The organism is Streptomyces sp. NPDC049915 (genome assembly GCF_040656475.1).
Lineage (GTDB): Bacteria > Actinomycetota > Actinomycetes > Streptomycetales > Streptomycetaceae > Streptomyces.
Genome location: NZ_JBFAMH010000037.1, coordinates 1 through 52,052, shown reverse-complemented (window position 1 = coordinate 52,052; position 52,052 = coordinate 1). Strand labels below are relative to the sequence as shown.

Below are 52,052 nucleotides of genomic sequence, written 5' to 3'. Positions count from 1 at the left end.
GTCCTCGGTCCGGCCGCCCGTTTCCGACGAGGGGCGCCCTGTGCCGGTGCCGGCCGCTGCGGGCGGACACCCCCCACCCCGGCCCCTTCCCGCCGTACGCGGGTGCGGGGACGTCGTGGTGTGGGCTTGCCGCTGCGGGGGCCTACGCGCCCAGCAGTTGCACCCTCACGTCCGCCGGGAAGCCCGTCGTCGGGCCTACTCGGCGGGCGAACTCCGTGACCGCTTCGAGTTGCCCGGGGCCGAAGCTGAAGTCCAGGGTGGTGAAGTACTGGGCGAGGGTCTGCTCGTCGAAGGCCTCCCAGCGGGCGGCCTGTTCGGCGACCTTGGTGACCTCCTCCAGGGACAGGTTGCGGGAGGCCAGGAAGGCCTCGTGGACCTGGCGGGTGATCGCCGGTTCGCGGGCGGCGTAGTCGCGGCGGGCCGCCCAGACGGCGAAGACGAAGGGCAGGCCGGTCCACTCCTTCCACAGCTGGCCGAGGTCGTGGACCTCGAGGCCGTAGCGCGGGCCGTCGATCAGGTTGGCGCGCAGGGCCGCGTCGCCGATCAGGACCGCGGCCTCCGCCTCCTGCATCATCAGGCTGAGGTCGGGCGGGCACGTGTAGTAGGAGGGCTGTACGCCGAAGCGTTCCGCCAACAGCAGCTGGGCGAGGCGGACGGACGTGCGTGAGGTGGAGCCGAGGGCGACGCGGGCGCCGTCCAGCCGGTCGAGGGGGACCTGCGAGACGATCACGCAGGACATGACGGGGCCGTCGCAGCCGACCGCGATGTCGGGGAAGGCGACCAGGTCGTCGGCGTTGCGCAGGAACTCGACGAGCGTGACGGGCCCGATGTCGAGGTCGCCGCGGATCAGCCGCTCGCTGAGCTTCTCGGGCGTGTCCTTGGTCAGCTCGAAGTCGAGGAGCGTGCCCGTTCTCGCGAGCCCCCAGTACAGGGGCAGGCAGTTGAGGAACTGGATGTGGCCGACACGCGGCCGGGTGCGAGAAATGTCCACATCGCGAGACTAGACCTCATCGGTCACCCCGCCACCGGCGACCCCGGCCGCGCGTTGCGTCAACCAGCCGAACGTCTTTCAAACCTTCGAGTGAAGTGATCTTGACCTCTATTGCTTCCGGGCTCCATCGTGCTAGGCTCGCCGCAAGTTGCAGTTTGGTTTCCCTTGCAGTACAGAGCCTGCGGAGCATGTGACCGCGGGCTCTAGTCGTTTTCAGAAGAATGCAGTTGTGCGGCATGACTTTGTTTTCACACTTGCAGGTTCTGGAGCAGGGCAACCCTTTGGGCCCAAGGAGGGCTTATGGCTACCGGAACCGTTAAGTGGTTCAACGCCGAAAAGGGCTTTGGCTTCATCGCCCAGGAAGGCGGCGGCCCCGACGTCTTCGTTCACTACTCCGCGATCAACGCCTCTGGCTTCCGCTCTCTCGAGGAGAACCAGCAGGTGAGCTTCGACGTGACCCAGGGCCCGAAGGGCCCGCAGGCGGAGAACGTCACTCCGGTCTGATCGCGTCCTAGCGCAGTACCCAAGGAGCCCCGCGCCATCCAGCGTCGGGGCTCCTGCCCTTTTCCGCCCGAATGTCCTCAGACGTGGTGCATGATCAGGACGAACGTCGTCCCCGGCTCCAGCGCCTCGTACGTGTGCGGCACGTCTCCCCGATACGACATGTAGTCGCCCGGGCCCAGTTGCACCGCCTCCCCCCGCGGCCCCGCCTGTACGCGCCCGGCGCTGACGACGATGTGCTCCACCGTGCCCGGAATGTGCGGTTCCGAGTCGCGTACCGTGCCCGGCTCCAGGGTCACCGCGTAGATGTCACGCCGCGCGCCCGGCGGGCTCGCCGACAGCAGGGTGGCCAGATAGCTGGACTGCTCGGAGTGCACGGTGGGCCCCTCGCCCGCACGGATCACGCGCACGGCCGACGCCGGCGGCTCCACCAGCGCGCTGAACGGCACCCCCAGCGCCACCGCCAGCGCCCAGATCGTCTCCATGCTCGGATTGCCGCTCGCCGCCTCCAGCTGGGACAGCGTCGACTTGGCGATCCCGGCCCGCTTGGCCAGCTCCGACAGGGACAGACCGACCCGGTTGCGCTCACGCCGCAGACTCGCGGCGATCCAGTCCAGAGGCAGGCGGGGCGGGGTCGAGGCGCCGTCGGCAGTCATGATCCTGTTCGCTCCATCATTACGATCGTTCGCCTTGACGAACGCCCGTCGGGCCGTTCATCGTAGAAAACATGCGTTCGCTGCTCCGAACACCAACCTCCATCCTGACACCCCTCACCCGCGACGCCTCCCTCGTGTGGGTGGCCAGCGGAGTCGTCGGCGTGTCCTTCGGCGCCGTCTGCGTCGCGGGCGGGCTGCCGATGTGGGTGCCGGTGGTGATGTCCCTGGTGGTGTACGCCGGGTCGGCCCAGTTCAGCGCGGTCGGCATCCTGCTCGCCGGGGGCGGGCCGCTCGCCGCCGCGGCGACCGGGCTGCTGCTGAACACCCGCACGGCCGCCTTCAGTCTCGCCGTGGCCGACGTGATCGGCACCGGCCGACTGGCCCGGTTCCTCGGCGCGCACCTGGTCACCGACGAGACCGTGGCCTTCGCCCTGGCCCAGGCCGACCCGGCGCGCCGCCGGGCGGCGTTCTGGATCTCCGGCATCGGCCTGTTCGCCGTCTGGAACCTCGGCGTGCTGTGCGGCGCCCTCGCCGGTACGGCGCTCGGCGACACCGCGACCTACGGCCTCGACGCCGCTTTCCCGGCCGTGCTCGTCGCCCTGGTGCTGCCCGCCCTGCGCACCGACTCCGCCGTACGGCGCAGCGCACTGCTCGGCGCCGCGCTCGCCGTGGCGGCGACCCCCCTCGTGCCGGCCGGCGTGCCCGTCCTGCTCGCACTCGCCGGGCTGGCCGCCCTGAAGGGGGTACGGCGATGAACGCGACGGCCGCCATGATCCTGGCGCTGGCCGCGGGAACGTATGCGTTCCGGCTGGTCGGCCCGGTGCTGCACGGACGCGTCACGGTCCCGCCCCGGCTCCAGGAAATGCTGTCCGCCGGCGCGGTCGTCCTCCTGGTCGCCCTGCTGGCGACCGGGGCACTGACCGAGGCCGGGGGCTTCGCGGGCTGGGCGAGACCGGCCGGCGTCCTGGCCGGCGGCGTCCTCGCCTGGCGGCGGGCCCCGTTCGTCGTGGTCGTCCTGGGCGCGGCGGCGACAACGGCGCTGGTGCGGGCGGCAGGAGTGTCCTGACACAGGCTCCCGCTAGGGTGCGCCGTCATGACAGACACGGAAACCCGCGCCTTCTACGACGCCGTCGCCGAGGACTACGCCGAGCACTTCCGGACCGGTCTGGCCCCCCTGCCCCTGGAGCGGGCACTGCTGACCACGTTCGCCGAACTCGTCGCACCCGACGGCGAGGTGGCCGACCTGGGGTGCGGTCCCGGATGGGCCACGGCGCACCTGGCGTCCCTGGGACTGCGCGTCTTCGGCCTCGACCTCTCCGAGGCGATGCTCACGGTCGCGCGCCGCGAGTATCCCGGTCTCCGGTTCGTCCAGGGCTCGATGCGGAAGCTGGCCCTGCCCGACGGAGCTCTCGCGGGAGCGGTGTCGTGGTACTCGTCGATCCACACGCCCGTGGACGAACTCCCGCACCTGGTCACGGAGTTCCACCGCGTACTCGCACCGGGCGCCCCTCTCCTGCTCGCCTTCCAGGCCGGCGACGAACCACGCCGCCTCAGCGAACCCTGGGGCCACCCGGTCACACTCGACTTCCTGCGCCGTGACCCCGAGGACATGACGGCACTCCTCACCTCCACGGGCTTCGAACCACTGTCCCGCACCCTGAAGGAACAGGACACGGCCCGCGGGGAAACGGCCCCTCAGGCCTTCCTCATCGCCCGCCGCCAGTGACACGTCCTCCGGTGGCTGAGCGGGGTGGGCCGCACGCCCGGCGTTGAGCAAGTGCCCAGCGTTTGCGGTCGGCCGGGGGTGGCTGCGCTCACCGGCGCTGGCCGGGTGCCTCCCCCAAGCTCTTCGAGCAGGGGGGACCCCCAGCCCACCCGTGCCGCCCCAGCGGCACGACTGCCCGCAGCTACGCCAGATGACGGCCGGCACTCGCCCGCGGCGGGAAGGGGACGGGGTGGGGGGTGTCCGCCCGCAGCGGCCGGCACCGGGCAACGGTGCCCCTCGTCGGAAACGGGCGGCCGGACCGAGGACGGACACCCCCCACCCCGGCCCCGACTCACAGACAACGGCAGGCGCGACACCTGCCACCCACCCACCGCAACGGGCCGCCGCAGGCAGAAAAAGGGGCGCGGGGAACTGCGCGACCAGCCACAAAGAAACCCGCGGACAAAGACCGGCCCACGCGCCGCAGACGCAGCTATCGGCCCCACCGATGACCCCATCGGCACAACACCCCACTGGCCCGTGGACCGGGCCCACGCCGCGCTCGTAGCGTCGCGGACATGACCTCATCGCAACGGGGCACGGCCCAGCTGACGACCGCGATGGTGCTCTCCGGCACCCTCGGCGTCTTCGTCGTCGAGTCGGGCGCCTCGCCCTTCAACGTCGTCTTCTTCCGCGTCCTGTTCGGCGCCCTCGCCCTCGGCGGCTACGTCACCGCCCGCGGCTGGCTGCGCGACCACGGCTTCACCCCGCGCACGTTCGGACTCGCCGTCCTCGGCGGGGTGTTCATCGTCCTCAACTGGGTGTTCCTGTTCGAGTCGTACGAGAACACCTCGATCTCGGTCGCCACGGTCGTCTACCACACCCAGCCCTTCTACGTGGTGCTGCTCGGCGCCCTCCTCTTCCGCGAGCGGCTGACTGCCGCCAAGGTCGGCTGGGTCGCTCTCGCCTTCGCCGGGCTGGTCCTCGTCTCGGGCGTCACCCCGGCCGACTTCGCGAGCGGGGGGACGTATGTCGTCGGCGTCGGACAGGCACTGCTCGCCGCACTGCTGTACGCGCTGTCGACCCTGGTCACCAAGCGCATCACCGGGGTGCGGCCGCATCTGATCGCCCTCGTCCAGGTCCTCGTCGGCATCCCGCTGCTGCTGCCCTTCGCCGACTTCGGCGCGATGTCCGGCACCGGCCGGGACTGGGGCTGGCTGGTCGGACTCGGTTTCGTCCACACCGGCGTGATGTACGTCCTCATGTACGCCGCCTACGCCCAGTTGCCCACCGCGAAGATCGCGGTACTGGCCTTCGTCTACCCGGTGGTGGCGATGGTGGCGGACTGGGTGGTGTACGGCCACCACATCGGCCTGGTCCAGGCCCTCGGCGTCCCGCTGATCGTCCTGGCGAGCCTGAAGGTCACCCTGGCCCGCAAGCCCCAGGGCACCGGCACCCCGGCCCGCACCGCGAACACCACCCCGGCCGCCCCGACCCCCGGGGTCACCCCTCCTCGAACCCCGGCCCGGACGCCCGGGGTCACCCCTCCTCGGACACCAGACGCCGCGCCCGCTCCACGAACAGCCGGGCGTGCGCCGGCAGCCGCTTCCCGGCCCGCCACGCCAGCTGCGTCCGAAGCGTGAACGGCGGCTGCCAGTCCAGCCGTACCAGCAAGCCCTCCGCGAGTTCGGCGGCGACCGTCACCTCGGGCAGCAGACAGATCCCGAGGCCGGCCGCCGCCGCGCGCTTGGTGGCCTCGATCGTGCCGAACTCCCGGAACTCCACGGCCGCCACGACGGTCAGCTCCCGCTCGAACAGATCCCGGTAGGCGCAGCCGGGCTCGGTGGCCAGCAGCGGCTCGCGCACCAGATCGGCGGCCGTGACGTCGCGGCCGTACAGCCGGTGTCCGGGCGCCGCGACCAGGGCCAGCGGCTCGACAGCCAGCACCTCGCTCTCCAGGCCCGGGTGCTCGGTCTCCTCCTCCATCAGGAAGCCCAGGTCGTACGTGCCCTGTCGCAGCGCCTGCCGGGTCTCGTCGCCGAGGGTGGGGCGCAGGGTGAGGCGGACCTTGGGGTAGCGGTGGTGGAAGAACTCCAGCAGGGGCGGCAGGCGGTAGTTGGTCAGCGACTCCATCGTGCCGACGGCGAGCGTGCCGGAGGGTTCCTCGGTGCCGGCGGCCGCCGCGCGGGCCTCCTCGGTCAGTTCGATGATCTGCCGGGCGTAGGGCAGCAGCCGCTCGCCGGCCTCGGTGAGCCGGATGCGGCTGCCGAGCCGGTCGAAGAGCTGGCTGCCGAGCGCGTCCTCCAGGGCGCGGATCTGGGAGGTCACGCTGGACTGGGCGTAGTTCAGCTCGGCCGCCGCCCGCGTGAAGCTCAGCACGGTGGCGACCTTCTCGAAGGTGACGAGCAGCCGCAGTTCCATCAGTCGGTCCGCCCTGGGCTCAGTCCGCCGCGGGGTCCTCGCCGCGCTCCTTGCGGCGCAGTTCGTCCTCGCGGCGGCGCAGGTCGGCCTCCCACTCCTTGAGCAGGGACTCGTCCTTCTTGTGCTCTTCCTTCAGCGACTTCAGGAACTCGGGGTTGTCGTCGGGGGCGACCCATTCGGTGCGGTGCCCGCGGTGCCATTCCGAGGGGGTGGAGCCGCCCGGCGGCCGCGGCCCCCGCTGCTTCCCGGCCACCAGCCAGGCGATCGGGCCGACGAGCACCTCGCCGAAGAGCAGGATGACGAGCACCCACACCACCTTCGGCAGCCCCCGCACCTCCTCCTCGGGCGTGTTCAGGCAGTCGATGAACGCGTAGATCCACAGCGCCAGCACCAGCAGGAACGGCAGATACCTGAGCATGGACGGGAGATCCCCCAGCAGACGGCGAGGGGGCACGACGGGCCCCGGTGACGGGCTCAGAGTAGCCCGTGCCGGATACTGGGACGCATGGCTTACGACGATCTTCGCTCCCTGCTCAGGGCGCTGGAGCGCGAGGGCGACCTCAAGCGCATCAAGGCCGAGGTGGACCCGTACCTGGAGGTCGGGGAGATCGTCGACCGGGTGAACAAGGCCGGTGGCCCCGCCCTCCTCTTCGAGAACGTGAAGGGGTCCTCCATGCCCCTCGCGATGAACGTCTTCGGCACCGACCGCCGGCTGCTGAAGGCGCTCGGCCTGAAGTCGTACGCGGAGATCTCGGAGCGGATCGGCGGCCTGCTGAAGCCCGAGCTGCCGCACGGTTTCGTCGGCGTGCGCGAGGCGTTCGGCAAGCTCGGCGCGATGACGCACGTCCCGCCGAAGAAGGTGAAGTCCGACCACGCCCCGGTCCAGGAGGTCGTCCTCACCGGCGACGACGTGGACCTGGAGCAGCTGCCCGCGCTGTTCACCTGGCCCAAGGACGGCGGCTCCTTCTTCAACCTGGGCCTGACCCACACCAAGGACCCCGAGTCGGGTGTCCGCAACCTCGGTCTGTACCGCCTGCAGCGGCACGACCGGCGGACGATCGGCATGCACTGGCAGATCCACAAGGACAGCCGCAACCACTACCAGGTGGCCGCCCGGCGCGGCGAGCGGCTGCCCGTCGCGATCGCCTTCGGCTGTCCGCCGGCCGTGACGTACGCCTCCACCGCCCCGCTCCCCGGTGACATCGACGAGTACCTCTTCGCCGGGTTCGTCGCGGGCAAGCGCATCGAGATGGTGGACTGCAAGACGGTCCCGCTCCAGGTGCCGGCGCAGGCCGAGGTGGTGCTGGAGGGCTGGCTGGAGCCGGGCGAGATGCTCCCGGAGGGCCCCTTCGGCGACCACACCGGCTTCTACACGCCGCAGGAGCCCTTCCCCGCCCTGACGATCGACTGCGTGACGATGCGCAGGCGTCCGCTGCTCCAGTCGATCGTCGTCGGGCGTCCCCCGACGGAGGACGGTCCGCTGGGCAGGGCGACGGAGCGGTTCTTCCTGCCCCTGCTGAAGATCATCGTCCCGGACATCGTGGACTACCACCTGCCCGAGGCCGGTGGCTTCCACAACTGCGCGATCGTCTCGATCGACAAGAAGTACCCCAAGCACGCGCAGAAGGTGATGCACGCGATCTGGGGGGCGCACATGATGTCCCTGACCAAGCTGATCGTCGTCGTCGACGCCGACTGCGACGTGCACGACCTGCACGAGGTCGCCTGGCGTGCCCTCGGCAACACCGACTACGCCCGTGACCTCACGGTCGTGGAAGGTCCCGTCGACCACCTCGACCACGCCTCCTACCAGCAGTTCTGGGGAGGCAAGGCAGGCATCGACGCGACGAGGAAGTTGCCCGAGGAGGGCTACACGCGCGACGGCGGCTGGCCGGACATGGTCGAGTCCGACCCCGCGACGGCGGCTCTGGTGGACCGCCGCTGGAAGGAGTACGGCCTGTGAGCAGCGCGTCCGCCGCGATCCCGCAGCCGGGACGCACGAAAGCGTTCCTGCGCCTGGTGATGATCGAGCACTCGGTCTTCGCCCTGCCGTTCGCCTACATCGCCTCCCTGACGGCGATGTACGAGTGGGACCGCAACATCCACTGGGGCCGGCTGCTGCTGGTCACCGTCTGCATGATCGGCCTGCGCACCTTCGCGATGGCCGTCAACCGGATCATCGACCGTGAGATCGACGCGCGGAACCCGCGCACGGCGCACCGCGAACTGGTCACGGGCGCGATGTCCGTCCGCCACGCGTGGACCGGCGCGCTGGTCGCCCTGGTGGTGTTCCTGGGCGCGGCCGCGCTGCTGAACCCGCTGTGCCTGGCGCTGGCCCCCGTCGCGGTGATCCCGATGGTGGTCTACCCCTACGGCAAGCGGTTCACGAACTTCCCGCAGGCCATCCTGGGTCTGGCCCAGGCGATGGGCCCGATCGGCGGCTGGCTGGCGATCAGCGGCGAGTGGTCGTGGACGGCGGTCATCCTCGGTCTCGCGGTCGGTGTCTGGATCGGCGGCTTCGACCTGATCTACGCCTGCCAGGACGTCGAGACGGACCGTGAGATCGGCGTGATGTCGGTCCCGGCCCGCTTCGGCATCCCGGGGGCCATCTGGGGCGCGCGGGCCTGTCACACCGTGACCACCGCCCTCTTCGCCTGGTACGGGGTGGTCACGCACGCGGGTGCCTTCTTCTGGCTGGGCCTGCTGATCGTGGCCGCGGCCTTCGTCTACGAGCACACGATCGTCCGCCCCCATGACCTCACCCGTCTGAACAGGGCGTTCTTCCAGGTGAACGGCTTCATCGGGATCGCGCTGTTCGTGTGCGCGCTGCTCGACCTGCTCGTGCGGGGGCTCACCGTCTAGCGCGATCGGTACCGGTCCGGAACATCGCTCCGTTCACCGGTACGCTCAAGATGTGAACGCAGGGAAATCGCAGCGCGCGCCTTGGATCGTGGGGGTGTCCGGGGCATCCGGGACGCCGTACGCGGCTGCTGTGCTGCGGGCGCTGATCGCCGCCGGGGAGAGCGTCGACCTGGTGGTCAGCCGGGCCTCGCGGCTCACGCTGCTCGACGAGACCGGCATCTCCTTCCGGGACGCGCACTGGCGGGACGACCTCACGCAGTGGCTGGCGCGGGGCGCCGACGGCAAGCCGGACAGCTTCGCCGTGGACGTCTCGGACGTGCGGTACTGGAGCGCCGGCGACCTGGCCGCGGGGCCGTCGTCGGGGTCGTATCCCGTCAAGGGCATGCTGATCGTGCCGGCCTCCACCGCCTGTGTCGCCGGTGTGGCGCTCGGGCTGTCGAAGGACCTGCTCCAGCGGGCGGCGAGCGTCACACTGAAGGAGCGCCGGACGCTGGTCGTGGCCGTACGGGAGACCCCCTTGAACGGTCAGACGCTGCGGCACCTGGTGGCTCTGGACGACGCGGGCGCGAGCGTGGTGCCCGCCTCGCCGGCGTTCTACGCGGGGGCGACACACATCCAGGACCTGGTGGACTTCGTCGCCGGGCGCGTCCTCGACGCCGCGGGCGTCCCCCACGATCTCTACCGCCGCTGGAAGGGCGAACTCCGCGGCGGGACCGGCTGACCGGCACGAGCCACTTGCACTCACTCCCAGAACTCTTCAGCGGAAGGCTTTCAATCGCATGGACGCGGTGGACAGGCAGCTCATCCAGGCCCTGAGGGAGAACGGCCGGGCCTCCTACGCGGAGCTGGGGCGCCTCGTCGGCCTGTCGGGCCCCAGCGTCACGGACCGCATCAACCGGCTGGAGGCGGCCGGTGTGATCACCGGCTACCGGGCCACCGTCGACGCGGCCTCGCTCGGTCTCGGGGTCACGGCGCTGATCGGCATCTCGCTGTCCGACGCCGCCGACCACGAGGACGTGGCGCGCCGGCTGAAGGATCTGCCGGAGATCGAGGACTGCTGGTTCATCGCCGGCGACGACTCCTACATGCTCAAGGCGCGCGCGACCGACGTCGACGGCCTGGAGAAGATCATCCGGCGGCTGTCCGGGACCAGGGGCGTCTCCCGCACCCGTACCACCATCGTGCTGTCCACGAAGTGGGAGAACCGGGTCGGGGAGCTTCCCGAAGAGGTCTAGGGATACCGTTGGCGGTGCTGTCGGAGAAAGGTGTTGGCATGGACGTCGGGCTCAAGCGCGAGCTGGAGGAGAAGGTCCGCTCCGGTGAGCGGCTGACCCGCGAGGACGGCATCGCGCTGTACGAGTCGGACGACCTGGCCTGGCTGGGCGGTCTGGCGCACGAGGTGCGGACGCGGAAGAACGGTGACGTCGTCCACTTCAACGTCAACCGGCACCTGAACATGACCAACGTGTGCACGGCCTCCTGTGCGTACTGCTCCTTCCAGCGCAAGCCGGGCGAGAAGGACGCGTACACGATGCGCATCGAGGAGGCAGTCAAGCTCGCCAAGGCGATGGAGTCGGAGAACCTCACCGAGCTGCACATCGTCAACGGGCTGCACCCGAACCTGCCGTGGCGCTACTACCCGCGCTCGCTGCGGGAGCTGAAGGCCGCGCTGCCGAACGTGTCGCTGAAGGCGTTCACGGCCACGGAGATCCATCACTTCGAGACGATCTCGGGGCTGAGCGCCTCCGAGATCCTCGACGAGCTGATCGACGCCGGGCTCGAGTCCCTCACCGGTGGTGGCGCCGAGATCTTCGACTGGGAGGTCCGGCAGCACATCGTGGACCACAGGACCCACTGGGAGGACTGGTCCCGCATCCACCGGCTGGCGCACGAGAAGGGTCTGAAGACCCCGTGCACCATGCTGTACGGCCACATCGAGGAGCCGCGGCACCGTGTGGACCATGTGCTGCGGCTGCGTGAGCTGCAGGACGAGACCGGCGGTTTCCAGGTCTTCATCCCGCTGCGCTACCAGCACGACTTCGTGGACATGAAGGACGGCAAGATCCGCAACCGGCTCCAGGCGCGGACGCAGATGGCGACCGGGGCGGAGGCGCTGAAGACGTTCGCCGTCTCGCGGCTGCTGTTCGACAACGTGCCGCACGTCAAGGTGTTCTGGGTGATGCACGGTGTGCAGACGGCCCAGCTGGCGCTGCAGCACGGTGCGGACGACATGGACGGGTCGGTCGTCGAGTACAAGATCACGCACGATGCGGACAACTTCGGTACGCCGAACAAGCTGACGCGTGAGGATCTGCTGGAGCTGATCCGGGACGCGGGGTTCCGGCCAGTGGAGCGGAACACCCGTTACGAGGTCCTTCGTGAGTACGACGGCCCTGACGCCGCGCGTCGGGAGTCGCCTCAGCCGATGAGGGTTTGAGGCGCAGCAGGCAGTCGTTCGGGCGCGCGTTGTGGGGGGGCTGGTCGCGCCCACGCGGCGGAGCCGCATATGGACCAGGGTCCCGCGCCCCTTACGTGGGTACTCGCGCCGTATGGCTACGAAGGCCCCCGAAGACGCGTACACCGCCGAACCCTTCGTTCCGGATGGTGCCGGTCTCGATGCTCTGCGCAAAGCCGCCGCCGGCTGCCGGGGCTGTCCCCTGCACCGGGATGCCACCCAGACCGTCTTCGGCGCCGGGGATGCGCACGCGCGCGTGATGCTGGTCGGGGAGCAGCCCGGGGATCAGGAGGACCGGCAGGGGAAGCCGTTCGTCGGGCCTGCCGGGAAGCTGCTGGACCGAGCCCTCGCGGAGGCCGGGATCGATCCGGCGGAGGCGTACGTCACCAATGCCGTCAAGCACTTCAAGTTCACCCAGGCCGAACCGCGCAAGCGGCGGATCCACAAGGCGCCGAACCTCAAGGAGATGACGGCGTGCGGGCCGTGGCTCGCCGCCGAGCTGACGGTCGTGGAGCCGGAGCTGATCGTGGTGCTGGGGGCCACCGCGGGCAAGGCGCTGCTCGGATCGTCGTTCCGGGTCACAGAGGTGCGCGGGACGGTGCTGGAGCGGGAGATCCACGGGCGCGGCGAGCGGCTGGTGCCGACCGTGCATCCGTCGTCGGTGCTGCGCGCGGACGACCGGGAGTCGGCGTACCAGGGGCTCGTCTCGGATCTCAAGACGGCGGCTCGCGTCCTGTCGTAATAGATACGATGACGTAATGCCCCTTACCTTCACCTTGGACCCCTCCGTCGACGCCGGTCTGCGCGACGGCATCCTCGATCTGTGGACGGACGTCTCCAACGCCGGCGGGGCCGTCGGCTTCGTGGCGCCGGTGACGCGGGAGACCATCCGGCCGGAGCTGGTGCGGCACTTCGTGGGGATGGCCGAGGGGCGGACCCGGCTGCTGACCGGGCACGACGAGCAGGGACGGGTGGCCGCGACCGCGTTCTTCTCCTTCAACAGCCACCGGCTGATGACGCACTGGGTGTGGCTGTACACGGTGATGGTGCACCCGCGGTACCAGGGCCGGGGTTACGGCCGTGACCTGCTGGCAGCCGCGGCGGACGCGGCGCGCGGCTTTCAGGGCATCGAGGCGATCCGGCTGACCTGCCGGGGCGGTCTCGGCCTGGAGCGGTTCTACGCCTCCTGCGGGTACAAGGAGGTCGGCCGGGTGCCGGGGGCGATCCGGGTGGCGCCGGGGGACGACCGGGACGACATCACCATGCTGCTGCCGCTGCTCTGACGCGCGGCCCCACCCCCTTCCGTGATCGGTACGGGGGCGTGCTTCACTGGAGACTGCCCCTGTTTGGATTCGGAAGAGTGGATTGAGATGCTCCGCTACACGCTGATGCGCCTCGGGATCTTCGTGGGCTGCCTCGTGGTCGTCTGGGGTCTCGTCTACTCCGGCGTCGTGCCGCGCGGCCTCGGCTCGTCCAACGGCATGTGGGTCGTCCTGCTCGCGCTGGTGATCTCCGCGCCCATCAGCTTCGTCGTGCTGCGCGGGGAGCGGGACCGGGCGGCGCAGAAGATCGCTCCCAAGGTCGACCGCATGCGCGCGAACGTGCAGGCGAACCTCAAGGCGAACCAGAGCCAGGAGGACGTCGCCGACGACGCCGCCCGCGCACAGGGCCAGCCGTCGTAAAGCCCCCAGCGCCTGGAGCGCCCCGGTGACCTCGGTCGCCGGGGCGCTTTGCGTTGTATGGGTGGATGTGGTGTCCGGCCTCTCAAAGCAAGGCTTTGAGATTCCCAAAGTTCAAGTGTTAACGTCTTAGGGTGAAGTCAGCAGCCGCGTCCCCTCAGTTCCCGAGCCTTCTGCTCGTGGCGCGCCTGCACGTGGATCTCTGCCGGTGCGCGTCCGGGATCTGTCGCCCCTGACGTCTCGCGACCCCGTCTCGCGACCCCCCGTCCACGTCAGCCCCTACGCGTCCCCAACGGAGCATGTCCGTGTCCTCGAACACGAAGTCCTTCAAGCTGCCCTTCTGGGCCCAGATAGTCGCCGGCCTCGTCCTGGGCGTCCTGCTCGGCTGGATCGCCCGCAGCCAGGACGTGTCCTGGCTGGTGACCACCCTGGAGAAGATCGGCGACACCTTCATCGGCCTGCTGAAGCTCGCCGTCGCCCCGCTCGTCTTCTTCGCGATCCTCGTCTCGATCACCAACCTGCGGAAGGTGAACAACGCGGCGCGCCTGGCGTCCCGCACCCTTCTGTGGTTCATGATCACGTCGCTGATCGCGGTGAGTATCGGCCTGGCCATCGGCCTGCTCACCCACCCCGGCGCCGGCACGGGTCTCACCCCGGCGGACGGCGGCAAGCCCAAGCACACCGGCTCCTGGCTGGACTTCCTCACCGGCATCATCCCGACCGACGTGATCACGCCGTTCACCGAGCTGAACGTGCTGCAGATCGTCTTCATGGCGGCCGTCGCCGGTATCGCCGCGCTCCAGCTCGGTGAGAAGGCCCAGCCGATCCTCACCCTCAGCGAGTCCGTGCTGGAGCTGCTGCAGAAGGCGCTGTGGTGGGTCATCCGGCTCGCCCCGCTCGGCACCGTCGGCCTCATCGGCAACGCCATCGCCACCTACGGCTGGGACCTGATCGGCAAGTACGCCACCTTCACCGCCGACATCTACGTCGGCTGCGCGATCGTCCTCTTCGTCGTCTACCCGACGCTGCTGGCGACCGTCGCCAAGGCCAACCCCCTGCAGTTCTTCAAGGGCGCCTGGCCCGCGATCCAGCTGGCGTTCGTCTCCCGCTCCTCGGTCGGCACCATGCCGGTGACGCAGAAGGTGACCGAGCGGCTCGGCGTGCCGAAGGAGTACGCCTCCTTCGCGGTGCCGTTCGGCGCGACCACCAAGATGGACGGCTGCGCCGCGATCTACCCGGCGATCGCCGCGATCTTCGTCGCGCAGATCTTCGGCATCCAGCTCAACGTGGGCGACTACCTGCTGATCGCGTTCGTCTCCGTGGTCGGCTCCGCCGCCACCGCGGGCCTCACCGGTGCGACGGTCATGCTGACGCTGACCCTGTCCACGCTGGGCCTGCCGATGGAGGGCGTCGGCCTGCTGCTGGCGATCGACCCGATCCTGGACATGATGCGCACCGCCACCAACGTGGCCGGCCAGGCCCTGGTCCCGGTCATCGTCGCGGCCCGGGAGAACCTTTTGGACCGCACGGCCTACGACGCGGTGGGCGGCGCCTCCCCGGTGGACGAGCCGGAGCACCGGCCCGAGCCGGTGACCGCGGCGGCCTGACGCGGCAACACCCCGGGCACAGAGGGCGGCGGGACGATTCCCGCCGCCCTTCGGCATGCCCGGCCCGTACGCTGGTGTGCATGGATTCGGGTGCGGTGAAGGCCAAGCGGATGCCCCGGGCGGTCCGTGAGCGGCAGATGCTGGACGCGGCCGTGCGCATCTTCGGCCGGCGCGGCTACATGGCCGCATCCATGGACGACATCGCCGAACTCGCCGGTGTCTCCAAGCCGTTGGTGTACCTGTACCTGAACTCCAAGGAGGACCTCTTCACGGCCGTCATCCGCCGTGAGGCCGCCGCGCTCACCGAGGCCGTCCGCGCCGCCGTCGACCCGGCCTCGCCCGTCGACCGCCAACTGTGGGACGGGCTGCTGGCGTTCTTCACGCACACCGCGCAGCATCCGGAGGCGTGGGCGGTGCTGCATCTCCAGGCCCGCACGCACGGCGAGCCGTTCGCCGCCGAGGTCGCCGCGCTGCGTGCGGAACTCGTCGCCTTCGTGACCCGGCTGATCCTGGTCGCCGCCCGGGACGCCCACCACGATCCCGACCTGGCCGAGCGTGAGGTCGCCGGGCTGGCCGAGGCCCTGGTCGGCGCCGCCGAGTCCCTCGCCGCCTGGGGCAACGCCACCGACGGCGTCTCGGCCCGGCAGTCGGCGGCGACCCTGATGAACTTCGCCTGGTCGGGCCTCGGCAACCTCATGGCGGGACACCACTGGTCACCCCCGCCGGCGTGAACCGGGGCCCCGTCACATCCGCGTGAGCCGCGGCGTCACTCCCGCCCGCGTGAGCCGAGCGGGACGGCGAGCCCCGTCAGATGCACCTTGTCGCCGCCGCGCAGCGCGAACCGTCCCTCGCCGTCCTGCCCTGCACCCGGTCGTCCGGCCGTCGCGGTGAGCGGCCGGATCGTGGTCATCGGCGCGCCGCTCGACGCCGGCGACCACCACCAGGCCGCCGCCCAGCAGGCGTTGGACGGCTTCACCCGCTCCCTCGGCAAGGAGATCGGCCGGGGCATCACGGTGAACCTGGTCCGGCTCACCGACGCGGCCGCCGCGGAGTCGACCCTGCGCTTCGTGCTGTCACCGAGTTACCGACGGTAAGTCTATGTCACGCAAGAGGGTCCCATCGAGACGAGTCCCTGATGCGCCACCGGATCCGGCGCCGCCACCGGGCACCCCTGCCTGACCGCAGACGCACCAACGGCCGTGTGACCTGAGCAACGTGAGCCCTTGTCACACGATTCCCGACGCTGCACAGCCCCGGCCCCGGACCCCCTCCGAACCCGCACAAGCCCCCCACAGGGGCCCCGTACGATTCCCCTGCCCAACCGCCGGTGACCGTCCGCCGACGACGCCGCCGCCGGTGAACGCCCCGCCGGGCGAGGCACGTACGTCTTGCAGCAGCAGTGCCGCTGCTGCACGCACCAGGAGCCGCCCGTGTCCACGCCGTACCCCACCTCCGCCGACTACGCCGCTCCCCGGGGCCCCGTCCTGGTCGCGCCGGAGACAAAGCGGCTGGGCGGGGCGGTGCGTGAGGCGTACGTCCCGGCCCTCGCCCAGCCCGTCCGCCACGGCTCGCTCGCCGACCTGCCCTTCGACAACGCCGACGCCGCGCCCGACGCGGTGGTGCTCAGCCGCCGCACCCCCTCCGGCCACTGGACCGACGTGACGGCGGCCGCCTTCGCCGCCGAGGTGCAGGCCGTGGCGAAGGGGCTGCTCGCCGAGGGCCTGGTGCCGGGCGACCGCATCGCGATCATGGCGCGCACGACGTACGAGTGGACCCTGCTCGACTTCGCCGCCTGGGCGGCCGGCCTGGTCACCGTTCCGGTCTACCCCACCTCCTCGCCCTTCCAGACCCGCTGGATCCTTCAGGACTCCGGCGCGGTCACCCTGGTCACCGAGACCGTCGCGCAGGCCGCGGCGATCGGCCCCGAGCGGGACCGGCTGCCGGACCTGCGGCATGTGTGGGTCATGGAGAAGGGCCATGTGGAGCAGCTCGCCGAGGTCGGCGCCGCGCACGTGCCCGACCAGGAGGTGGACGTACGGCGCGGAATGCTCGGCCCGGACACCCTCGCCACCCTCATCTACACCTCCGGCACCACCGGCCGCCCCAAGGGCTGCGCGCTCAGCCACGGCAACTTCTTCGCCGAGGTCGACAACGCGATCGAACTCCTCTACCCGGTGTTCCGTGCGAAGAGCGAGGACGAGCCGTCGGTGCTGCTGTTCCTGCCGATGTCGCACGTCTTCGGCCGCATGGTGGCGATCGCCTGCATACGCGGCCGGGTCCGCCTCGGCCACGCCCCCAGCCTGAAGCCGGACGAACTGCTGCCCGACCTGGCGGCCTTCAGGCCCACCTGTCTGCTGACCATCCCCTACATGCTGGAGAAGGTCTTCAACTCCGCCCGCGCCAAGGCCGAGTCGGGCGGCAAGCTGTCCGCCTTCGACCGGGCGGTGGCGGTGGCCCGGCGCTACGGCGAGGCGGTCGAGGACCGTCAGACGGGCAACGGCAGCGGCCCGACGACGGCGCTGAAGGCGGCGCGCGCGCTGTACGACCCGCTGGTCTACCGCAAGATCCGGCAGGCGATGGGCGGCCGCGTGCGGTACGCGATCTGCGGTGGCTCCCCGCTCGGGCAGCACCTCGCCGCCTTTTACGCGGGCGCCGGCATCGAGATCTTCGAGGGCTACGGACTGACCGAGACGACCGGCGCGACGACGGTGACGCCGCCGCTCAAGCCGCGCCTGGGCACGGTCGGCTGGCCCCTGCCGGGCACCCGCGTCCGGATCGCCGCCGACGGCGAGATCCTGGTCGCCGGCGACCATGTGCTGCGCGGCTACTGGGACCCGGCGGCCGGTGGCGTGGTCCCGGCCGCACAGGACGGCTGGCTGGCCACCGGCGACCTCGGCGAACTGGACGACGAGGGGTACCTGACGATCACCGGCCGCAAGAAGGAGCTGCTGATCACGGCCGGCGGCAAGAGCGTGGCCCCGGCACCTCTGGAGAACTGGCTGCGCGCCCACCCGCTGATCTCCCAGGTCATGCTGGTCGGCGACGGCCGGCCCTACGTCTCGGCCCTGATCACCCTCGACATGGACGGCGTCAGCCACTGGCGCCGGATGAACGGCAAGCACCCGGTCCCGGCCGAACTCCTCATCGGCGACGGCGAGCTGTACGCCCTCCTGCAACGCGCGCTCGACGAGGCCAACCGGATGGTCTCCCGCCCCGAGTCCATCCGCCGCTTCGCCGTCCTGCCGGTGGACTTCACGGAGGAGGCCGGCCACCTCACCCCGTCGATGAAACTGCGCCGCGAGACGATCCTGAGCGAGTTCGCGGACGTGGTGGAGGACCTGTACGCCGAGCGCGGGTGAGCGGCTTCCCGGGCGGCCGGGACCCTTGCCCGCCCCCGCCCGTCCCCGCACAGTGATCCCATGGACCAGGCACAGGCGCGGCAGTGGCTCGCCACCGCCGTCGAGGAGGCGCGGGCCGGGCTCGCCGAGGGCGGTGTCCCGATCGGGGCCGCGCTCTACGGCCCGGACGGCACCCTGCTCGGCCGCGGGCACAACCGGCGCGTGCAGGACGGCGACCCCTCGCTGCACGCGGAGACGGCGGCGTTCCGGGCCGCGGGACGGCAGCGGTCGTATCGCGGGACGACGATGGTGACGACCCTCTCCCCCTGCTGGTACTGCTCGGGGCTGGTCCGGCAGTTCTCCATCCCGCGGGTGGTGATCGGCGAGGCGACCACCTTCCACGGCGGCCACGACTGGCTCGCCGAGCACGGGGTGGACATCGTCGTCCTGGACGATCCCGGGTGCGTCGCGCTGATGCGGGACTTCGTCCGGGACCACCCCGCGCTGTGGAACGAGGACATCGGCGCCTGAGCCGGGTCAGTTCCCGCTCTCCGCCCAGGCCGCCAGCCGCTCGAAACGGTCGCGCCAGCGTCGTTCCGAGTCCTGCTCGCCCTCGAACTCGTGGGTGAAGCGGACGGTGCAGGCCGCCTCGCCGTCGCGTTCCAGATGGAAGCGCAGCCGGCCGCCGTCCTGAAGGGTGTACTCGGCGACCCGGTCCACGTCCCATGCGGTGACCTGCCCGCTGCCCAGGTCCCGCAGGGCGACCGCGCCGCCGAGCCGGGGTTCGAGGACGTCGGCGGGGGTGTACCAGGCGGCGAGCCCCTCGGGGGTCGCCACCGCCGGCCAGACGTCCTCCATGCGTTTGGGGAGCCGCACGAGGAAGTGGAGTATGTGCGTGTTCCCGTGGGTCTGACTGGTGCCCTGTGCGATGGAACCGCTCATGACACCAGTGTCCGCGACCGGCGGCGGTGGAGGCGAGTGAAGACTCAGACGCCGGCGTAGGAGTGCTTGCCGGTGACGAAGAGGTTCACGCCGTAGTAGTTGAACAGCCAGCACGCGAAGGCGAGCAGCGCCAGGTAGGCGGCCTTGCGGCCCTTCCAGCCGGCGGTGGCGCGGGCGTGCAGGTAGCAGGCGTAGGCGACCCAGGTGATGAAGGACCAGGTCTCCTTCGGGTCCCAGCCCCAGTAGCGGCCCCAGGCGTCACCGGCCCAGATGGCGCCCGCGATGATCGTGAACGTCCACAGCGGGAAGACGGCCGCGTTGATCCGGTAGGAGAACTTGTCCAGCGAGGCCGACGACGGCATGCGCTCCAGCACCGAGCGGGCGAAGGTGCCGGGCTTGCCGCCGGTCGCGAGCTTGCTCTCGTAGGAGTCCTTGAACAGGTACATGATCGTCGCGACCGCGCCGACGTAGAAGGTCGCACCGCAGAAGATCGCGGTGGAGACGTGAATGTAGAGCCAGTACGAGTGCAGCGCGGGCACCAGCTGGTCGCTCGCCGTGTACAGCACGGTGACGGCCAGACCCAGGTCGAGCAGGACCGTGGTGATCAGGAACAGGCCGAGCCAGCGGACGTTCTTCTTCAGCGCCAGCAGGCCGAGGTACACGCCGACCGCGACGGTGGAGAAGGTGATGTTGAACTCGTACATGTTGCCCCACGGCGCCCGCTGCACCGACAGCGCGCGCGTGAGGACCCCGGCGATCTCCACCAGGAAGGCGAGCACGGTCAGGGAGATCGCGATCCGGCCGTACAGGTCGCCCTGCGCGTCCCCGCCGTGCGCGCCGGGCCCGTCGGGGACGTCGCGGGAGCCCGCGGCGGACCGCACGGTGACCTTGGGGCGCTCCAGTACGGCGGTGCCGCCGGCCGTCTTGACGGTGACGGCCGGGGCCGTCGCCGCCTTCGGCTCGGCGGTGAGCGCGGCCGCCGTGCGGGCGACCTTGCTGCGGCTGCCGAAGAGCCACTCGGCGATGTAGGCGAAGAAGGCCAGGGTGTAGACGGCCATCGCGGAGTAGACCAGCACATTGCTGATGTTCGCGAGGTGTTCGTTGGTGGCGGCGGCGAGGGTCACTTCTTCTCAGCCCCTTCGGCGGGTACGGAGACTTCTGAGGGGTCGGCTGCGGGGCCGGGTTCGGGCTCGGGGGCGCCTGGTGCCTGGTCGTAGAGGATTCCGGCGAGCCGGCCGAGTTCCTCGGGCACCTTCGCGGACTCGCTGCGGCCGAGCCCGGCCATCTCGACGACCGTGACGCCGTCGGCGCCCTCGACCGCACGCACCCACACGCGGCGGCGCTGGATGAACAGGGACGCGGCGAGGCCGAAGATCGCGGCGATGGCACCGCCGAGGGCCCAGCCGCTCGCGGGCTGCCGGGTGACCTGGAAGCCCGCCCACTCCTTGACGCCGTCGAAGGTGATCGAGCCCGCGCCGTTCGGGAGCTGCATGGTCTGCCCGACCTTCAGGCGCTCGGCGAGCGGGTCGCCGTTCGCCTTCTTGAACTGCTTCAGGTGCTCGCTGTCGAGCTGGTACACGCTCTGCGGGATGCCCGCGTCGACACCGAGGTCGCCGTGGTAGGCGTTCAGCGCCAGCCGGGGGTTCAGCAGCGCCGGGAACTGGGAGAGCATCGTGCCCTGGCCCTCACCGGCGAAGGTCGGGATGAAGACGGCCTGGAAACCGAGCTGGTCCTTGCGTCCCTGCGCGTTGCGGTAGCCGTCCATCACCTTGATCGCGCCGGAGGACGTGACGTTGCCGTCCTGCGGCAGCAGCGGCACCGCGTCCTTCATGACGACGTTGCCCTTGCCGTCGCGAACGGTGACGACGGGCGCGTACCCGTGGCTGACGAGGTAGACCTTGGAGTCGCCGATCCGAAGCGGCTCGTTCACCTTGACGGTGGTCTTCTTGTCCTTGCCGTAGGCGCCGACGCTGTAGGTGAGGTGCGCCTCGTAGGTGCGTGGCGTGCCCCGGTTGGGCCCGGTGACCTCGTACGTCCCCCTGAAGTCCTGCAGCTTGAAGCTGAACGGGTCCAGGTCGTCCGGCGTGAAGAGGCTGCCGGACTTGAAGTCGTCGTACTGGGTGAGCGTGTTGGAGAAGCCGCCGCCCTCGATGATGAGCTTGTCGCCCTCGGACTTGAACAGCTGGCCCGCGGCGAACGCCACCAGCATCACGATCAGCGCGATGTGGAAGGCCAGGTTGCCCACCTCGCGCAGATAGCCCTTCTCGGCGGCTACGGCGTCCCCGGCGACGTGGGCGCGGAAGCGGTGCTTCTTCAGCAGCGCCAGCGCGGCCTCATGGACCTGCTCGGGGGTGGCTCCGGTGCGCCAGGTGGTGTGCGCGGGCAGCCGGGTCAGCCGCTTGGGCGCGGCCGGCGGGCGGCCGCGCAGCTGGCCGACGAACTGCCAGGTGCGCGGGACGATGCAGCCGATGAGGGAGACGAACAGCAGGATGTAGATCGCGGAGAACCACACCGAGCTGTAGACGTGGAACAGGCCGAGCTTGTCGTAGACCGGCGCCAGCGTGGAGTGGTTGCGGCGGAACAGCTCGACCTTGGTGGCGTCGATGCCGGTCTGCGGGATGAGGGAGCCGGGGATGGCGCCCAGCGACAGCAGCAGGAGCAGCAGCAGCGCGACCCGCATGGAGGTGAGCTGGCGCCAGAACCAGCGGGCCCAGCCGATGACGCCGAGCGCCGGAGGGCCGGACGGTTCCTCGCGGGGTGCGGTGGAGAGCTGGGAGCCGGCCGCTCCCAGCTCCTCGGCGTCGGACGGGGTCGGGTCGGACCCGTACTTCGAGGTAGTGCTCATCGAGTCAGATCCCCACAGTGAAGCCGTCGGACCAGGTCTGCATGTCCTGCACGATGCGGTCCCAGGCGCCGGTCAGCAGCAGCAGACCGGTCGCGATCATCATGGTTCCGCCGATGCGCATCACCCAGACATAGTGGCGCTTGATCCAGCCGAAGGCGCCGAGCGCCTTGCGGAAGGCGACCGCGGTGAGCACGAACGGCACGCCGAGGCCGAGGCAGTAGGCGACGGTCAGCAGGGCGCCGCGGCCCGCGCTCGCCTGGTCCATGGCCAGTCCCTGCACGGCGGCGAGGGTCGGGCCGATGCACGGGGTCCAGCCGATGCCGAACAGTGCGCCCAGTACGGGCGCGCCGATCAGTCCGGCCACCGGCCGGGTGTGGAAGCGGAACTCGCGCTGGGTCAGCCACGGCATCAGGCCCATGAAGAAGCCGCCCATGAGGATCATGACGACGCCGAGGACCTTGCTCAGGACGTCCTTGTGCTCCTGGACGTTCTGGCCGAAGTAGCCGAAGAAGGCGCCGGTGGAGACGTAGACGGCGGTGAAGCCGAGGACGAACAGGGAGGCGCCGGCGACCATCCGGCCGCGACGGGCGTCGGCCAGGTCGGTGCCGCTGACCCCGGTGACATAGGACAGGTAGCCGGGGACGAGCGGCAGCACACAGGGCGAGAAGAAGGAGACGAGCCCGCCGAGCAGGGCGATGGGCAGGGCCGCCAGCAGGGCTCCGTTGAGCACCGTGCCGTTGGGGTCGGCGACCGTCGCGGCGGCGAGGGCGGTGACTTCGCTCACGTCACTTCTCCGCCAGAACCGGCTTGATCATCGACCGCAGCTTGTCCTCCGACAGGGGCTGCAGCGTGCGGGCCGCGATCTTCCCCTTGCGGTCGATGACGAGCGTGGACGGAATGGACTGCGGGTTGAGGGTGCCCTTCTTGAAGCGGAGCATCAGCTTGCCCGTCGGGTCGTACAGGCTCGGGTAGCTGATGCCGAACTCCTTGTCGAAGGCCTGGGCCGGGCCGGTGGAGGTGTCGCGCGTGTTGATGCCGACGAACTGCACGCCCTGGCCCTTGAGCTCCTGGTACACCTTCTCGAAGCCGGGCGCCTCGGCGCGGCAGGGCGGGCACCAGGAGCCCCACACGTTGATGACGACGACCTTGCCCTGGTAGGCGGCGACGTCGAGCTGCTTGCCGTCGACGGTCTCGCCGGACAGGTCGGGGGCGTCGGCCCGCTTGCCCTGGTCGGCGGTGGCGATGCCGTTCTTGCCCATGACGAAGTTGGTGTCGCCACCCCCGCCGGAGGTGCCGCCGGAGCTGCAGGCGGACAGGGTCAGCGCGGCCGCCGCGGCCGTCGCGGCGAACACGGCGGCGCGGCTACGGGCGGCCCGGGTGCGGGACGAGCGCTGGGGGGCGCGGCTGGCGGCACTCATGTGAAAAGTTTCGCATGTCCGTTGCGGGGATCTTGGGCACCCCCCTTGCGGGCGGAAACCCGCATTTCAGGCGGCGTTTCGTAGGCCGCTCAGGCGGCCGTGAACTGCTTCCAGCCGCCGGCCGGGCGCTGCCCGACCTCGAGAGTGCGCAGCTTGGCGAGCACCTCGGGCTTCTGTACGTCCATCCAGTCCACGAACTGCTTGAAGGAGACCATGCGCACATCGGCGCCCTTCTCCTTCTCCCGGGCGATGTGCTTGAACGCCTCCTCGACGGCGTCCATGTAGATGCCGCCGTTCCAGTGCTCGAAGTGGTTGCCTACGAAGAACGGCGCCCGGTTTGTCTCGTATGCCCGCTGGAAGCCGGATATGTACGCCTGGGCGGACTGCTGCCGCCAGCCCGGGTAGTTGTGGGGCGGAGCCTTCGTGGAGTTGACGGACTGGTTGGCCAGCATGTTGTAGTCCATCGACAGCACCTCGAAGCGGCGGCCGGGGAAAGGTATCTGCTGGAGCGGAAGGTCCCAGATGCCCTGCTTCTTGTCCGGCCACATCTGGCGGCCGCCCGGCGAGGAGGCGTCGTAGCGCCAGCCCAGCGCCCGCGCGGTCGGCAGCAGGTTGCTCTGGCCCAGCAGACAGGGCGTACGTCCGCCGACCAGCTCCTTGTCGTAGTCGAACGGCAGCGGCAGCAGGTCGCTCCAGCCGGTGTTGGTCTTCCACTGCTTCACGAACGACTTCGCCTGGTCGATCTCGCTGCGCCACTGCTGCGACGTCCAGTTGGCGACGGTGCCGTGCCCCGAGCAGAAGTGGCCGTTGAAGTGGGTGCCTATCTCATGGCCCTCGAGCCAGGCGCGGCGGACGTTCTCCAGCGTGGAGCGGATGTGCGCGTCGGTGAGGTAGCCGATGTCGGACGCGCCGCGCCGGTTGTTCGGCGGGTCGTACAGGCGCTTCTTCGACTCGGGCAGCAGATACAGCCCCGACAGGAAGAAGGTCATGCTCGCCCCGTGCTCCTTGGCGAGGTCCAAAAAGCGCGGGAAGAGGCCGTTGCCGACCTCGCCGGCCCCGTCCCAGGAGAAGATGACGAACTGCGGCGGCTCCTGCCCCGGCTCCAGCGGCTGCGGCGCGTCCGGCTGGTGCGGCTGCTTGCCGCTGTACGCCGTCGAGCCGTCCCCTATCGGGCGGGCGGCGGTCGTGGGGGTGCCGGAGGGGTCCTTCCCGGAACCGTCGCCGCCGCCCGAGCCGGCCCCGTGGCCCGACCCGCCCGACGAGGTGCCGCAGCCCGCGAGTGAGGCGGCCGCCGCGGCGCCCGCGCCCAGGCCGAGCATTCCCCTGCGGGAGAAGGTGCGCATGAGTTCCCCGATTCGTCACGTCCTTGGGTGGTCACCCAGTCAGAGGGCGCGACGAACCGGGGGGTTCCGCGAGCACGTATGCGTTACGCCACGAACGTAACAAAACTGCGCCAAGTGACTGGCCGTCAGGTGCGGGGCGGCGTCCTGAGCCGGCTGCCCTGACGGCGCCGTGTCACGCTCCGAACGCCTTGCCCTGGCCCTTCACCGGCTTGGCGCCGGCCAGCAGATGGGCCGGGACCAGGTCGCGGGCCGGCTCGGCGTAGCCGACGGAGACGATCCGGTCGCCCTGGTACGTGAACGTCGTCAGCGAGGCGAGCGTGCACTGCCGCTTGCGCGGGTCGTGCCACAGCCGGCGCCGCTCGACGTAACTGCGCACGATCCAGATCGGCAGCTGATGGCTGACGAGCACCGCCTCGTGCCCGCGCGCGGCGTCCTTCGCGGAGTTCAGCGCGCCCATCATCCGCACCACCTGGTCGACGTACGGCTCGCCCCAGGACGGCCGGAACGGGTTGAACAGGTGCTTCCAGTTGTCCGGCTTGCGCAGCGCGCCGTCGCCCACGCCGAACGTCTTGCCCTGGAAGACGTTCTCGGCCTCGATCAGCCGCTCGTCGGTGGCGAGGTCCAGCCCGTGCGCCTTGGCGATCGGCGTGGCCGTCTCCTGCGCCCGCTCCAGCGGCGACGCGCACACGTGGGTGACGTCCCGGGAGGAGAGGTGGTCGGCGACCCGCTCGGCCATCTTCCGGCCCAGCTCGGACAGGTGGTACCCGGGCAGCCGGCCGTAGAGGATGCCGTCCGGGTTGGCGACCTCGCCGTGCCGCATCAGATGGATGACGGTGATGTCCTTGCTGCTGTCGCTCACGCGGTGGCCTCCGCCGCGGCTCGGGCCGCCGCCGGGAGGGCGTCGGCGATCTTCTGGATGGCGCGCTCGTCGTGCGCGGTGGACACGAACCACGACTCGAAGGACGACGGCGGCAGATACACGCCGTTCTCCAGCAGGGCGTGGAAGAAGGCGGTGAAGCGGAACGACTCCTGCTTCTTCGCCTCCTCGTAGTTCCGGACCTCCCGGTCCGTGAAGAACACGGAGAACATGTTGGAGGCGGTCTGCAGCCGGTGCGCGACGCCCTCCTTGGCCAGCGCCTCGGTGACGAGGGTCCGGATCTGCTCCGACACGGCGTTCACCCGGTCGTAGGCGGCGGCGTCGAGGAGGCGCAGCTGGGCGAGTCCGGCGGCGGTGGCCACGGGGTTCCCGGAGAGGGTTCCGGCCTGGTAGACGGGACCGGCCGGGGCGAGGTGGGCCATGACGTCGGCGCGCCCGCCGAACGCGGCGGCCGGGAAGCCACCGCCCATGACCTTGCCGAACGTCATGAGGTCGGGGCGGACCCCGTCGATGCCGTACCAGCCGGCGCGGCTGGTACGGAAGCCCGTCATGACCTCGTCGGAGATGTACAGCGCGCCGTTCTTCTGGCACGCGTCCTTCAGCCCCTGGTTGAACCCGGGCTGCGGCGGCACGACACCCATGTTGCCGGGCGACGCCTCGGTGATCACACAGGCGATCTCGCCGGGGTGCCGGTGGAAGGCCTCCTGCACGGCCTCCAGGTCGTTGTACGGCAGCACGATCGTGTCGGCCGCCTGCGCACCGGTGACACCCGGGGTGTCCGGCAGCGCGAAGGTCGCCACGCCGGAGCCGGCGGAGGCCAGGAGGGAGTCGACGTGCCCGTGGTAGCACCCGGCGAACTTGATCACCTTGGAGCGCCGGGTGAACCCGCGCGCGAGCCGGATGGCCGACATCGTCGCCTCGGTGCCGCTGGAGACGAGCCGCACCTGCTCGACGGGCTCGACCCGGGCGACGATCTCCTCGGCGAGCGCGACCTCGCCCTCACCGGGCGTACCGAAGGACGTACCGCGGGCGACGGCCTCCTGCACGGCGGCGAGCACCTCGGGGTGCGCGTGCCCGAGGATCATGGGGCCCCAGGAGCAGACGAGGTCGACGTACTCGCGTCCGTCGGCGTCGGTGAGGTACGGGCCCTTGCCGGACACCATGAACCGGGGCGTGCCGCCGACGGCGCGGAAGGCCCGCACCGGCGAGTTCACGCCACCCGGCGTGACGACCGCCGCACGGTCGAACAGTGCCTGGGAGGCAGGCGCTTCGTAGGGATAGGGCAGTTCGCTCATGACGTGCGGCTTCTCCGACCTCTTCCGGGACCAGCTCCGGCTGTGCTGCCGGGTGACCTCCTCAGGGTAGGCCGACCCCGCCGATACGAGAGATCCGCACCCCGCCCATCTGAGAAACTGGTCCTCGCATACGTATGGACATGACGAAAGGGCGTGCCGGGGCTTTTCGACATAACCTGCGGACAGCTGTTCCAGCGCACGTTTCGGCGTGTGACCGTGGGGGAGGTCACTGACACGATGATCGGGTTGCGCGGCCCCGGGCACGCAGCCTAGAAAAGCAGTCGGGTGGAGATATGCATCGCGGTGGCGGACTGGGCGAGGGGACCGATGACCTGGGTCCTCGACGTGCCCGGCGGGGAAGGCACCGGCGCGACGCGGAGGCAGCGAACGACGCACGTCAGCAGGCACACGGTGAATTGAACGAGCCCGAGCGGCCGGTCGGCCCGGAGCGGCTGGACCGGCTGGACCCACTGAACCGGGTGAGCCGGGTGGACCGCCCCGGGGCGGGGAGCAGGAATGGTGGTCGGGTGGGGGTGACGTACAAGTACTTCGGCGCGCCGGACGGTGCGACGGCGGCCCGCGTCCCGATCTCGATGCGCCCCGAGGAACTCGGCGGCGACGAGCTCGGTATGAACGGCATGTTCACCAAGATCAAGCCGGAGACGATGGCCGCGATGGTCCTGACGGGCATCGAAGGCGTCCCCCTGCACAAGGTGCCGCCCCTGGAACTGGTCGTCCTGCACCCCGACTACGCGGTCGTGAAACTCCCCATGACGGCCGTCGACCCCCTCCGCGACATCGGCGAGGAAGCGGTCGGCGCGGCGGCGTTCATCTGGTCCACGGTCCCGGACCGTGGCGGCCCGCGGGACGCGTTCAATGTGTACCAGCTGCTGCACGAGTGGCAGGACTTCTCGCATCGGCTGCATGAGGCGGGGCATCAGCCGTACTGCCTTGTGTGGCCGTGAGCTGGGGTTCCTTGCGGGTCGGGCGGGACTTTCGGGTCCCGCTCTCGTCGTGTGCCGGGAGGGGCCGGCAGGCGGCCAGGCACATTCAAGGGAACCTGGCGCCTTGAACGGGTGCGCTCCGGCTTCGTACGCGCAGGCCGTCCCTTCACCTCGTTCGTCCTAGGGTGGAGATCGCCACGCCAACGGATGGGGGAACGATGCATTCACCGGACAGGGCGCTCGTGCTCGGCCCGGGCGGGCCCGTCGGTACCGCCTGGATGGGCGGACTTGCCCACGGCCTGCGCGGCCTGGGCGTCGACCTGGGCGCGGCGGATCTGGTCGTCGGCACCTCGGCCGGCGCGATCGTGGGCGCCGCGCTGGCCACCGGCCAGGACCTCGCGCACTTCGCCGACCCCGCCGGCAGCGGCGGCGGTCCCCGGCCGCCGCAGGCCGATCCGCAGCGCATGGGCGAGGTCTTCGCGGTCCTCGGTGCCGGCCTGCCACCGCAGGAGGCCCGTCAGCGGGTCGGGCGGATCGCCCTCGACGCGGTCGATCCGGAGGCCGAGCGGGCCTTGGTCGCGGTGCGACGTCGGCTCGTCGGCACGGACGCCTGGCCGGCTGAGCGTCGCCTGCTCATCCCTGCCGTGGAGGCGGGAAGCGGCGAGCCGGTGGTCTGGGACCGCGACAGCGGGATCCCGCTGTCGGCTGCTGCCGCGGCCTCCAGCGCGTTCCCGGGCGCGGCGCCTCCCGTCTCGATCGGCGGGCGCCACTACATCGACGGCGCGCTGCGGGCAGGCACCAACGTGGACCTCGCGGCCGGTGCACGTACGGTGGTCGTCGTGGAGCCGATGGCGCGTCAGGCTCCCGGGCAGGAAGCGCCGGCCGCGCTGGGCGCGGAGACGGTGGTGTCGCTGTTCCCGGACGAGGCATCGGCGGCGGCGCTCGGCACGGACCCGTCGGACACGTCGGCGTGGGTGCCCGCGTTCCAGGCGGGGCAGCTGCAAGCCGCTGCCGCGCGGAAGCAACTGGCCGGCTCCTGGGCGCCGGTCGGGCGCGAAAGCTGGGCATGAACGGGCTTCAGCCATCGGCTGCGAGAGGCGGGGCACCAGCCGTACTGCCTTGTGTGCCGTGAGCTGCGGATTCTCAGGCTCTGCCGGTGCGCGGGAGGGGCGGCGACGGGCGAGGACCGGGACGTGAGGGAAGGCCCGCTGCTCCGTCGGCGTCCCGACGCCGGCGCGGGATGACGGGGCCGCCGCTCCCGGCCTCCTCCGCGCGGCCGGCTTCGTCGGCGGCGGCGTACCGTTGAAGTACCGAGGGCATCGCGCACTTCGGCCGCCGAGCCGAGTCGTCCCCGGCGAGAGACGAACCCCGAGCCGCCACAGCAGTCGGCGCGGAGGCGGGTCGGCATCATGTCCGTCGCGGTCGAAGGAACCTCACACACGCTCGTCATGGCCGTACCGCGTGCCCGTGCCGGCCTGCGCCCCTGTCGGGAGGAGGCGTGATGACCCTGTCCCGGCTGGACATCCACCGGCGCGACCAAGGAGAGGGCGCGTTCGTCACGCTCGCCGGTGAGATCGGCCCGGCCACGGCGCCGCTGCTGCGTGCCGCCTTGGAGCAGTGTCTGCGCGACGGCGTCACCCTCATCGACGTCGACCTGGTCACGGTCGGCTCTTGTGATGCCAAGGGCCTGGATGTCTTCTTGTCGGCGTCGCGGCGCGCCAGCCGGGTGCACGCCACGCTGCGTCTGCACCACCCCTGCGCGCAGCTCACCCGGCTTCTCGCCGCCACCGGATCCGCCTCTTCGGGCCTCGGCCTCCTCGAACCGGTCTCCCCGGCGCCGTCGACGGGCAGGGCGAGGACGCCCGCGGAGTCCGCTCGCGGTCCGGCTCTCGAGGGAATCCGGCTGCGCCGGCTGACTCGTTGGCAGGCCGAGGGGATGGCGCAGGACATCGCTGACCTGGCCACGGCGTCCGTCGCGGGCACCGCAGGCGAGGCGTACCACGAACGGCGCGACCTCCTGCGCCGTCTGGCCGTCAGCGCCCGGCGCCCCGGCTTCGCGCTGCTGGTCGCCGAGACCACCGTGCTGGTCGGCTGCGCCTATGGCTTCCCGGTGTCTTCGGGCGGCCCGGAACGACAAGAAGGCGACGGAGCGCTGCCTCAGTACATCGAGCGGCTCACGTCCTGCGCCGAGTTCGTCGTCCTCACTCAGTTCGTGGCGCATCCGCACCCTCAGCGCCGTGACATCGCCCGCCGTCTGCAGCGGCATCTGCTCACCGACCGGCACTCCTCGCTCGGAGTCGCCCTGCTCCACCCGGCCGACCTGGCCGGCCAAGCCACCTTCGCCTCCTGGGGCTGGCAGAACATGGGAGAGATCGTCGGGCTGCCGGGGCCGATCGCCCCCTGCGTGATGACCCTGCCTCGGGAGGAACCGGTCCCGGCAGGCCGGTGACCGGGACATCCGCCGCCCCGGATGCCGCGCAGGGGCCGTGGTCCGCACGGCACCGGAGCAGGCCGTACGGGGGATTTCCCGAGGTCCTCGTCTCCGCGCCGCCCGCCACGGCCGGGAGTACGCTGACATGTACCGAGAGCGTGGGCGCACGATCAGGGCGGCGCCGTTCCCGGTGAGTGGCAGACGCGGGCAGCCGCAGGCCGTCCGGGACGGGACGGGATCGCACGATGGACGCCATCACAGGGCCCGGCGAAGCCACGTCACCCGGTGACGCCGACACCTACCGGATGCCCCTGCCCCGGTTGAGTCTCACGCCGGACGTCAGCCACGGCCCGTTGGACGGAGCCTGGTGGCCGCGCTGCAATGCGCTGGAACTGGAACTGCCCCCGCTCGTCGGCTCACTGGACCCATCCGTCGGCACTGTCACCCGGGTCACCGTGGACACTGCTTCCTGGCCCGACGCCCCGCAGACGGTGATGGCGCCCGGTCATGTGATCGAGGTGGTCCGGACCGACCTCGCTGCCGAAGCGCATGCCATCACCCTGGACTGCGGCACGGTGGGTCGCTGGGAACTGCTGGTGATCCCGCCCGACGAACCGGCCGGAGCGGCCACCCGGCTGCTCACCGACGCCGCGGACCCCGAGAACCGGCTGTCGGCCCCCCGCATCCTGGCACTCGCCGAGAACGGCCTCGGCGGCGAGGCCGCATGGGAGTCGGAGGGAGGTCGCGGACCCGAGTGAGGGCCTGACGTCTTCGGGCCCAGGTGACCGGCCGGCCGCTCCGGTCGTAGACGTCCCCGGTGGAGCCATGGCACGAGCAACCTCTTCATCGTCCCCCGCCGCAACCGCCGCGTGCGAACCATGGAGGGCGGGACGGTGACGCACGGACGGCGCGGGGACCGCGCCGAGAGCTTCGGGGAAGCGCTGCTCGGCGCGGTCCTCGACCGCGCGCACGAGCTGCCTCCCCATCTGATCGGGCCGCTGGTCGCCGACGTGGTGGAGCGGTTGGGAGGCCGCAGTCCGCAGGTACTGCTGCAGGACTACGGCCAGCTGCTGCTCGTACCTCTGCCCGGCGACGGCCTCGCGGGCGGGGAATCGCAGGTGATCGACGACTCCGCCGCGGGCCGCTGCTTTCTCGACGCGGTCCCCGTCGAGGTGCCCGAGGACGACGGCGTACGGATCCATCTGCCGCTGCTGGACGGCGGTGACCAGGTAGGGGTCATGGCGGTGACGCTGGACGGCGTCGACGACCACGACCGCCGTCTGCTGCACCGGATCTCCGGCCTGGTGGCCGACCTGCTGGTGACCAAGCACGGCTACTCCGACCTGTTCTTCCGGGTCCGGCGCGACGAGGCGATGACCGTCGCCGCGGAGATCCAGTGGTCCCTGCTGCCACCGCTGGCGATGATCATGCCCCGGGTCGCCGTGGCCGGGATCCTGGAACCCGCCTACGACGTGGCCGGCGACAGCTTCGACTACGCCCTCAACGACGACATCCTCCACGTGGTCATGATCGACGCCATGGGTCACGGACTGAACGCGGCCACGATGGCCACCGTGGCCATCGGCGCCTACCGCCACGCCCGCCGCCAGGACATCGGGCTGTCGGAGATCTACGACTTCATGGACCGGGCCGTGGCCAGACAGTTCGGTCCCGAGCACTTCGTCACCGCGCAGATGATGCAGCTGGACACGATGACGGGGCGGGTGCAGTGGGTCAACGCCGGGCACCCGCCGCCCATCCTGGTCCGCGACCACCGCGTCGCGCAGCGCCTGGTCGCCCCGACGACGCTCCCCGTCGGCCTGGGTGGTTCGGTGCCCCGGATCAGTGAGCTGGGGCTGGCGCGCGGGGACCGCGTCCTCTGCTTCACCGACGGACTGATCGAGGAGCACAACAGCCGTGGGGAGGAGTTCGGGGAGGACCAGCTGATCGACTGTGTGAACCATCTGGAGCGGACCGGCCGCGGCATCCGGGCGGTGACGCGTGCCCTGTCCCACACGCTCAAGCGGGCGCGGGGCGGACAGACCAGCGACGACGCGACGCTGCTCATGGTGGAATGGCGCGGCTGACCTCCCCCCGCGCCGCCCGCACCGTTGTGCCGGTTGTGCCCCGGCGCCCGTCAGCCCGACGGGCCGTGCCCGCTCCCGGTATCGATGAGGATCTGTTCCGCCTGGCTGGCGTTGTCCGCCCGGACCGCCTGGGCCATCGCGGCGCGGGCGGCGTCCGGTGTCGCGTCCGGCGGGACCACCAGCAGCGAGAAGATGTCCCGGTCGCCCCGGGTGATCAGGACCGTGTCGTCACCGTCCGGGAAGGAATCGATGTGCACCACCTGGTCGTCCACGACGATACGCGTCGGGAGACCTTCCCAGGCTGCGGTGTCCAGTCCCACGCGGGTCACGGGGCCGACATGTGCGACGAGTGCGCTCAGCAGCGCGGGCAGCTCGGCACCGATGTTGCGCGAGCGCGGCCACCACGCACCGTCGAGGAGACCTTCGCGTGATGCGGTGGTCTCCAGCCGGAGAAGCGCACACCCCGGCCCCACGGCCTCGTGGACACCGCTGGGCAGACGTCGGGGAACCGGTGGTGAATCCGAGCCGCTCATGAAGACCACCCGTCCTGAGAGCAGGTGCGACAACGGGACCGCTTCGCACCTGCCACGCTACTCCTGATGCCACGCGCGACAGCGCCTGAACGGAAGCCCTCCGCCCTCGCCCCGGTGGCCGCCGGCTGCGGTGCTCGGACCCGTGCCCGCGCCGGTGCCGAACAGCTGCCGCCCTCACACCCGGCCGGGCTCCAGCAGCTCCAGTGCTTCCTCCCAGCGGAAGGCGAAGGCGCCTCCCCCGGCCTCGGATCCCCCGGGCGGCTCGTGGCCGCCGATGCGGACGCCCATCTCCCGTAGCCGTTCCAGGCTCTTCCGGTAGGCGGGGTGGGCGGCCTGGGCCGCGTTCAGGCAGGGCAGGACGGCGATGGGGGTGCCCATGCCGTACGCCTCGCACAGGATGCCCAGGGCGAGGGTGTCGGAGATGCCCGCGGCCCACTTGTTGATCGTGTTGAAGGTCGCCGGGGCGACGGCGATCGCGTCCGCCGGAGGCAGCGGGCGGGGATCACCCGGGCGACGCCAGGCCGAACGGATCGGGTAACCGGTCTGCGCCTCGACCGCTTCGGCGTCGATGAAACCGAGGCCCTGCGGGGTGGCGACCACTCCGACCTCCCAGCCCTGCCCCTGCGCCGCCGTGATCAGCTTGCCGACGTCACCGGCGACCCCGGCCGCGCAGACGACGACGTACAGGAACGGCTGTTTCTCAGGGCTGGTCACGCGGCTCTCCCAGGGGTCGGCTGACGTGGTGCGGTCCCGGCAGCGTACGGGGGCCGAACGGTCCCGGGACACGGTGGGCTGCGGGAGGGCGAACGTCCCGCCTCCGGCGCCTCGTTGCGCCGAACCCCCGGCACACCGTCGCCGCGCTTCGACCACGCGGACATCGTGGAGACGAGCATCCGCATGGAGGGGTTTCCCGGTCCGCAACTACCTTGATCTGCAGGAGGAGTTGCACCAGTTCGCGGTGCCGCATCTGCAGAGCGGACGTCCGGGGGCAAGGTGGTGACGCCGTAGCCGATCGCCCCGGGCGGGCCGGCGGCGCGCCGGCCCGCCGCGCGCGGCGTCAGTCCACGACGAGCCGGTCGGCCAGCCCCGCCTCGGCGAAGGCCTTGACCACGTCCTCGCGGCCCTCCGTGAAGTGGGTCCAGCTGTCGCAGTGCACGGGGACCACCCGGCGGGCGCCGAGCAGGCGGGCGGCCTCGGCGGCGCCGGCGCCGTCCAGGACGAGCAGCGCGCCGTCGAAGAGGGGGGTTCGCGGCGCACCGGCGAACAGCACCGCCGTGTCGACCGGTCCGAACCGGTCGGCGATCTCCCGGACGGCGTCCAGGGAGGCGTTGTCGCCGCTGACGTAGACCGTGGGCAGACCCTCACCGGTCAGGACGAACCCGGTGACCTGGCCGGCGACGGGTTCGACCTGCTCCTTGGTGCCGGGGCCGTGCACGGCGGGTACGCCGGTGACGGTCAGCGTGCCGCCGCCGGGCCGGTCCAGCTCGACCGGCTCCCAGTCCGCGAGGCCCTGGGCCCCCGCGCCGAGCCGCCGCGCACCACCGGTCGTGGTGAGCGTGAGCGGTACGCCGGCGAGCAGGGCGCGGCCGGAGTGGTCGAGGTTGTCGGGGTGCTCGTCGTGCGAGAGCAGGACGACGTCGACGCGGCCGAGGGCGGCCGGGGTGGTGCGGGACGGGGCGGTCTTGGTGAGGGCGCGGCCGCCGCCGATCGGGTAGTCGCCGGGCTCGTCGAAGGTGGGGTCGGTGAGGAAGCGCAGGCCGCCGTACTCGATGAGGGCGGTGGGGCCGCCGTAGGTGTGCACGGGGAGGTCGGAAGAGGACACGTCGAAGCACCTCACAGAGGGATGTCACGGATGACCCGATGTCTATCCGTGAGAAGAACGGTAGTCGTACCTCACGGATGGGCGCAAGCCGTACCATGAGGAACATGACGCAGACCGCGCCCGCCGAGCCCCTGGAACCGGCCGCCCCGCCCGCGCCGGGCGCCGAGCAGTACCTGGCGCTCGACCTCGCCAACAGCGCGATGGCCGTGCCCGGCGGGCACACCCTCGACCTGCTGTCGAGCCCGGCGGACGCCACCCGCTGGCTGGCCGAACGCGGCCTCGCCCCGGCCGACGCAGGCCTGCGGGAGATGTGCGCGGCGCAACTGCGCTCGCTGCGGGAGCAGATCCGCGCGCTGATCGCCTCCCGCGTCGACGGGCAGCCGGCGCCGGCCGGCGCCCTGGCAGCGGTCAACGACGCGATGACGAAGGCCCCGGCCACCGCGCTGCTGCACTGGGACACCACACGCGGACTGCACCGGGCCGCCGCCCACCCCACCACCCAGATCCTCGAACACGCCCTCGCGGCCCTCGCCGCCGACGCCGCCGACCTGCTCACCGGCCCCGACGCCGACCGCCTCACCGCCTGCGGCTCACCGCCGTGCACCCGCTACCTGCTGCGGCACGGCCGCCGCCAGTGGTGCTCCACCCGCTGCGGCGACCGCGCCCGAGCGGCCCGCGCGTACGCCCGCCGCACCGGTCGGGCACTTCAGGACTGACGCCGGGCCCGCCTCGCTCGACCAGGGCGCCCGTCCGTGCGGCCCGCACGGCCCGGACGACCTGTGCCTCGTCCTGCGCCGCGACCTGCACGACGTCATGATCGGCCGTGGCCTCCGTCACCGTCAGCCGCCGTCTTCCTCCCGCCGCGCCGGTGCCCCCGCCACCGTGAAGCCGATCACCGAGCCGCCGCCCTCGCGGTGCTGCGCGAACGGCGCTCCGCCGTGAACCAGGGCGACCTCCCGCACGATGGACAGGCCGAGGCCCGAACCGGGCAGGGAGCGCGCGTCGGCGGCGCGGTAGAAGCGGTCGAAGACGCGCAGCAGGTCGGTGTCGGTGATGCCGGGCCCGCGGTCGAGGACCTCGACACGGACCGTGCCGGGGCGGGCCGGGCCGGCGACGTTGATCTCGATGGGCGAGGTGCCGTCCCGGTCGAACTTGGTGGCGTTCTCCACCAGGTTGGACACCGCCCGCTGGAGCATGCCCGGCCGGCCGTACGTCGTCGTGTCGCCGCTCGCGCGCAGCACGATCTCGCGGCCGGTACGGCGGCGGGCGAGACCCGCGACGTCCTCGGCGAGGTCGGCGAGGTCCACCCGCTGGGGCGGCTCGCTGTCGGACTGGCCGGCGGCGAGGTCGACGAGCTCGTTGACCAGGTCGGTCAGCTCGCGGGCCTCCTGCCCGAGGTCGGCGACCAGCTCCTCGCGGGAGCCGGGCGGCAGTTCGTCGATCCGCTTCAGCAGGGAGATGTTGGTCCGCAGCGAGGTCAGCGGCGTGCGCAGCTCGTGCCCGGCGTCCTGGACCAGGCGGCGCTGGTCCTCCTCGGACTGGGCGAGCCGGCCCAGCATCCGGTCGAAGGCGCGGCCGAGGCGGCCCACCTCGTCGTAGCCGGTGACGGGCACCTGGATGCCGAGCCGGCGGGTGCGGGCCACGTCCTCGGCGGCGGCGGTCAGGACGATCAGCCGGCGGGTGATGCGCCGGGCCAGCCACCAGCCGAACAGCCCGGCCGCGACCACGACCGCCGCCATCAGGATCAGCGTGCGCTGCTGCAGCGCCCGCAGCAGGTCCTCGGTGTCGCTGAACTCCTGGGCCACCTGCACCGCGCCGCGCTTCCCGCCGAGGGAGACGGTGGCGACGCGGTACACGTCGCTGCCGACGTCCACGTCCTTGTGCAGCACCATGCGCCCGGCGCTGCCCGCGGCCGCGACGGTCCGGTCGGCCTCGGTGACCGGCAGCGCGGGGCTGCCGCTGTCGGAGACCGCGCCGTCCGCGCCGAGCACCTGCACATTGGTGCGGGCCGGGCGGACGACGTCGTGACCGGGAGCGGAGGAGGAGAAGTCCTCCGGGGACATCCGGTGCTGGCGCACCTCGCTGCGCACGTCCTGCACGACCTCGTCGAACACCGACTGCTGGTCGACGCGCACCAGCCGGGCGGCGGCGTTGTAGGACAGGATGCCGACCAGGACGGTGACGGCGGCGGTGACGGCCGCGAAGGACACCGCGAACGTGGTGCGCAGGGAGACGAGTCCGGGGCGCCGCCCGGACACCAGGCGGCGCAGACGGCCGCGCCCCATGTCAGTCCTCCCGCAGCACGTAACCCACGCCGCGCACCGTGTGGATCAGCTGCGGGGCGCCGGGCTCGTCGAGCTTGCGGCGCAGGTAGCCGACGTACACGGCGAGGTTCTTGGAGCCGGGGCCGAAGTCGTAGCCCCAGATCCGGTCGTAGATCGTGGAGTGGTCGAGCACGATGCCCGCGTTGCGCACGAGCAGTTCCAGCAGTTCGAACTCGGTGCGGGTGAGTTCCAGCTCGCGCCCGCCGCGCCAGGCCCGGCGGGCCTGGGGGTCCATGCGGATGCCTGCGGCCTCGATGTGCCGTTCGGGCAGCTGCGGCTCCTCGCGGGTCACCGCGGGGGCGGGGGCGTCGGGGCTGGTGCGGCGCAGCAGGGCGCGCAGCCGGGCGAAGACCTCCTCGACGTCGAACGGCTTGACGACGTAGTCGTCGGCGCCGGCGTCGAGCCCGGCGATCCGGTCGGCGGTCTCCACCAGCGCGGTCAGCATGAGGATGGGTGTGCGGTCGCCCTCGGCGCGCAGCACGCGGCAGACCTGCAGTCCGTCGATGCCGGGCATCATCACATCCAGGACGAGCACGTCCGGCGGCGACTTGTGGGCGTGCGCGAGCGCCTCCACGCCGTCGGCGACCGCGGTCACCTGGTAGCCCTCCAGGGTGAGGGCGCGTTCCAGGGCGTGGCGGATGGCGCGGTCGTCTTCGGCGAGGAGCACTGTCTGGGGCACCCGACCAGTCTGCCAAGGCCAGCGGCGGTGCGGTCGGGCGAGTGGTGCGACGATCACCCTTCTTACTCGGATCTCACCGTCACGGGGTCCGTGACCGGGGACCCCGGTCACGGACTCTGCCCGAGCCGCCGGCGCCGGGGGGCAGCGGGGGCAGCGGGGGCTCGGGGCGGAGCCCCCGCTGTCCGGTCAGGCCGTCGGCCGCAGCGCGGCCAGCCGCTGCTCGAAGGGGACGACGTCGAAGGCGTCCCGCTGGGCCGGCGGCCGGGCCGTGGACAGCCCGGCCGTCAGCGCGGCCAGCTCGCCCGCAGCCCGTTCGATCCGCTCCGGCAGGCCTTCCGCGCCCCAGTCCTCGGAGGCGGCGTAGACACCGGTCGGGACGACCACGGCCCGCAGGTAGGCGAACAGCGGCCGCAGGGCGTGGTCCAGCACCAGGGAGTGCCGTGCGGTGCCGCCGGTCGCGGCGATCAGCACCGGCTTGCCCGCGAGCGCGTCCTGGTCGTGGGCGCCGAGGGCGTCGAAGAAGGACTTGAACAGTCCGCTGTACGACGCCGAGAACACCGGCGTGACGACGATCAGCCCGTCCGCCGCGCTCACCGCGTCGAACGCGTCCGACAGCTCCGTGCCTGGAAAGCCGCTGGTGAAGGTGTGCGCGATCGCCACGGCGAGGTCACGCAACTCGATCACCCGCACCTCGGCCCCGGTGCGCTCGGCGGTGGCGGCGGCCAGCCGGTCGCCGAGCAGCCGGGTGGAGGAGGGCACGCTCAGCCCCGCGGAGATGACGACGAGTTTCATACGGTGGCCTCCTTACGGGCGGTCGCGAGCAGGGAGGCGTGGGTCGGCGCCTCGGGCACACCGGCCGGGCGGCCGACGGCGAACTCCTTGCGCAGCACCGGCACGACCTCCTCGCCGAGCAGGTCGATCTGCTCCAGCACGGTCTTGAGCGGCAGCCCGGCGTGGTCCATCAGGAACAGCTGGCGCTGGTAGTCGCCGGCGTACTCGCGGAAGGACAGCGTCTTGTCGATGACCTGCTGCGGGGAGCCGACGGTCAGCGGGGTGTCCCGGGTGAACTCCTCCAGGGAGGGCCCGTGGCCGTAGACCGGCGCGTTGTCGAAGTAGGGCCGGAACTCGCGCACCGCGTCCTGGGACTTCTTGCGCATGAACACCTGCCCGCCGAGGCCGACGATCGCCTGCTCGGGCGTGCCGTGGCCGTAGTGGGCGTACCGGTTGCGGTACAGCTCGATCATCCGCTTGGTGTGGTCGGCCGGCCAGAAGATGTTGTTGTGGAAGAACCCGTCGCCGTAGTACGCGGCCTGCTCGGCGATCTCCGGGGAGCGGATGGAGCCGTGCCAGACGAACGGCGCCACGCCGTCCAGCGGCCGGGGGGTGGAGGTGAAGCCCTGCAGCGGGGTGCGGAACTTTCCTTCCCAGTTCACGACGTCCTCGCGCCACAGGCGGTGCAGCAGGGCGTAGTTCTCGATGGCGAGGTTGATGCCCTGCCGGATGTCCTGCCCGAACCAGGGATAGACCGGCCCGGTGTTGCCGCGGCCCATCATCAGGTCCACGCGCCCGTCGGCCAAGTGCTGGAGCATCGCGAAGTCCTCGGCGATCTTCACCGGGTCGTTGGTGGTGATCAGCGTGGTGGACGTGGAGAGGATGAGCCTCTCGGTCTGCGCGGCGATGTAACCGAGCATGGTCGTCGGGGACGAGGGCACGAACGGCGGGTTGTGGTGCTCCCCGGTGGCGAACACGTCGAGCCCGGCCTCCTCGGCCTTCAGCGCGATGGCGACCATGGCCTTGATGCGCTCGCGCTCGGTCGGCGTCCGGCCGGTGGTGGGGTCCGGCGTGACGTCGCCCACGCTGAAGATACCGAACTGCATGGTCGCTCACCCTCCAGTTAGTTGATTATTGAACTATATCGCCCAACCGCCACCCCGCCCCCCGTATTCCACCGACCGCCGGCAGGACCCCGGCCCTGCTCGGGGGCCGCTGTCACAGCCCCGTCCTACGATCCCGGCATGGCCGCTCCTCGCCGTGACACCCGGGGCATCGTCGACGCCGCCGCCCTCTTCGCGCACGTGGACTTCCGCCGCCGCATGCCGGCCGAGCCACTGCGCCCCTACCTGGAGCACTACTGGCTGATCGACTGGGACCTGTCCCAGCCGTACGCGAGCCACGTGGTCCCGCACCCCTCGGTGAACATCGTCTTCCAGCGGTACTCGGGACAGGAGCCGTTCGCCGAGGTCTCCGGCGTCGGCCTGGAGGTGTCCACACACAAACTGGAGGGCCGGGGCCGGGTGTGCGGCATCCAGTTCCGCCCCGGCGGCTTCCGCCCCTTCCGCCCGGGGCGCCCGGTGTCGCACTGGACGGGCAGACGCCTCCCGCTGACGGACGTGGACGCGGCCGCCGTCCTCACCCCCGACGACGAGGACGCCCGCGTCGCCGCACTCGACGCCTTCCTGCTCGCTCTCGACCCGCACCCCGATCCGCAGGCGGACCTCGCGATGACCCTGGTCGACCGGGTCCGCACCGACCGCACGATCCGCCGGGTCACCGAACTGGCCCGCTCCGAGGGCCTGTCGGTACGACTGCTGCAACGCCTCTTCGCCACCTACGTCGGCGTAGGCCCCAAGTGGGTCATCCTGCGCTACCGCATCCACGAGGCCCTGGAGCACGCCGAAAGCGGCACCGGCGTCGACTGGGCCGCCCTCGCCGCCACCCTCGGCTACGCCGACCAGGCCCACCTGATCCGCGACTTCACATCGACGGTCGGGGTGCCGCCGACGGCGTACGCGAGGGCGGTTCACTGACCGCCGCACCACATAACTCCTTGACGCCACGAGCCGACCTCTGGATATTTATCTGCGTGACGCAGATATTGCATGACGCAGAGTCAACTGGCCAACGCACTCGGCGCCGCCGCGGTGACCACGGTGTACTTCGCCGCCGTGCCCGACGGCGGTGAGGGCCACGCCCTGACCGTGACCCTCACCGTGGTCGCCGTCTCCGTCGCCGCCTGCCTGCCCCTCGTACGCCTCCTGCCGCGCACGGCACCCGAGGGCCACGGGCACTGAGCCGGTACCGCTACGGCACCAGCACCAGACGTCCGCGCACCCCGCCCTCCGCGAGCCGGGCGTGCGCCTTGGCCGCGTCGTCCAGCGCGAACGTCTCGGCCACCCGCGGGGTCAGCACCCCCTCGTCCACCAGCCGCACCAGCTCCGCCAGCCGCGCCCCGTCGGCGCTCACCTCGACCGCCGCGGTGCGCACCCCGCGCACGGAGGCGGGCTGGGCCTGCGGAATCACCCCGGTGTACGCGCCACCGTCCCGCACCCACGCCAGCGCCGTCTCACCGAGCACCGCCGCGTCCAGCACCGCGTCGAAGGCACCGGCCTCAACTGCGGTGACGTGCGCGGCGCCCAGCGAGCGCACCAGTTCCGCGTCGCCCTCCCGGGCCAGCCCCGTCACCGTCACACCCCGGTGGGCGGCGAGCTGCACGGCGTACCCGCCGACCGCCCCGGCCGCGCCCGTCACCAGCAGCGACTGCCCCGGCGTCAACTCCAGCAGATCAAGGGCCTGTACGGCGGTCAGCGCGTTCAGCGGCAGCGTCGCGGCGTGCACCGCGTCGACCGTGGCCGGCGCCCCGGCCACCGCGTCGGTGTCGACGACGACGTACTCGGCGTGCGCGCCGAGCGGCTCGACCATGCCGTAGTCCAGCGCCACGACCTCGTCCCCGACGCTCCAGGCCGTGGCGACACCGGTCGCGTCGACCGTCCCGGCGATGTCCCAGCCCAGCCCGATCTGCTTGCCGGCGCCTCCGAACGCCCCGGCACGCACCCCCGCGTCCACGGGGTTCAGCGCGCTCGCGGCGACCCTGATCCGCACCTGCCGCGCGCCCGGCTCCGGCCGCTCCGTCTCCACGACCTCCACTGCCTCGGGCCCACCGAAGGTCCTCACCACTGCAGCACGCATGTCAACTCTCCCTGTTCTCCGGGCACTTTCCTGTGCCCCTGACGGCGAGAACAACCGTAAAGAGAGCTACTATCCATAGGGAAGTAGTTACCTGGAGGTGCCTACCGCACCGGGAGGAGAGCCATGGCGACCACCACCGCGGCCCAGCGCCGCGAACAGGCCCGCATCGAGTACGACGCCTTCCTGCGCGAATGCCCCACCAACCAACTCCTCGGCCGGCTCAGCGACAAGTGGGTCAGCCTCGTCGTCGCCGCCCTGTCCGCCGGACCCATGCGCTACAGCGACCTCAGCCGCAAGATCGCCGGCGTGAGCCCCAAGATGCTCACCCAGACCGTGCGCACCCTCGAACGCGACGGCATCGTCACTCGTACCGTCACCCCGTCCGTCCCGGTCCGCGTCGACTACGCGCTCACCCCGCTCGGCAGCAGCCTCGCCGCGCTGCTGACCGCCGTGAAGGACTGGGCGGAGACCCACTTCGACGAGGTGCACGCGGCCCGCGAGCGCTACGACGCGGAGAACGGCGGGAGGCCGGAGAAGTAGCCCGGGAAGCGGCCCGAGAGGCAGCCGGAGAGACAGCCCTGGAAGTGCGCCGTCGCCCCGTTACGCAGTGGTGACGGTTCTCGCACCGATCAAGGTCATGTGATCAGCAGACTTGCGGCATCGCACAGCGCAGGGCCGAACCGGGGGGCCGGACCAAGGACCGCGCGGGGCGATCTCCTTGTCTTCACCACTCGTGCCGTCCCTGGGGGGATCACCATGTCTGCTGTGTTCTCGCGCCACCGCGTCGTACTCCGCGCCGCCGTCGCCACCGCCGCGCTCGCCGGCGCCCTGCTCACGCCGGCCGTCGCCTTCGCCGCCGACGGCCAGGGCAACACCGACGCGCACTGCACCGCGACGCAGACCGTCCCCTCCGCGTTCGGCGGCTGGACGGTCGACCTGACCAACAGCCTCTCGGCGGGCCCGAAGGCCGTGCTCAAGGACGACAAGGGCAAGTCGGTCGCCACGGTGGACCGCGCCCACCCCGAGGACCTCACCAACGGCCTCAAGATCAAGAACGCGGACACCACCAGCCCGCTCTTTCTCGACCGCTCACAGGGCGACCCGATGCCGTGGCGCGAGACGCCGTTCCCGGCACTGCCGAAGGACTGCGTGCAGACGGGGACGGGTTCCGGGACGGGGACCGGTTCAGGTACGGGCACCGGCACCGGCACTGGCACCGGCACCGGCACCGGCACCGGCGAGGTCACCGTCCTCGGCAAGTGCACCGTGATGCAGACCATCCCCTCCCGCTTCGGCGGCTGGACGGTCGACCTCACCAACAGCCTCCGCACCGGCCCCAAGGCCGTGCTGAAGGACGACAAGGGCAAGGCGGTGTCCACCGTGGACCGCAACCGCCTCGAGGACACCGTCAACGGCCTGAAGATCAAGGACGCCTTCAGCACCGCCCCGCTCTTCCTCGACAACAACCAGGGCGGCGACGCCCCGTGGCGCGAGACGCGCTTCCCCAAGCTCCCCAAGGGCTGCCTGAACACGGACACCGGCACGGGCAAGGACACGGGCACCTCGAAGCACAGCGGCACCGGCACGACGGAGACCGCCCCGACTGCTCCGGCCAAGACCACCCAGACCAAGGTCGTCCCGGCCGGCGGTGTGGCCGCGGGCGCCGAGGGCACCGGTGGTGAGCACGACACCGCGATGCTGGCGGGCGGCGCCGCCCTGGCCGCGGCCGGCGTGATCGGCCTCGGTTACGTGGTCCGTCGGCGCCGCACCGGCGCGGGCGTCTGACCCCCCGGTCAGCACTGCACCCTGGCGGGCCACCGGTCGTCACCGGCGGCCCGCCTTCCGCGGCTCCGCCAGCGCACCCGAAGAGCCCGAGGAGCCCGAGGAACCCCGATGAACGCGCCCTCCGCCCAGGACGCCCCGCCCCCGCCCTACCGCAGCCGCCTGCGCTGGATCGCGGTGCCGGCAGGGGCCGCGCTGGCCGTCGGCACCTGGATGACGCTCACCGCCGTACGCGCCGACACCGGCGCACCGGCCGCACACGGTCCGGCCGCGAACATCACCGCCTCCACCCCGCCGCCGCCGGCCGCGCCCAGCCCGGTCGCGTCCCCCTCCCCACCGGCGCCGCTGCCCGCCGCCAAGCCCGTGCGGGTCCGCGTCCCGGCCGCAGGCGTCGACACCTCCCCCGTCCTCGCCCTCGGCCTGGCCGCCGACGGAACCGTCCAGGTACCGTCCGTCGACCAGGCGGACCGCATCGGCTGGTACCGGGAGGGCGTCACCCCCGGCCAGACCGGACCGGCCGTGCTGATCGGCCACTTCGACACCGCCAAGGGCCCCGCGGTCCTGCGCGACGTGGCCCGGGTGCGTCCCGGCGACACCATCACCGTCGACCGCGCCGACGGCTCCACCGCCGTCTTCACCGTCCGCGCCCTGCAGCAGGTGGACAAGAAACACTTCCCCACCCAGCGGGTGTACGGCGACACCACCCGCCCCGAACTGCGCGTCATCACCTGCGGCGGCGACCTGCGCGCAGGCCACCGCCCGGACAACATCATCCTGTACGCCGACCTGTCCCGGACCTCCGGAAGCCGAGCCTCCGGCGGCCCAGGGCCTGATCCCGACGACAGGCCCTAGACGTCCCCCGCCCGCAGCCGCGCCACCTGCTCCGCGCCGAACCGCGTCGTCCGGCGCATGTGGTCGACGATGACGCCGAGCTGGGACTCGTCCAGGTCGTCGAAGAGGGCGTACCAGCCGCCGCCGAGCCGGTCCCACATGCGGCCGAACTCGGCGATGCGCTCCGGCACGGTCACCACCAGCACTTTGCGCCGGTCCGCCGCGTCCCGCTCCCGGCGCACATAGCCGGCCTTCTCCAGCCGGTCCACCAGACGCGTCGCCGACCCGGTCGTCAGCCCCGTCAGCTCCGCGATCCGGCCCGTGGTCACGGGCCCCTCCTCCAGCGTGAGGAGGTTCAGGCACTGCACATCCGTGGGATGCAGCCGCAGGTGGTCGGCGACGGCCTGGTTGAACAAGGCGTACGACGCCATGTACCGCCGGGACACGCCCGACAGCTCCTCCAGCAGCCGCGCCCGCCCGTCCCGCGCCATCCGCCGCACCCCTTCGCTTGCGTGATGCAGAAAGCGTACGACGCAGCGACAGCCCGCCGTGCCGGCGGCGCGGAGGCCGGGCCGGAGCCGTCAGAAGGGGTACGCGTCCCCGGTGTCCAGCACGAGCACCTGGTAGCGGTCGTTCGCCCGGTTGTGGTCCGGGACGCCGCCGCGCCACACCGTGCCGATCTCCAGCCGCACCTCCGCGGGCCGGCCGCGCAGCCGCAGGTCGAGATCGATCCGCTCGCCCACCTCGCCCGCGGTGAGCGCGCCCGTACGGCACACCACGTCCCGCGCGCCGGTGCGCACACACCCGTCCGGCAGCCGCTGCCCGCCGTCGGCGAGCGGCACCGACCAGCGCAGCCGCACCGCCGCCTCCGGCACCGCCGCCGGCCCCTCGTTGCGCGACGTCAGCTCCACCCGGACCCGGCCCCGGCTGAGCACCACCGACCCGTGGTACGCGAGGTCCGCCTCCCGCACCACCTGCCCGGCGCCCGGCCCGGCCACCGCGACGGCGGCACCCGCCGGCCCGCCCACCGTGACCGCACCGAGCGCCGCCAGCGCCGTACCCCACATCGCAAGCCTTCGCACGCCACCCACTCCTCACCGACCGTCCGGCACATCGCTGCCATGTATCCCCCACCGGCCCCGGCCCAGGCGCCGTCCATCAGGTGACACCACCCCACCGCTCGCGCCCCCTCCCCGGCCCGGTGCCGCCGTCCCGGTCCCGGCCGACCCCCACGGGCCGTGTGCCAAGCTGCCCGCATGCCCATCCTGAAGTCGGCCGCCCTCTTCGTTCTCGCCGCGATCCTGGAGATCGGTGGCGCCTGGATGGTCTGGCAGGGCGTGCGCGAACACCGCGGCTCGCTGTGGGCCGTCGGCGGCGTCCTCGCCCTCGGCGCGTACGGCTTCGTCGCCACCTTCCAGCCCGACGCCCACTTCGGCCGCGTCCTCGCCGCCTACGGCGGGATCTTCGTCGCCGGGTCCCTGCTGTGGGGCGCCGTCGCCGACGGCTACCGGCCCGACCGCTGGGACCTGGCCGGCGCCCTCGTCTGCCTGGCCGGCATGGCGCTGATCATGTGGGCGCCGCGCGGCAACGGCTGACCGGCCCCGGCCGCCTGGCGGCGCCGCCGCCTATCCTGGGGCGAGCCAGCGCACAGACGTCCGAGGAGCAGCCCATGGCCACCGCCGCACCGTCCGCCGCCGCCCGCATCGCCGTCGTCACCGGCGCGAGCAGCGGCATCGGCGCCGCCACGGCCCGCCGGCTGGCCGCCGCCGGCTACCGCGTCGTCCTCACCGCCCGCCGCAAGGACCGCATCGAGGCGATCGCCGAGGAGATCAACTCCGCCGGGCACTCCGCGACGGCGTACCCGCTGGACGTCACCGACCGCGCCGCCGTCGACGAGTTCGCGACCGCGTTCAAGACGATCGGCGTGCTGGTGAACAACGCCGGCGGAGCCCTCGGCGCCGACCCGGTCGCCACCGGCGACCCGGACGACTGGCGCGCGATGTACGAGACGAACGTCATCGGCACGCTCAACCTCACCCAGGCCCTGCTGCCCAAGCTGGAGGCGAGCGGCGACGGCACGGTCGTCGTCGTGTCGTCGACCGCCGGCCTCAGCACCTACGAGGGCGGTGCCGGTTACGTCGCCGCCAAGCACGGCGAGCACGTCCTCGCCGAGACGCTGCGCCTGGAGATCGTCGGCAAGCCGGTCCGCGTCGTCGAGATCGCGCCCGGCATGGTCAAGACGGACGAGTTCGCCCTCACCCGCTTCGGCGGCGACCGGGAGCGGGCGGAGAAGGTCTACGAGGGCGTCGCCGAACCGCTGACCGCCGACGACGTCGCCGAGACCATCACCTGGACCGTCACCCGCCCCAGCCACGTCAACATCGACCTGCTGGTGGTCCGGCCGCGCGCCCAGGCGTCCAACACCAAGGTCCACCGGGAACGCTGATGGCCGACGACGAGCCCGAACTGTCGCCGGAGCAACGCCGCCTGGCCCAGGAGACGAAGGACGAACGCCAGGTGTGGATCTTCCTGGCGTACTTCCTCTTCGGCATCCACATCGTGGCGTTCGTCATGATCTACGCCGTCCGGCACGCCAAGTAGGGCTGAATAGGCGGGTGGACCGACACATACCCTTCGACGCCCTGCGCAACTTCCGCGACCTGGGCGGCTATCCGACCCCCGACGGCACCCACCGGGTCCGCCCCGGCCGTCTCTACCGCTCCGACTCCCTCGGCAAGCTCAGCGAGGGCACGGCGGACTGGGACCGCTTTTTGTCCCTCGGCGTCGGCACGGTCATCGACCTGCGCCACCCGTGGGAGATCGAGCGCTCCGGCCGCGTCCCCGAGCACGCCTCGCTCACGTACCACCACCTGAGCATCGAGCACCGCCCGTACAACCAGGCGGCGTTGACCCCCGACATCGAGCCTGGCCCCTACCTGGCCGAACGCTTCATGGAGGTGGCGGAGGACGGCGTCAAGGAGATCCGCGAGGCCCTGGAGACCATCGCGGACTCGGCCCGGCGCGGCACCCCCGTCGTCTTCCACTGCGCTTCCGGCAAGGACCGCACCGGCGAGATCGCCGCCCTCGTCCTCGCCCTCCTCGGCATCGACGAGGCGACGATCACCGAGGACTTCAGCCTCACGGAACTGGCCACCGGGGCCCTGCTCGCCGACTGGCGCACCCGCAACGGCGGCGCGTCCCCCACCTGGCCCGGCTTCGGCCGCGCGCCCGCCGCGATCATGCGCCTGTTCCTGGCCGCCCTGAAGGAGCGGTACGGCAGCGTCGAGGCGTACGTCACCGACGCCCTCGGCATGGACGCGACCAGCCTCGCGGCCACCCTGCGCGAGGCCCTCCTGGAGCCCCGCCCCACGGCCCACCCGGCCCTGACCTACCGCAAGGCCACGGAGGCCGACGCCCCGCTCCTGGTCCGCCTGCGCGACACCGCGGCCCTGTGGCAGCTGGCCCGGGGCATCGACCAGTGGAAGCCGGGCGAGAAGGACGAGGCCCACTTCGTCCGTCGTATGCGCGAGGGCGAGGTCTGGCTCGCCTACGCCGGGAACACCCTGACCGGCGCCTGGGAGCTGTGGTGGACCGACGAGGCGGCCTGGGGCCCCCGCCCTGCCGACGCCGGCTACATCCACCGCCTGATGACCACCCCGCACACGGCCCCACCCGGCACGGGCCAAGCGATGCTGGCCCAGGCCGAGTCCCGCATAACGGCAACAGGCCGCCCCCACGCCCGCCTGGACTGCCTCTCGACCAACCCCCGCCTGCGCGCCTACTACGAGTCGGCGGGCTACCGGGTGGTCGGCGAACAGCCCGGGAAAACGGACGGCGGGGGCAGCCCGTACGCCGTAACACTCCTGGAAAAGCAGCTCAGTTAACTCACAGGGGTGAACAACATCGATGTTTCGACCCGGCTGCTGTGATTCCTGTCTGGAAGGCATCAGGAACGACGATCCCGGCCGTATGACCACACTGCTCCCGCGGTCTGCACCGTCCGGAGGGGCTCGCCGCCGCGGCCGGCCCCTCCGGTTCATTGCGTGATTACCCCTTGACGCAGACCACCTGCTTCAGCTTCGCCACGACCTCGACGAGGTCCCGCTGCTGGTCGATGACCTGATCGATCGGCTTGTAGGCGCCCGGGATCTCGTCGACGACGCCGGAGTCCTTGCGGCACTCCACGCCCTGGGTCTGCTCCTCCAGGTCCTTGGTCGTGAAGCGCCGCTTGGCCGCGTTGCGGCTCATCCGGCGGCCCGCGCCGTGCGAGGCGGAGTTGAAGGACTTGTCGTTGCCGAGGCCCTTCACGATGTACGAGCCGGTGCCCATGGAGCCGGGGATGATCCCATAGTCGCCCGAGCCGGCCCGGATCGCGCCCTTGCGGGTGACGAGCAGGTCCATGCCGTCGTAGCGCTCGCGGCTGACGTAGTTGTGGTGGCAGCTCACCTCGGGCTCGAAGGTCACCTTGGCCTTCTTGAACTCCTTGCGGATCACATCCTTAAGGAGCGCCATCATGATCGATCTGTTGTGCTTGGCGTACTCCTGCGCCCAGTAGAGATCGTGCTCGTACGCCGCCATCTGCGGGGTGTCCGCGACGAAGACCGCCAGGTCGCGGTCGACCAGGCCCTGGTTGTGCGGGAGCTTCTGGGCCACGCCGATGTGGTGCTCAGCGAGCTCCTTGCCGATGTTGCGGGAGCCGGAGTGCAGCATGAGCCAGACGGAACCGGTCGTATCCGTGCACACTTCAACAAAATGGTTGCCGCTTCCGAGCGTTCCCATCTGCTTTGTCGCCCGTTCCTGACGGAATTTGACCGCCTCGGCGACGCCCCCGAACCGCCCCCAGAAGTCGTCCCACCCGGCCGTGGCCAGCCCGTGGAACCGCCCCGGGTCGACCGGGGCGTCGTGCATCCCCCGCCCCACCGGAATCGCCTGCTCGATCTTCGAGCGCAGGCGTGACAGGTCGCCCGGCAGGTCGTTCGCCGTCAGTGACGTCTTCACCGCCGACATCCCGCAGCCGATGTCCACGCCGACCGCCGCCGGGCACACCGCGCCCTGCATCGCGATGACCGAGCCGACCGTCGCGCCCTTGCCGTAGTGGACGTCGGGCATGACGGCCAGGCCCTTGATCCACGGCAGGGTCGACACGTTCCGCAGCTGCTGCAGTGCCCCGTCCTCGACCGTCGCCGGATCCGTCCACATACGGATCGGCACCTTGGCGCCGGGCAGCTCTACGTACGACATCTCGGTTTCCTCATTCCCCCGGAAAACAGAACAAAAGTCTTGGATCGCAAAAACCGGCGCCAAGGTCGATGAAATGGACAACGGACCGGCGTCCACGGTCGTGCGTGCGATACACATGGTGCACAGGGGGCGCCCCCGTGCGGCAAGCGAATAACCAGCGCGGACACCGACCGCCCGCGCACCGTCGAGAGGAGCCTCACCCGTGCAGCGCAAGGCGTACGTACCCGGCACCGTCGCCCTTCTCGCGGCGCTGCTGGCCGCCTGCACCAGCGGCTCCGACGAGGGCGGCCGTACCGACAACTCCAACCCCGGAGAGCCCGCCACGGCCACCGCGGTCGCCGAGCCCGGCAAGTACCGCACGCTGCCCGAGCCGTGCGGCGTGGTCGGCCACGACACCCTCGACGCGCTGCTGCCCGGCATCCGGCAGATCACCGACGAGGAGCAGCGGCAGAAGGCCTACCAGGGCGAGGCGGAGCTGACGTACAACACCGACCGCAAGGTCGGCTGCCGTTGGAAGGTGGAGTCCGCGGCCGCCACCGACCATCTCTCCGTGGACTTCGAGCGGGTCGTCTCCTACGACAGCGCCGTCAGCGACGACACCCAGGCCGAGCAGCTCTTCGCGCGCCTGGAGACGGCGGCCGACCTGCCGGCGCCGCGCACCTCGGCCACCGCGGACTTCGACACCTCGAGCCCGTCCGGAACGCCGTCCCCGACGGCACCCTCCACCGCGCCCTCCGCGTCGCCGTCCGGTGCGCCGTCCGGGTCCGCTTCCGGATCCGTCTCCCCGTCGCCGTCGGCCTCGCCCACCACCGACCTCCAGCCCCGCACCCTGGACGACGTCGGCGACGAGGCGTTCCTCGACGACCAGCTGGGCGGCCCGGGTTCGACGGCCAAGCAGCGCACGGTGACTGTGGCGTTCCGCACGTCGAACGTCATCGTGACCATCCGGTACGAGGAGCAGCCGACGACCGTCACCGCGGTCCCGGACAGCAAGGAAATGCAGGACAGCGCCCGGAAACTGGCGGCGCAGCTGGACGATTCACTGTCCGGCTGACCCGCCCGGCGCTCCCCGCCGCCGCCGTCCGGAGAGCGGACGAAGCCCGACCGCGTGGCTGCGGCACCGCGTACCGTGGCCCCTCGGACCCGTTCCGACCGCAGGAACCACGAGCCACATGAGTGAAGGAACCATGCAGCGACGAGCCCAGCGTGACGACCAGCGTGAGATGCGTACGAAGCGCCCGCAGCGCGCAGCGCGGCTGAACCGCGTCCTTGTCTGCGCGGCCGCCGTCCCCGTGATGCTGGTGGCCGCCGGTTGCTCCTCCTCGGACTCCGGCTCCGGTGACCAGGCCAAGGCCGGCTCCAGCGCCGGCGCGAGCAGTTCGTCGTCGTCGGCGAGCGCGTCGCCGACCGTGCAGGCAGCGGCGTACGCCAAGTTGCCGCAGGCGTGCGGGGTGCTGTCGAAGAAGACGCTGGAGGACCTGGTGCCCAAGGGCCCCAAGGGCAAGGAGGGCAGCTCCGGCGACATCGCTACGCGGACCAGCTGCTCCTGGAACAGCCTGGACAACAAGGGTGTGAAGGGCTCGCAGTTCCGCTGGCTGAACGTCTCACTGCTGCGCTTCGCGTCGGACGCCTCGCGTGGCTCCGGCAACGAGCAGGCCCACGCGTACTTCCTGAAGCAGGTGCAGGAGGCGAAGTCGACGGCGGGTGCGAAGAACACCACGTCGCAGCCGGTCGCCGGGGCGGGCGACGAGGCGACGACGGTGCGCTACGACCTGAAGAAGAAGGAGGGCGACTTCAAGCAGCAGACGGTCGTCGCCCGGGTCGAGAACGTCGTCGTCACCCTGGACTACAACGGCGCCGGTCTGGCCGGTGACAAGGCGCCCGACGCCGGTGAGCTGGCGAAGGCCGCGGAGCAGGCGGTGAAGGAGGCGGTGGCCTCGGTGTCGTCCGCGAACGGCGACGGCGGCGGCTCGGGCGGGACCAGCAGCACGGGCGGTGGCAAGGCCCCCGCGTCGCCGTCGGCCTCCGCGTCGAAGTCCGCGTCCCCGTCGGCTTCCGCGTCGAAGTCCGCCTCCCCGTCCGCTTCGGCGGCGAAGAAGGGCTGACGGCCCCGTAGGACGTCAACAGGACCCGGTCTGGGCCTGTTTGCCGGAACCCGGCCCTCCGCGGGGCCGGGCTACGGCCGTACCGGCACGACGTTCGCCGTACACATGTGCCACCCTGTTGCGCGCAACAGCATGCAAGGGGAGGGGAGTACGAGTGGCCGCGCCACTGAAGCTGACTCGGATGCACCGCGTTCTCATCGGTGTGGTCGTGTCGGGCGCCCTGATCATCGCGGGGATCGGTTTCGCCGGTTCCTACGCCGCCGTGCGGGAACTGGCACTCAAGAAGGGCTTCGGCAACTTCTCCTACGTCTTCCCGATCGGCATCGACGCCGGCATCTGTGTCCTGCTCTCCCTGGACCTGCTGCTGACCTG

Annotated in this window: 59 protein-coding genes and 2 pseudogenes; 38 read left to right on the top strand and 23 right to left on the bottom strand. The window is 71.4% G+C overall.

Annotated elements, in window-relative coordinates; translation table 11 throughout:
- Positions 1 to 142 precede the first annotated feature (142 nt).
- Complete coding sequence (locus AB0J12_RS36120) at positions 143 to 991, bottom strand: menaquinone biosynthesis protein (protein WP_363268936.1); 849 nt, start codon at positions 989 to 991, stop codon at positions 143 to 145.
- Between the two features lie 300 nt (positions 992 to 1,291).
- Between AB0J12_RS36120 and AB0J12_RS36115 the strand changes: the two genes are divergently transcribed.
- Positions 1,292 to 1,495 (top strand): cold-shock protein, encoded by a 204-nt coding sequence (locus AB0J12_RS36115; RefSeq protein ID WP_003992177.1) that lies wholly within the window; start codon positions 1,292 to 1,294, stop codon positions 1,493 to 1,495.
- A 77-nt stretch (positions 1,496 to 1,572) separates the two neighbouring features.
- Here the strand turns inward: AB0J12_RS36115 and AB0J12_RS36110 are convergent, their stop codons facing one another.
- Positions 1,573 to 2,148: an XRE family transcriptional regulator gene (locus AB0J12_RS36110; protein ID WP_363268935.1), complete on the bottom strand. Its 576-nt coding sequence runs from the start codon at positions 2,146 to 2,148 to the stop codon at positions 1,573 to 1,575.
- Positions 2,149 to 2,219: 71 nt separating this feature from the next.
- Here AB0J12_RS36110 and AB0J12_RS36105 point away from each other — a divergent pair, with 71 nt between their 5' ends.
- The 4 genes from AB0J12_RS36105 (at position 2,220) to AB0J12_RS36090 (ending at position 5,496) form a co-directional block, all read left to right on the top strand.
- Positions 2,220 to 2,903, top strand: a complete 684-nt coding sequence (locus tag AB0J12_RS36105) for an AzlC family ABC transporter permease (RefSeq protein WP_363268933.1) — start codon at positions 2,220 to 2,222, stop codon at positions 2,901 to 2,903.
- Entirely contained in the window at positions 2,900 to 3,214 is a 315-nt protein-coding gene (locus AB0J12_RS36100; protein WP_363268932.1) for an AzlD domain-containing protein, read from the top strand. The genes AB0J12_RS36105 and AB0J12_RS36100 overlap by 4 nt, the downstream gene beginning before the upstream one ends.
- 27 nt (positions 3,215 to 3,241) lie before the next feature.
- Positions 3,242 to 3,874 carry a methyltransferase domain-containing protein gene (locus AB0J12_RS36095; protein ID WP_363268931.1) on the top strand — a complete coding sequence of 211 codons (633 nt, stop codon included), beginning with the start codon at positions 3,242 to 3,244 and terminating at the stop codon, positions 3,872 to 3,874.
- A 557-nt stretch (positions 3,875 to 4,431) separates the two neighbouring features.
- On the top strand, positions 4,432 to 5,496 hold the full coding sequence (locus AB0J12_RS36090) for an EamA family transporter (RefSeq protein WP_363268930.1): 1,065 nt from the start codon (positions 4,432 to 4,434) through the stop codon (positions 5,494 to 5,496).
- Here the strand turns inward: AB0J12_RS36090 and AB0J12_RS36085 are convergent.
- Both AB0J12_RS36085 and AB0J12_RS36080 read right to left on the bottom strand, forming a co-directional pair.
- Positions 5,393 to 6,274 carry a LysR family transcriptional regulator gene (locus AB0J12_RS36085; RefSeq protein WP_363268929.1) on the bottom strand — a complete coding sequence of 294 codons (882 nt, stop codon included), beginning with the start codon at positions 6,272 to 6,274 and terminating at the stop codon, positions 5,393 to 5,395. The genes AB0J12_RS36090 and AB0J12_RS36085 overlap by 104 nt on opposite strands.
- Positions 6,275 to 6,293: 19 nt before the next feature.
- Positions 6,294 to 6,692 carry a PLD nuclease N-terminal domain-containing protein gene (locus AB0J12_RS36080; RefSeq protein ID WP_363268928.1) on the bottom strand — a complete coding sequence of 133 codons (399 nt, stop codon included), beginning with the start codon at positions 6,690 to 6,692 and terminating at the stop codon, positions 6,294 to 6,296.
- Positions 6,693 to 6,779: 87 nt separating this feature from the next.
- Here AB0J12_RS36080 and AB0J12_RS36075 point away from each other — a divergent pair, with 87 nt between their 5' ends.
- The 14 genes and pseudogenes from AB0J12_RS36075 (at position 6,780) to AB0J12_RS36010 (ending at position 18,746) form a co-directional block, all read left to right on the top strand.
- The gene (locus tag AB0J12_RS36075) at positions 6,780 to 8,237 is read left to right on the top strand and encodes a menaquinone biosynthesis decarboxylase (RefSeq protein WP_363268927.1); all 1,458 of its coding nucleotides are present in this window, start codon (positions 6,780 to 6,782) and stop codon (positions 8,235 to 8,237) included.
- Positions 8,234 to 9,136, top strand: a complete 903-nt coding sequence (gene mqnP, locus AB0J12_RS36070; RefSeq protein ID WP_363268926.1) for a menaquinone biosynthesis prenyltransferase MqnP — start codon at positions 8,234 to 8,236, stop codon at positions 9,134 to 9,136. The genes AB0J12_RS36075 and mqnP overlap by 4 nt, the downstream gene beginning before the upstream one ends.
- A 52-nt stretch (positions 9,137 to 9,188) precedes the next feature.
- Positions 9,189 to 9,857: a UbiX family flavin prenyltransferase gene (locus AB0J12_RS36065; protein WP_363268925.1), complete on the top strand. Its 669-nt coding sequence runs from the start codon at positions 9,189 to 9,191 to the stop codon at positions 9,855 to 9,857.
- A gap of 58 nt (positions 9,858 to 9,915) precedes the next feature.
- Positions 9,916 to 10,371 carry an Lrp/AsnC family transcriptional regulator gene (locus AB0J12_RS36060; protein ID WP_363268924.1) on the top strand — a complete coding sequence of 152 codons (456 nt, stop codon included), beginning with the start codon at positions 9,916 to 9,918 and terminating at the stop codon, positions 10,369 to 10,371.
- 38 nt (positions 10,372 to 10,409) lie between these two features.
- Positions 10,410 to 11,573 carry an aminofutalosine synthase MqnE gene (mqnE, locus tag AB0J12_RS36055; protein WP_363268923.1) on the top strand — a complete coding sequence of 388 codons (1,164 nt, stop codon included), beginning with the start codon at positions 10,410 to 10,412 and terminating at the stop codon, positions 11,571 to 11,573.
- 112 nt (positions 11,574 to 11,685) lie between these two features.
- Positions 11,686 to 12,333, top strand: a complete 648-nt coding sequence (locus AB0J12_RS36050) for a UdgX family uracil-DNA binding protein (RefSeq protein ID WP_363268922.1) — start codon at positions 11,686 to 11,688, stop codon at positions 12,331 to 12,333.
- 16 nt (positions 12,334 to 12,349) lie between these two features.
- Positions 12,350 to 12,874, top strand: coding sequence for a GNAT family N-acetyltransferase (locus AB0J12_RS36045; RefSeq protein WP_363268921.1), 525 nt, complete (start codon positions 12,350 to 12,352; stop codon positions 12,872 to 12,874).
- 87 nt (positions 12,875 to 12,961) lie between these two features.
- Positions 12,962 to 13,273, top strand: a complete 312-nt coding sequence (locus tag AB0J12_RS36040; protein WP_363268920.1) for a DUF4229 domain-containing protein — start codon at positions 12,962 to 12,964, stop codon at positions 13,271 to 13,273.
- A 131-nt stretch (positions 13,274 to 13,404) separates the two neighbouring features.
- Entirely contained in the window at positions 13,405 to 13,506 is a 102-nt protein-coding gene (locus tag AB0J12_RS36035; protein WP_363268919.1) for a putative leader peptide, read from the top strand.
- A 63-nt stretch (positions 13,507 to 13,569) separates the two neighbouring features.
- Positions 13,570 to 14,877 (top strand): dicarboxylate/amino acid:cation symporter, encoded by a 1,308-nt coding sequence (locus AB0J12_RS36030; RefSeq protein WP_363268918.1) that lies wholly within the window; start codon positions 13,570 to 13,572, stop codon positions 14,875 to 14,877.
- A gap of 80 nt (positions 14,878 to 14,957) precedes the next feature.
- Positions 14,958 to 15,608, top strand: coding sequence for a TetR/AcrR family transcriptional regulator (locus tag AB0J12_RS36025; protein ID WP_363268917.1), 651 nt, complete (start codon positions 14,958 to 14,960; stop codon positions 15,606 to 15,608).
- Between the two features lie 127 nt (positions 15,609 to 15,735).
- Positions 15,736 to 15,956, top strand: a pseudogene (locus tag AB0J12_RS36020) (short chain dehydrogenase); the annotation flags it as partial.
- Between the two features lie 351 nt (positions 15,957 to 16,307).
- Positions 16,308 to 18,236: an AMP-binding protein gene (locus tag AB0J12_RS36015; protein WP_363268916.1), complete on the top strand. Its 1,929-nt coding sequence runs from the start codon at positions 16,308 to 16,310 to the stop codon at positions 18,234 to 18,236.
- 60 nt (positions 18,237 to 18,296) lie between these two features.
- Positions 18,297 to 18,746, top strand: coding sequence for a nucleoside deaminase (locus AB0J12_RS36010; RefSeq protein WP_363268915.1), 450 nt, complete (start codon positions 18,297 to 18,299; stop codon positions 18,744 to 18,746).
- Positions 18,747 to 18,752: 6 nt separating this feature from the next.
- On the opposite strand, the gene AB0J12_RS36005 is transcribed toward AB0J12_RS36010, so the two are convergent.
- From AB0J12_RS36005 to hemL, 8 genes are all read right to left on the bottom strand, one after another.
- Entirely contained in the window at positions 18,753 to 19,157 is a 405-nt protein-coding gene (locus AB0J12_RS36005) for a hypothetical protein (protein WP_363268914.1), read from the bottom strand.
- A gap of 44 nt (positions 19,158 to 19,201) precedes the next feature.
- On the bottom strand, positions 19,202 to 20,281 hold the full coding sequence (gene ccsB, locus AB0J12_RS36000; protein WP_363268913.1) for a c-type cytochrome biogenesis protein CcsB: 1,080 nt from the start codon (positions 20,279 to 20,281) through the stop codon (positions 19,202 to 19,204).
- Positions 20,278 to 22,002, bottom strand: a complete 1,725-nt coding sequence (locus AB0J12_RS35995; RefSeq protein WP_363268912.1) for a cytochrome c biogenesis protein ResB — start codon at positions 22,000 to 22,002, stop codon at positions 20,278 to 20,280. Before AB0J12_RS35995 ends, ccsB begins: the two co-directional genes overlap by 4 nt.
- A 4-nt stretch (positions 22,003 to 22,006) precedes the next feature.
- Positions 22,007 to 22,786: a cytochrome c biogenesis protein CcdA gene (locus AB0J12_RS35990; protein ID WP_363268911.1), complete on the bottom strand. Its 780-nt coding sequence runs from the start codon at positions 22,784 to 22,786 to the stop codon at positions 22,007 to 22,009.
- 1 nt (position 22,787) lies between these two features.
- Positions 22,788 to 23,420 (bottom strand): TlpA disulfide reductase family protein, encoded by a 633-nt coding sequence (locus tag AB0J12_RS35985; RefSeq protein WP_363268910.1) that lies wholly within the window; start codon positions 23,418 to 23,420, stop codon positions 22,788 to 22,790.
- Positions 23,421 to 23,509: 89 nt separating this feature from the next.
- Positions 23,510 to 24,763 (bottom strand): hypothetical protein, encoded by a 1,254-nt coding sequence (locus tag AB0J12_RS35980; protein ID WP_363268909.1) that lies wholly within the window; start codon positions 24,761 to 24,763, stop codon positions 23,510 to 23,512.
- 172 nt (positions 24,764 to 24,935) lie between these two features.
- Complete coding sequence (locus AB0J12_RS35975; RefSeq protein WP_363268939.1) at positions 24,936 to 25,583, bottom strand: histidine phosphatase family protein; 648 nt, start codon at positions 25,581 to 25,583, stop codon at positions 24,936 to 24,938.
- Positions 25,584 to 25,618: 35 nt separating this feature from the next.
- The gene (gene hemL / locus AB0J12_RS35970) at positions 25,619 to 26,935 is read right to left on the bottom strand and encodes a glutamate-1-semialdehyde 2,1-aminomutase (RefSeq protein WP_363268907.1); all 1,317 of its coding nucleotides are present in this window, start codon (positions 26,933 to 26,935) and stop codon (positions 25,619 to 25,621) included.
- A gap of 527 nt (positions 26,936 to 27,462) precedes the next feature.
- Between hemL and AB0J12_RS35965 the strand changes: the two genes are divergently transcribed.
- The 5 genes from AB0J12_RS35965 (at position 27,463) to AB0J12_RS35945 (ending at position 32,397) form a co-directional block, all read left to right on the top strand.
- Positions 27,463 to 27,900: a hypothetical protein gene (locus tag AB0J12_RS35965; protein ID WP_363268938.1), complete on the top strand. Its 438-nt coding sequence runs from the start codon at positions 27,463 to 27,465 to the stop codon at positions 27,898 to 27,900.
- Positions 27,901 to 28,097: 197 nt separating this feature from the next.
- Positions 28,098 to 28,949, top strand: a complete 852-nt coding sequence (locus AB0J12_RS35960; protein WP_363268906.1) for a patatin-like phospholipase family protein — start codon at positions 28,098 to 28,100, stop codon at positions 28,947 to 28,949.
- Positions 28,950 to 29,380: 431 nt separating this feature from the next.
- Positions 29,381 to 30,328, top strand: a complete 948-nt coding sequence (locus AB0J12_RS35955) for an STAS domain-containing protein (RefSeq protein ID WP_363268905.1) — start codon at positions 29,381 to 29,383, stop codon at positions 30,326 to 30,328.
- A 227-nt stretch (positions 30,329 to 30,555) separates the two neighbouring features.
- Positions 30,556 to 31,068 carry a DUF5994 family protein gene (locus AB0J12_RS35950; protein ID WP_363268904.1) on the top strand — a complete coding sequence of 171 codons (513 nt, stop codon included), beginning with the start codon at positions 30,556 to 30,558 and terminating at the stop codon, positions 31,066 to 31,068.
- 135 nt (positions 31,069 to 31,203) lie between these two features.
- Positions 31,204 to 32,397, top strand: coding sequence for a GAF domain-containing SpoIIE family protein phosphatase (locus AB0J12_RS35945; RefSeq protein ID WP_363268903.1), 1,194 nt, complete (start codon positions 31,204 to 31,206; stop codon positions 32,395 to 32,397).
- A gap of 50 nt (positions 32,398 to 32,447) precedes the next feature.
- On the opposite strand, the gene AB0J12_RS35940 is transcribed toward AB0J12_RS35945, so the two are convergent.
- Together AB0J12_RS35940 and AB0J12_RS35935 are read right to left on the bottom strand one after the other, a co-directional pair.
- A complete protein-coding gene (locus AB0J12_RS35940) occupies positions 32,448 to 32,930 on the bottom strand; it encodes a DUF5994 family protein (RefSeq protein WP_363268902.1) in 483 nt (160 codons plus the stop codon).
- A gap of 174 nt (positions 32,931 to 33,104) precedes the next feature.
- A complete protein-coding gene (locus AB0J12_RS35935) occupies positions 33,105 to 33,644 on the bottom strand; it encodes a flavoprotein (protein ID WP_363268901.1) in 540 nt (179 codons plus the stop codon).
- Positions 33,645 to 33,791: 147 nt separating this feature from the next.
- On the opposite strand from AB0J12_RS35935, the pseudogene AB0J12_RS35930 reads away from it, so the two are divergent.
- A pseudogene (locus AB0J12_RS35930) lies at positions 33,792 to 33,912 on the top strand (NADP-dependent oxidoreductase); the annotation flags it as partial.
- Positions 33,913 to 33,987: 75 nt separating this feature from the next.
- Here the strand turns inward: AB0J12_RS35930 and AB0J12_RS35925 are convergent.
- Entirely contained in the window at positions 33,988 to 34,752 is a 765-nt protein-coding gene (locus AB0J12_RS35925; RefSeq protein WP_363268900.1) for an MBL fold metallo-hydrolase, read from the bottom strand.
- A gap of 95 nt (positions 34,753 to 34,847) precedes the next feature.
- Between AB0J12_RS35925 and AB0J12_RS35920 the strand changes: the two genes are divergently transcribed.
- Positions 34,848 to 35,468 carry a CGNR zinc finger domain-containing protein gene (locus AB0J12_RS35920; RefSeq protein ID WP_363268898.1) on the top strand — a complete coding sequence of 207 codons (621 nt, stop codon included), beginning with the start codon at positions 34,848 to 34,850 and terminating at the stop codon, positions 35,466 to 35,468.
- Positions 35,469 to 35,591: 123 nt separating this feature from the next.
- Here AB0J12_RS35920 and AB0J12_RS35915 read toward each other — a convergent pair whose 3' ends face one another.
- The 4 genes from AB0J12_RS35915 to AB0J12_RS35900 form a co-directional block, all read right to left on the bottom strand.
- Positions 35,592 to 37,037 carry a HAMP domain-containing sensor histidine kinase gene (locus AB0J12_RS35915; protein WP_363268896.1) on the bottom strand — a complete coding sequence of 482 codons (1,446 nt, stop codon included), beginning with the start codon at positions 37,035 to 37,037 and terminating at the stop codon, positions 35,592 to 35,594.
- A gap of 1 nt (position 37,038) precedes the next feature.
- A complete protein-coding gene (locus tag AB0J12_RS35910; RefSeq protein WP_363268937.1) occupies positions 37,039 to 37,743 on the bottom strand; it encodes a response regulator transcription factor in 705 nt (234 codons plus the stop codon).
- A gap of 198 nt (positions 37,744 to 37,941) precedes the next feature.
- Complete coding sequence (locus AB0J12_RS35905) at positions 37,942 to 38,547, bottom strand: FMN reductase (protein ID WP_363268895.1); 606 nt, start codon at positions 38,545 to 38,547, stop codon at positions 37,942 to 37,944.
- Positions 38,544 to 39,632, bottom strand: coding sequence for an LLM class flavin-dependent oxidoreductase (locus tag AB0J12_RS35900; RefSeq protein WP_363268894.1), 1,089 nt, complete (start codon positions 39,630 to 39,632; stop codon positions 38,544 to 38,546). Before AB0J12_RS35900 ends, AB0J12_RS35905 begins: the two co-directional genes overlap by 4 nt.
- Positions 39,633 to 39,770: 138 nt before the next feature.
- Here AB0J12_RS35900 and AB0J12_RS35895 point away from each other — a divergent pair, with 138 nt between their 5' ends.
- Together AB0J12_RS35895 and AB0J12_RS35890 are read left to right on the top strand one after the other, a co-directional pair.
- Complete coding sequence (locus AB0J12_RS35895) at positions 39,771 to 40,562, top strand: helix-turn-helix domain-containing protein (protein WP_363268893.1); 792 nt, start codon at positions 39,771 to 39,773, stop codon at positions 40,560 to 40,562.
- Positions 40,563 to 40,634: 72 nt separating this feature from the next.
- Positions 40,635 to 40,826, top strand: a complete 192-nt coding sequence (locus tag AB0J12_RS35890) for a hypothetical protein (protein ID WP_363268892.1) — start codon at positions 40,635 to 40,637, stop codon at positions 40,824 to 40,826.
- Positions 40,827 to 40,836: 10 nt separating this feature from the next.
- On the opposite strand, the gene AB0J12_RS35885 is transcribed toward AB0J12_RS35890, so the two are convergent.
- Positions 40,837 to 41,721 carry an NADP-dependent oxidoreductase gene (locus tag AB0J12_RS35885; RefSeq protein WP_363268891.1) on the bottom strand — a complete coding sequence of 295 codons (885 nt, stop codon included), beginning with the start codon at positions 41,719 to 41,721 and terminating at the stop codon, positions 40,837 to 40,839.
- Between the two features lie 123 nt (positions 41,722 to 41,844).
- Here AB0J12_RS35885 and AB0J12_RS35880 point away from each other — a divergent pair, with 123 nt between their 5' ends.
- The 3 genes from AB0J12_RS35880 (at position 41,845) to AB0J12_RS35870 (ending at position 44,355) form a co-directional block, all read left to right on the top strand.
- Entirely contained in the window at positions 41,845 to 42,261 is a 417-nt protein-coding gene (locus AB0J12_RS35880; RefSeq protein ID WP_363268890.1) for a helix-turn-helix domain-containing protein, read from the top strand.
- A 216-nt stretch (positions 42,262 to 42,477) separates the two neighbouring features.
- Entirely contained in the window at positions 42,478 to 43,506 is a 1,029-nt protein-coding gene (locus AB0J12_RS35875; RefSeq protein WP_363268888.1) for a hypothetical protein, read from the top strand.
- A gap of 108 nt (positions 43,507 to 43,614) precedes the next feature.
- Positions 43,615 to 44,355 carry a class F sortase gene (locus tag AB0J12_RS35870; RefSeq protein WP_363268887.1) on the top strand — a complete coding sequence of 247 codons (741 nt, stop codon included), beginning with the start codon at positions 43,615 to 43,617 and terminating at the stop codon, positions 44,353 to 44,355.
- Here AB0J12_RS35870 and AB0J12_RS35865 read toward each other — a convergent pair.
- Positions 44,352 to 44,825 carry a MarR family transcriptional regulator gene (locus AB0J12_RS35865; RefSeq protein WP_363268886.1) on the bottom strand — a complete coding sequence of 158 codons (474 nt, stop codon included), beginning with the start codon at positions 44,823 to 44,825 and terminating at the stop codon, positions 44,352 to 44,354. The two genes, AB0J12_RS35870 and AB0J12_RS35865, sit on opposite strands and share 4 nt — an antisense overlap.
- Before the next feature lie 90 nt (positions 44,826 to 44,915).
- Positions 44,916 to 45,416 carry a hypothetical protein gene (locus AB0J12_RS35860; protein WP_363268885.1) on the bottom strand — a complete coding sequence of 167 codons (501 nt, stop codon included), beginning with the start codon at positions 45,414 to 45,416 and terminating at the stop codon, positions 44,916 to 44,918.
- A gap of 174 nt (positions 45,417 to 45,590) precedes the next feature.
- Here AB0J12_RS35860 and AB0J12_RS35855 point away from each other — a divergent pair, with 174 nt between their 5' ends.
- From AB0J12_RS35855 to AB0J12_RS35840, 4 genes are all read left to right on the top strand, one after another.
- On the top strand, positions 45,591 to 45,929 hold the full coding sequence (locus AB0J12_RS35855) for a YnfA family protein (protein WP_363268883.1): 339 nt from the start codon (positions 45,591 to 45,593) through the stop codon (positions 45,927 to 45,929).
- Between the two features lie 74 nt (positions 45,930 to 46,003).
- Positions 46,004 to 46,780 (top strand): SDR family NAD(P)-dependent oxidoreductase, encoded by a 777-nt coding sequence (locus AB0J12_RS35850; protein WP_363268882.1) that lies wholly within the window; start codon positions 46,004 to 46,006, stop codon positions 46,778 to 46,780.
- Positions 46,780 to 46,935, top strand: coding sequence for a hypothetical protein (locus tag AB0J12_RS35845; RefSeq protein WP_363268881.1), 156 nt, complete (start codon positions 46,780 to 46,782; stop codon positions 46,933 to 46,935). The genes AB0J12_RS35850 and AB0J12_RS35845 overlap by 1 nt, the downstream gene beginning before the upstream one ends.
- A 14-nt stretch (positions 46,936 to 46,949) precedes the next feature.
- Positions 46,950 to 48,218, top strand: coding sequence for a tyrosine-protein phosphatase (locus AB0J12_RS35840; RefSeq protein ID WP_363268880.1), 1,269 nt, complete (start codon positions 46,950 to 46,952; stop codon positions 48,216 to 48,218).
- Positions 48,219 to 48,381: 163 nt separating this feature from the next.
- On the opposite strand, the gene AB0J12_RS35835 is transcribed toward AB0J12_RS35840, so the two are convergent.
- Entirely contained in the window at positions 48,382 to 49,575 is a 1,194-nt protein-coding gene (locus AB0J12_RS35835; protein ID WP_363268879.1) for an RtcB family protein, read from the bottom strand.
- A gap of 202 nt (positions 49,576 to 49,777) precedes the next feature.
- Here AB0J12_RS35835 and AB0J12_RS35830 point away from each other — a divergent pair, with 202 nt between their 5' ends.
- The 3 genes from AB0J12_RS35830 to AB0J12_RS35820 form a co-directional block, all read left to right on the top strand.
- Positions 49,778 to 50,629: a DUF3558 domain-containing protein gene (locus tag AB0J12_RS35830; RefSeq protein WP_363268878.1), complete on the top strand. Its 852-nt coding sequence runs from the start codon at positions 49,778 to 49,780 to the stop codon at positions 50,627 to 50,629.
- Between the two features lie 118 nt (positions 50,630 to 50,747).
- The gene (locus tag AB0J12_RS35825) at positions 50,748 to 51,680 is read left to right on the top strand and encodes a DUF3558 family protein (protein ID WP_363268877.1); all 933 of its coding nucleotides are present in this window, start codon (positions 50,748 to 50,750) and stop codon (positions 51,678 to 51,680) included.
- 154 nt (positions 51,681 to 51,834) lie between these two features.
- Positions 51,835 to 52,052: DUF2637 domain-containing protein (locus tag AB0J12_RS35820; RefSeq protein WP_363268876.1), on the top strand; the 218-nt coding region annotated here is incomplete at its 3' end.

Excerpts from the sequence above, each read along its gene's own strand:
- AB0J12_RS35940 (WP_363268902.1), bottom strand. The coding sequence starts at position 32,930 with ATGAGCGGCTCGGATTCACCACCGGTTCCCCGACGTCTGCCCAGCGGT.
- AB0J12_RS36110 (WP_363268935.1), bottom strand. The coding sequence starts at position 2,148 with ATGACTGCCGACGGCGCCTCGACCCCGCCCCGCCTGCCTCTGGACTGG.
- AB0J12_RS36080 (WP_363268928.1), bottom strand. The coding sequence starts at position 6,692 with ATGCTCAGGTATCTGCCGTTCCTGCTGGTGCTGGCGCTGTGGATCTAC.
- AB0J12_RS36030 (WP_363268918.1), top strand. The coding sequence starts at position 13,570 with ATGTCCGTGTCCTCGAACACGAAGTCCTTCAAGCTGCCCTTCTGGGCC.
- AB0J12_RS35855 (WP_363268883.1), top strand. The coding sequence starts at position 45,591 with ATGCCCATCCTGAAGTCGGCCGCCCTCTTCGTTCTCGCCGCGATCCTG.
- AB0J12_RS35835 (WP_363268879.1), bottom strand. The coding sequence starts at position 49,575 with ATGTCGTACGTAGAGCTGCCCGGCGCCAAGGTGCCGATCCGTATGTGG.
- AB0J12_RS36005 (WP_363268914.1), bottom strand. The coding sequence starts at position 19,157 with ATGAGCGGTTCCATCGCACAGGGCACCAGTCAGACCCACGGGAACACG.
- AB0J12_RS35825 (WP_363268877.1), top strand. The coding sequence starts at position 50,748 with ATGAGTGAAGGAACCATGCAGCGACGAGCCCAGCGTGACGACCAGCGT.
- AB0J12_RS35905 (WP_363268895.1), bottom strand. The coding sequence starts at position 38,547 with ATGAAACTCGTCGTCATCTCCGCGGGGCTGAGCGTGCCCTCCTCCACC.
- AB0J12_RS35870 (WP_363268887.1), top strand. The coding sequence starts at position 43,615 with ATGAACGCGCCCTCCGCCCAGGACGCCCCGCCCCCGCCCTACCGCAGC.
- AB0J12_RS36075 (WP_363268927.1), top strand. The coding sequence starts at position 6,780 with ATGGCTTACGACGATCTTCGCTCCCTGCTCAGGGCGCTGGAGCGCGAG.
- AB0J12_RS35865 (WP_363268886.1), bottom strand. The coding sequence starts at position 44,825 with ATGGCGCGGGACGGGCGGGCGCGGCTGCTGGAGGAGCTGTCGGGCGTG.
- AB0J12_RS35980 (WP_363268909.1), bottom strand. The coding sequence starts at position 24,763 with ATGCGCACCTTCTCCCGCAGGGGAATGCTCGGCCTGGGCGCGGGCGCC.
- AB0J12_RS35955 (WP_363268905.1), top strand. The coding sequence starts at position 29,381 with ATGACCCTGTCCCGGCTGGACATCCACCGGCGCGACCAAGGAGAGGGC.
- AB0J12_RS36025 (WP_363268917.1), top strand. The coding sequence starts at position 14,958 with ATGGATTCGGGTGCGGTGAAGGCCAAGCGGATGCCCCGGGCGGTCCGT.
- AB0J12_RS36060 (WP_363268924.1), top strand. The coding sequence starts at position 9,916 with ATGGACGCGGTGGACAGGCAGCTCATCCAGGCCCTGAGGGAGAACGGC.
- hemL (WP_363268907.1), bottom strand. The coding sequence starts at position 26,935 with ATGAGCGAACTGCCCTATCCCTACGAAGCGCCTGCCTCCCAGGCACTG.
- AB0J12_RS36040 (WP_363268920.1), top strand. The coding sequence starts at position 12,962 with ATGCTCCGCTACACGCTGATGCGCCTCGGGATCTTCGTGGGCTGCCTC.
- AB0J12_RS35975 (WP_363268939.1), bottom strand. The coding sequence starts at position 25,583 with ATGCGGCACGGCGAGGTCGCCAACCCGGACGGCATCCTCTACGGCCGG.
- AB0J12_RS35890 (WP_363268892.1), top strand. The coding sequence starts at position 40,635 with ATGACGCAGAGTCAACTGGCCAACGCACTCGGCGCCGCCGCGGTGACC.
- AB0J12_RS36100 (WP_363268932.1), top strand. The coding sequence starts at position 2,900 with ATGAACGCGACGGCCGCCATGATCCTGGCGCTGGCCGCGGGAACGTAT.
- AB0J12_RS36050 (WP_363268922.1), top strand. The coding sequence starts at position 11,686 with ATGGCTACGAAGGCCCCCGAAGACGCGTACACCGCCGAACCCTTCGTT.
- AB0J12_RS36085 (WP_363268929.1), bottom strand. The coding sequence starts at position 6,274 with ATGGAACTGCGGCTGCTCGTCACCTTCGAGAAGGTCGCCACCGTGCTG.
- AB0J12_RS35880 (WP_363268890.1), top strand. The coding sequence starts at position 41,845 with ATGGCGACCACCACCGCGGCCCAGCGCCGCGAACAGGCCCGCATCGAG.
- AB0J12_RS36115 (WP_003992177.1), top strand. The coding sequence starts at position 1,292 with ATGGCTACCGGAACCGTTAAGTGGTTCAACGCCGAAAAGGGCTTTGGC.
- AB0J12_RS35895 (WP_363268893.1), top strand. The coding sequence starts at position 39,771 with ATGGCCGCTCCTCGCCGTGACACCCGGGGCATCGTCGACGCCGCCGCC.
- AB0J12_RS35845 (WP_363268881.1), top strand. The coding sequence starts at position 46,780 with ATGGCCGACGACGAGCCCGAACTGTCGCCGGAGCAACGCCGCCTGGCC.
- AB0J12_RS35985 (WP_363268910.1), bottom strand. The coding sequence starts at position 23,420 with ATGAGTGCCGCCAGCCGCGCCCCCCAGCGCTCGTCCCGCACCCGGGCC.
- mqnE (WP_363268923.1), top strand. The coding sequence starts at position 10,410 with ATGGACGTCGGGCTCAAGCGCGAGCTGGAGGAGAAGGTCCGCTCCGGT.
- AB0J12_RS35900 (WP_363268894.1), bottom strand. The coding sequence starts at position 39,632 with ATGCAGTTCGGTATCTTCAGCGTGGGCGACGTCACGCCGGACCCCACC.
- AB0J12_RS36105 (WP_363268933.1), top strand. The coding sequence starts at position 2,220 with ATGCGTTCGCTGCTCCGAACACCAACCTCCATCCTGACACCCCTCACC.
- AB0J12_RS35960 (WP_363268906.1), top strand. The coding sequence starts at position 28,098 with ATGCATTCACCGGACAGGGCGCTCGTGCTCGGCCCGGGCGGGCCCGTC.
- AB0J12_RS35950 (WP_363268904.1), top strand. The coding sequence starts at position 30,556 with ATGGACGCCATCACAGGGCCCGGCGAAGCCACGTCACCCGGTGACGCC.
- AB0J12_RS36010 (WP_363268915.1), top strand. The coding sequence starts at position 18,297 with ATGGACCAGGCACAGGCGCGGCAGTGGCTCGCCACCGCCGTCGAGGAG.
- AB0J12_RS36095 (WP_363268931.1), top strand. The coding sequence starts at position 3,242 with ATGACAGACACGGAAACCCGCGCCTTCTACGACGCCGTCGCCGAGGAC.
- AB0J12_RS36045 (WP_363268921.1), top strand. The coding sequence starts at position 12,350 with ATGCCCCTTACCTTCACCTTGGACCCCTCCGTCGACGCCGGTCTGCGC.
- AB0J12_RS35915 (WP_363268896.1), bottom strand. The coding sequence starts at position 37,037 with ATGGGGCGCGGCCGTCTGCGCCGCCTGGTGTCCGGGCGGCGCCCCGGA.
- AB0J12_RS35920 (WP_363268898.1), top strand. The coding sequence starts at position 34,848 with ATGAGGAACATGACGCAGACCGCGCCCGCCGAGCCCCTGGAACCGGCC.
- AB0J12_RS35875 (WP_363268888.1), top strand. The coding sequence starts at position 42,478 with ATGTCTGCTGTGTTCTCGCGCCACCGCGTCGTACTCCGCGCCGCCGTC.
- AB0J12_RS36090 (WP_363268930.1), top strand. The coding sequence starts at position 4,432 with ATGACCTCATCGCAACGGGGCACGGCCCAGCTGACGACCGCGATGGTG.
- AB0J12_RS35850 (WP_363268882.1), top strand. The coding sequence starts at position 46,004 with ATGGCCACCGCCGCACCGTCCGCCGCCGCCCGCATCGCCGTCGTCACC.
- AB0J12_RS35885 (WP_363268891.1), bottom strand. The coding sequence starts at position 41,721 with ATGCGTGCTGCAGTGGTGAGGACCTTCGGTGGGCCCGAGGCAGTGGAG.
- AB0J12_RS35995 (WP_363268912.1), bottom strand. The coding sequence starts at position 22,002 with ATGAGCACTACCTCGAAGTACGGGTCCGACCCGACCCCGTCCGACGCC.